This window comes from Pseudoalteromonas sp. DL-6 (assembly GCF_004328665.1).
Lineage (GTDB): Bacteria > Pseudomonadota > Gammaproteobacteria > Enterobacterales > Alteromonadaceae > Pseudoalteromonas.
This window is the reverse complement of record NZ_CP019771.1, coordinates 1-57,671: the sequence shown is the minus strand read 5'-3', so window position 1 is coordinate 57,671 and position 57,671 is coordinate 1. Positions and strand designations below refer to the sequence as shown.

General features: G+C 40.7%; 50 protein-coding genes (1 of these 50 running past the window's edge). 33 read left to right on the top strand and 17 right to left on the bottom strand.

Features of this window, described 5'->3' with window-relative positions; genetic code table 11:
- On the top strand, positions 1–670 hold the 3' portion of the coding sequence (locus B1F84_RS15385) for a DUF2955 domain-containing protein (protein WP_076920040.1). The gene continues 380 nt to the left of window position 1, outside the view; only the last 670 of its 1,050 coding nucleotides appear in the window; the start codon falls outside the window, past its left edge; it ends in the stop codon at positions 668–670.
- 53 nt (positions 671–723) lie between these two features.
- Here B1F84_RS15385 and arfB read toward each other — a convergent pair whose 3' ends face one another.
- Positions 724–1,137 (bottom strand): alternative ribosome rescue aminoacyl-tRNA hydrolase ArfB, encoded by a 414-nt coding sequence (arfB, locus tag B1F84_RS15380; protein WP_131691975.1) that lies wholly within the window; start codon positions 1,135–1,137, stop codon positions 724–726.
- A gap of 162 nt (positions 1,138–1,299) precedes the next feature.
- Here arfB and B1F84_RS15375 point away from each other — a divergent pair, with 162 nt between their 5' ends.
- Complete coding sequence (locus B1F84_RS15375) at positions 1,300–1,629, top strand: hypothetical protein (RefSeq protein WP_131691974.1); 330 nt, start codon at positions 1,300–1,302, stop codon at positions 1,627–1,629.
- On the opposite strand, the gene B1F84_RS15370 is transcribed toward B1F84_RS15375, so the two are convergent.
- The 3 genes from B1F84_RS15370 to B1F84_RS15360 all read right to left on the bottom strand — a co-directional run bounded on the left by B1F84_RS15370 (position 1,616) and on the right by B1F84_RS15360 (position 6,247).
- The gene (locus B1F84_RS15370) at positions 1,616–4,696 is read right to left on the bottom strand and encodes an SPOR domain-containing protein (RefSeq protein WP_240702034.1); all 3,081 of its coding nucleotides are present in this window, start codon (positions 4,694–4,696) and stop codon (positions 1,616–1,618) included. The two genes, B1F84_RS15375 and B1F84_RS15370, sit on opposite strands and share 14 nt — an antisense overlap.
- Positions 4,697–4,837: 141 nt before the next feature.
- Positions 4,838–5,605 carry a hypothetical protein gene (locus B1F84_RS15365; RefSeq protein ID WP_240702033.1) on the bottom strand — a complete coding sequence of 256 codons (768 nt, stop codon included), beginning with the start codon at positions 5,603–5,605 and terminating at the stop codon, positions 4,838–4,840.
- A gap of 132 nt (positions 5,606–5,737) precedes the next feature.
- Positions 5,738–6,247 carry a hypothetical protein gene (locus B1F84_RS15360; protein WP_076920036.1) on the bottom strand — a complete coding sequence of 170 codons (510 nt, stop codon included), beginning with the start codon at positions 6,245–6,247 and terminating at the stop codon, positions 5,738–5,740.
- A gap of 958 nt (positions 6,248–7,205) precedes the next feature.
- On the opposite strand from B1F84_RS15360, the gene B1F84_RS15355 reads away from it, so the two are divergent.
- The 3 genes from B1F84_RS15355 to B1F84_RS15345 are packed head-to-tail and all read left to right on the top strand — an operon-like array spanning position 7,206 to position 9,474.
- Entirely contained in the window at positions 7,206–7,550 is a 345-nt protein-coding gene (locus B1F84_RS15355) for a hypothetical protein (RefSeq protein ID WP_008110784.1), read from the top strand.
- Positions 7,547–9,136, top strand: a complete 1,590-nt coding sequence (locus B1F84_RS15350) for a PepSY-associated TM helix domain-containing protein (RefSeq protein ID WP_131691971.1) — start codon at positions 7,547–7,549, stop codon at positions 9,134–9,136. Before B1F84_RS15355 ends, B1F84_RS15350 begins: the two co-directional genes overlap by 4 nt.
- Entirely contained in the window at positions 9,133–9,474 is a 342-nt protein-coding gene (locus tag B1F84_RS15345) for a DUF3325 family protein (protein ID WP_076920033.1), read from the top strand. The genes B1F84_RS15350 and B1F84_RS15345 overlap by 4 nt, the downstream gene beginning before the upstream one ends.
- Before the next feature lie 206 nt (positions 9,475–9,680).
- Here B1F84_RS15345 and B1F84_RS15340 read toward each other — a convergent pair whose 3' ends face one another.
- Positions 9,681–10,214, bottom strand: coding sequence for a lipocalin family protein (locus B1F84_RS15340; RefSeq protein ID WP_076920032.1), 534 nt, complete (start codon positions 10,212–10,214; stop codon positions 9,681–9,683).
- Between the two features lie 68 nt (positions 10,215–10,282).
- On the opposite strand from B1F84_RS15340, the gene B1F84_RS15335 reads away from it, so the two are divergent.
- Together B1F84_RS15335 and B1F84_RS15330 are read left to right on the top strand one after the other, a co-directional pair.
- Entirely contained in the window at positions 10,283–10,738 is a 456-nt protein-coding gene (locus B1F84_RS15335) for a YaiI/YqxD family protein (RefSeq protein ID WP_008110780.1), read from the top strand.
- A 1-nt stretch (position 10,739) separates the two neighbouring features.
- Complete coding sequence (locus B1F84_RS15330; RefSeq protein ID WP_131691970.1) at positions 10,740–11,270, top strand: hypothetical protein; 531 nt, start codon at positions 10,740–10,742, stop codon at positions 11,268–11,270.
- A gap of 18 nt (positions 11,271–11,288) precedes the next feature.
- Here the strand turns inward: B1F84_RS15330 and B1F84_RS15325 are convergent, their stop codons facing one another.
- Entirely contained in the window at positions 11,289–11,930 is a 642-nt protein-coding gene (locus B1F84_RS15325) for a LysE family translocator (RefSeq protein ID WP_131691969.1), read from the bottom strand.
- Between the two features lie 104 nt (positions 11,931–12,034).
- Between B1F84_RS15325 and B1F84_RS15320 the strand changes: the two genes are divergently transcribed.
- Positions 12,035–12,487 carry an Lrp/AsnC family transcriptional regulator gene (locus B1F84_RS15320; protein WP_008110775.1) on the top strand — a complete coding sequence of 151 codons (453 nt, stop codon included), beginning with the start codon at positions 12,035–12,037 and terminating at the stop codon, positions 12,485–12,487.
- Positions 12,488–12,765: 278 nt separating this feature from the next.
- A complete protein-coding gene (locus B1F84_RS15315; RefSeq protein ID WP_008110773.1) occupies positions 12,766–12,975 on the top strand; it encodes a cold-shock protein in 210 nt (69 codons plus the stop codon).
- Positions 12,976–13,075: 100 nt separating this feature from the next.
- Here B1F84_RS15315 and B1F84_RS15310 read toward each other — a convergent pair whose 3' ends face one another.
- The 4 genes from B1F84_RS15310 to B1F84_RS15295 all read right to left on the bottom strand — a co-directional run bounded on the left by B1F84_RS15310 (position 13,076) and on the right by B1F84_RS15295 (position 18,939).
- Positions 13,076–13,732, bottom strand: coding sequence for a class I SAM-dependent methyltransferase (locus B1F84_RS15310; protein ID WP_131691968.1), 657 nt, complete (start codon positions 13,730–13,732; stop codon positions 13,076–13,078).
- A 9-nt stretch (positions 13,733–13,741) separates the two neighbouring features.
- Positions 13,742–17,392 (bottom strand): AAA family ATPase, encoded by a 3,651-nt coding sequence (locus tag B1F84_RS15305; protein WP_131691967.1) that lies wholly within the window; start codon positions 17,390–17,392, stop codon positions 13,742–13,744.
- A complete protein-coding gene (locus tag B1F84_RS15300) occupies positions 17,389–18,636 on the bottom strand; it encodes an exonuclease SbcCD subunit D C-terminal domain-containing protein (protein ID WP_131691966.1) in 1,248 nt (415 codons plus the stop codon). Before B1F84_RS15300 ends, B1F84_RS15305 begins: the two co-directional genes overlap by 4 nt.
- 66 nt (positions 18,637–18,702) lie before the next feature.
- Positions 18,703–18,939, bottom strand: a complete 237-nt coding sequence (locus B1F84_RS15295) for a hypothetical protein (protein WP_076920026.1) — start codon at positions 18,937–18,939, stop codon at positions 18,703–18,705.
- A gap of 681 nt (positions 18,940–19,620) precedes the next feature.
- On the opposite strand from B1F84_RS15295, the gene B1F84_RS15290 reads away from it, so the two are divergent.
- From B1F84_RS15290 to B1F84_RS15275, 4 genes are all read left to right on the top strand, one after another.
- Positions 19,621–22,065: a M1 family metallopeptidase gene (locus B1F84_RS15290; protein WP_131691965.1), complete on the top strand. Its 2,445-nt coding sequence runs from the start codon at positions 19,621–19,623 to the stop codon at positions 22,063–22,065.
- A 2-nt stretch (positions 22,066–22,067) separates the two neighbouring features.
- Positions 22,068–22,562, top strand: coding sequence for a DUF6702 family protein (locus tag B1F84_RS15285; RefSeq protein ID WP_131691964.1), 495 nt, complete (start codon positions 22,068–22,070; stop codon positions 22,560–22,562).
- Between the two features lie 238 nt (positions 22,563–22,800).
- Positions 22,801–23,418 carry an HAD family hydrolase gene (locus B1F84_RS15280; protein ID WP_131691963.1) on the top strand — a complete coding sequence of 206 codons (618 nt, stop codon included), beginning with the start codon at positions 22,801–22,803 and terminating at the stop codon, positions 23,416–23,418.
- A 465-nt stretch (positions 23,419–23,883) separates the two neighbouring features.
- Positions 23,884–24,609, top strand: a complete 726-nt coding sequence (locus B1F84_RS15275) for a YebC/PmpR family DNA-binding transcriptional regulator (protein ID WP_131691962.1) — start codon at positions 23,884–23,886, stop codon at positions 24,607–24,609.
- A 138-nt stretch (positions 24,610–24,747) separates the two neighbouring features.
- On the opposite strand, the gene B1F84_RS15270 is transcribed toward B1F84_RS15275, so the two are convergent.
- A complete protein-coding gene (locus B1F84_RS15270; RefSeq protein WP_131691961.1) occupies positions 24,748–26,940 on the bottom strand; it encodes a malate synthase G in 2,193 nt (730 codons plus the stop codon).
- 238 nt (positions 26,941–27,178) lie between these two features.
- On the opposite strand from B1F84_RS15270, the gene B1F84_RS15265 reads away from it, so the two are divergent.
- Positions 27,179–28,780, top strand: a complete 1,602-nt coding sequence (locus B1F84_RS15265) for an isocitrate lyase (protein ID WP_008110760.1) — start codon at positions 27,179–27,181, stop codon at positions 28,778–28,780.
- 702 nt (positions 28,781–29,482) lie between these two features.
- Here the strand turns inward: B1F84_RS15265 and B1F84_RS15260 are convergent.
- From B1F84_RS15260 to B1F84_RS15250, 3 genes are all read right to left on the bottom strand, one after another.
- Entirely contained in the window at positions 29,483–31,501 is a 2,019-nt protein-coding gene (locus B1F84_RS15260) for a S9 family peptidase (RefSeq protein WP_131691960.1), read from the bottom strand.
- Between the two features lie 163 nt (positions 31,502–31,664).
- Entirely contained in the window at positions 31,665–32,399 is a 735-nt protein-coding gene (locus B1F84_RS15255) for a 5-oxoprolinase subunit PxpA (protein WP_131691959.1), read from the bottom strand.
- 1 nt (position 32,400) lies between these two features.
- Positions 32,401–34,212, bottom strand: coding sequence for a glycoside hydrolase family 3 protein (locus B1F84_RS15250; RefSeq protein WP_131691958.1), 1,812 nt, complete (start codon positions 34,210–34,212; stop codon positions 32,401–32,403).
- A gap of 303 nt (positions 34,213–34,515) precedes the next feature.
- Here B1F84_RS15250 and B1F84_RS15245 point away from each other — a divergent pair, with 303 nt between their 5' ends.
- The 13 genes from B1F84_RS15245 (at position 34,516) to B1F84_RS15185 (ending at position 45,540) form a co-directional block, all read left to right on the top strand.
- Positions 34,516–36,030 (top strand): sensor domain-containing diguanylate cyclase, encoded by a 1,515-nt coding sequence (locus tag B1F84_RS15245; protein ID WP_131691957.1) that lies wholly within the window; start codon positions 34,516–34,518, stop codon positions 36,028–36,030.
- Between the two features lie 94 nt (positions 36,031–36,124).
- The gene (locus B1F84_RS15240; protein ID WP_131691956.1) at positions 36,125–36,778 is read left to right on the top strand and encodes a thermostable hemolysin; all 654 of its coding nucleotides are present in this window, start codon (positions 36,125–36,127) and stop codon (positions 36,776–36,778) included.
- Positions 36,775–38,253 (top strand): AMP-binding protein, encoded by a 1,479-nt coding sequence (locus tag B1F84_RS15235; RefSeq protein ID WP_131691955.1) that lies wholly within the window; start codon positions 36,775–36,777, stop codon positions 38,251–38,253. Before B1F84_RS15240 ends, B1F84_RS15235 begins: the two co-directional genes overlap by 4 nt.
- Positions 38,246–38,935, top strand: coding sequence for an iron-containing redox enzyme family protein (locus B1F84_RS15230; protein WP_075170102.1), 690 nt, complete (start codon positions 38,246–38,248; stop codon positions 38,933–38,935). Before B1F84_RS15235 ends, B1F84_RS15230 begins: the two co-directional genes overlap by 8 nt.
- On the top strand, positions 38,932–39,702 hold the full coding sequence (locus tag B1F84_RS15225) for an SDR family oxidoreductase (RefSeq protein WP_131691954.1): 771 nt from the start codon (positions 38,932–38,934) through the stop codon (positions 39,700–39,702). The genes B1F84_RS15230 and B1F84_RS15225 overlap by 4 nt, the downstream gene beginning before the upstream one ends.
- Before the next feature lie 13 nt (positions 39,703–39,715).
- Positions 39,716–40,363, top strand: a complete 648-nt coding sequence (locus B1F84_RS15220) for a hypothetical protein (RefSeq protein ID WP_131691953.1) — start codon at positions 39,716–39,718, stop codon at positions 40,361–40,363.
- 11 nt (positions 40,364–40,374) lie between these two features.
- Positions 40,375–41,043: a response regulator transcription factor gene (locus tag B1F84_RS15215; protein ID WP_131691952.1), complete on the top strand. Its 669-nt coding sequence runs from the start codon at positions 40,375–40,377 to the stop codon at positions 41,041–41,043.
- The gene (locus B1F84_RS15210; RefSeq protein ID WP_131691951.1) at positions 41,030–42,331 is read left to right on the top strand and encodes an ATP-binding protein; all 1,302 of its coding nucleotides are present in this window, start codon (positions 41,030–41,032) and stop codon (positions 42,329–42,331) included. The genes B1F84_RS15215 and B1F84_RS15210 overlap by 14 nt, the downstream gene beginning before the upstream one ends.
- Positions 42,324–42,677, top strand: coding sequence for a cupredoxin domain-containing protein (locus tag B1F84_RS15205; protein WP_008110741.1), 354 nt, complete (start codon positions 42,324–42,326; stop codon positions 42,675–42,677). The genes B1F84_RS15210 and B1F84_RS15205 overlap by 8 nt, the downstream gene beginning before the upstream one ends.
- A complete protein-coding gene (locus tag B1F84_RS15200; protein ID WP_131691950.1) occupies positions 42,664–43,404 on the top strand; it encodes an iron transporter in 741 nt (246 codons plus the stop codon). Before B1F84_RS15205 ends, B1F84_RS15200 begins: the two co-directional genes overlap by 14 nt.
- A 5-nt stretch (positions 43,405–43,409) precedes the next feature.
- Positions 43,410–44,108, top strand: coding sequence for a hypothetical protein (locus B1F84_RS15195; RefSeq protein WP_240702039.1), 699 nt, complete (start codon positions 43,410–43,412; stop codon positions 44,106–44,108).
- Between the two features lie 259 nt (positions 44,109–44,367).
- Positions 44,368–44,577, top strand: a complete 210-nt coding sequence (locus tag B1F84_RS15190) for a cold-shock protein (protein ID WP_008467029.1) — start codon at positions 44,368–44,370, stop codon at positions 44,575–44,577.
- 240 nt (positions 44,578–44,817) lie between these two features.
- The gene (locus tag B1F84_RS15185) at positions 44,818–45,540 is read left to right on the top strand and encodes a transporter substrate-binding domain-containing protein (RefSeq protein WP_240702032.1); all 723 of its coding nucleotides are present in this window, start codon (positions 44,818–44,820) and stop codon (positions 45,538–45,540) included.
- Between the two features lie 499 nt (positions 45,541–46,039).
- On the opposite strand, the gene B1F84_RS15180 is transcribed toward B1F84_RS15185, so the two are convergent.
- Together B1F84_RS15180 and udk are read right to left on the bottom strand one after the other, a co-directional pair.
- Positions 46,040–47,263 (bottom strand): NupC/NupG family nucleoside CNT transporter, encoded by a 1,224-nt coding sequence (locus B1F84_RS15180; RefSeq protein ID WP_131691947.1) that lies wholly within the window; start codon positions 47,261–47,263, stop codon positions 46,040–46,042.
- Positions 47,264–47,280: 17 nt separating this feature from the next.
- Entirely contained in the window at positions 47,281–47,910 is a 630-nt protein-coding gene (gene udk / locus B1F84_RS15175; RefSeq protein WP_008110733.1) for a uridine kinase, read from the bottom strand.
- Between the two features lie 192 nt (positions 47,911–48,102).
- Here udk and B1F84_RS15170 point away from each other — a divergent pair, with 192 nt between their 5' ends.
- From B1F84_RS15170 to B1F84_RS15150, 5 genes are all read left to right on the top strand, one after another.
- Positions 48,103–49,320 (top strand): phosphopentomutase, encoded by a 1,218-nt coding sequence (locus B1F84_RS15170; RefSeq protein WP_131691946.1) that lies wholly within the window; start codon positions 48,103–48,105, stop codon positions 49,318–49,320.
- A gap of 66 nt (positions 49,321–49,386) precedes the next feature.
- On the top strand, positions 49,387–50,088 hold the full coding sequence (gene deoD, locus B1F84_RS15165) for a purine-nucleoside phosphorylase (protein WP_036955453.1): 702 nt from the start codon (positions 49,387–49,389) through the stop codon (positions 50,086–50,088).
- Positions 50,089–51,514: 1,426 nt separating this feature from the next.
- Complete coding sequence (locus tag B1F84_RS15160; protein ID WP_131691945.1) at positions 51,515–52,258, top strand: ferredoxin--NADP reductase; 744 nt, start codon at positions 51,515–51,517, stop codon at positions 52,256–52,258.
- A 90-nt stretch (positions 52,259–52,348) separates the two neighbouring features.
- Positions 52,349–53,047, top strand: coding sequence for a nuclear transport factor 2 family protein (locus tag B1F84_RS15155; protein ID WP_131691944.1), 699 nt, complete (start codon positions 52,349–52,351; stop codon positions 53,045–53,047).
- 9 nt (positions 53,048–53,056) lie between these two features.
- Positions 53,057–53,377 carry a hypothetical protein gene (locus B1F84_RS15150; RefSeq protein WP_131691943.1) on the top strand — a complete coding sequence of 107 codons (321 nt, stop codon included), beginning with the start codon at positions 53,057–53,059 and terminating at the stop codon, positions 53,375–53,377.
- Here B1F84_RS15150 and B1F84_RS15145 read toward each other — a convergent pair.
- Positions 53,374–54,258, bottom strand: coding sequence for a tetratricopeptide repeat protein (locus B1F84_RS15145; protein WP_131691942.1), 885 nt, complete (start codon positions 54,256–54,258; stop codon positions 53,374–53,376). The two genes, B1F84_RS15150 and B1F84_RS15145, sit on opposite strands and share 4 nt — an antisense overlap.
- A 660-nt stretch (positions 54,259–54,918) precedes the next feature.
- Here B1F84_RS15145 and katG point away from each other — a divergent pair.
- A complete protein-coding gene (gene katG / locus B1F84_RS15140; protein WP_131691941.1) occupies positions 54,919–57,099 on the top strand; it encodes a catalase/peroxidase HPI in 2,181 nt (726 codons plus the stop codon).
- Positions 57,100–57,671: the final 572 nt, after the last annotated feature.

Here is a 57,671-nt window from a genome sequence, read left to right as displayed (position 1 = left end):
TTTTGCCAGTCATGTTGACCAAGCTAGTAGTATTTACCCGCTTATTTTAAGTAATGGTATGGCTATATTTATTACCATTATTATTGCGCTCTTGATGCATGGCTTGTTTCCTGATGTGACAGCGCGACCAATGCGCGCTGTGCCCCATAAGGATAAAGAAAGTATTCGTCACGAGGTGCTGTTATGTGCCACGGTTGCTACTTTGTCGTTTGTGGTTTTTCAGGTGCTTGACTTGCAAGATTCAATTTCAGCGCAAGCGGCGTCTATTTTAATTTTGTTTTCGTTGTGCTTTAAAGCGGCGGGCACCGCAAGTTGGCAACGTATTATTGGTACATTGATAGGCTGTAATGCTGCATTGATTTCGCAATTAGTGCTGTATAACCATACCGACTTTTTGCTGTTTCCAGTGGCTATATTATGGATATTATCGTTTATATTCAGTCGATTTCATATTTTAGGCGGCGGTCCACCGGGTGTCGGATTTGGGGTATTAACCACCTTTGGGATTTTATTTGGTCAATCGTTAGGCCCAGGGCAAGATTTAGTATACAGCGCTTTATATCGGTTTAGCTCGGTGGCTGTTGCGGTAACGGTAAGTTTAAGCGCGGTGTATGTAGTGCATCGAATTCTTAACCGATTTAGTGTCACTCGCCATCATACCTATGACTAAATTAAAGGCTGCATTCGCAGCCCTTTTTATATGCTTAACCAGAGTTACTTAAGTTATAGCTTAATATTACCGCGGAGAGCTTTGGTTTGGCCGTGTTTGGTTTTTTTATCCATACGCTTACGCTGTGAGTTACGGCTAGGTTTGGTGGCTCGACGTGCCTTATTAACCTTAGTGGCGCTTAAAATTAGATCTTTTAGCCGTTTTAGCGCATCTTCCCTATTGAGCTCTTGAGTGCGATGGCTCTGGGCTTTAATGACCAGCACTCCTTCTTTAGTTATTCTTGAGTCGTTTAAAGCAAGCAGCCGCTCTTTATAAAACTCGGGCAATTTAGAGCGGTTAATATCAAAGCGTAAATGTATAGCACTGGCTACTTTATTGACATTTTGTCCGCCAGCGCCTTGCGAACGAATAGCGCTTAGCTCTACTTCCCATTCATCAATGGTTACTGTGTTCGAAATAGTTAACATAGTGCCCCGCTCTTTTTGCAAAAAATGTATTATAACATCAGTACATTGACTTGTGGTGAATCAAGCGGTCATTGCTATTTACAGTTAATATTTGTTAAATAAACACATAAAAACTAATTTATTCTACACTTACTATATTGTTTTTTAATTCGCTTTAATTATATGAAACAAATATCTATTTTAATGCTTTTGGTGTGTATGCTCGCTATTTCATATGCTGTTTATGCTAAATCATCACAAACATTTAGTGCTGGTGTAATTGCACAAGAACAAGTTTATCCAATCAAAGTGTTAGCTTTGGGTGATTTTCAGCGTTGCTTTGTTGTTGCAGCGCAAAAAGAAGATGCCCTGTATTCTGCGTGTTACATTAAAAAAAACGCGCAATCGATTTGGGTTGCTGAATCTGCGGGAGCGCGTTGTGAAATAAAATGTGAGTCGCATTTAAACAGTGATGGCAAAACACAGGCGCAGTACTTTACTACTGATTTATAGTAAAAATGCTGTGCCAAGGTTTCTTTATCGCGGTGGTGAGCCCTTTTATTTGTTTAATCACTTGCGTATCACAGGCTGTTTGCTTTGCATTATGAGGTCCTGACAGCATCAAATAATGGGCTTTACCTTTTATTGCTTGTTCTGCTATAAACAGTGATGGATTTTCTTTTAGCAGTTTTTTATTAACTGATTTTTTAGAGGTATATGCACCATACTGGCAAAAATAAGTCTCAGTATTTTTGGTTTCCACATTGCTCCAATCTCCTATTTTTCGCCACTGTGGTGAGCCATATCGCCTTGCATCAACCATAAAGCTGCCATGAAACGCTGGTATTGAATAAACATCATTAATGGTTTGTTGTGCTTTAGCTGCATTTTTATATGGGCCTGCAACGAGGTAATAGCTATCACGACTTTCATGCTTATATAACTGCAAAGCATAGGCTGCTTTATCAATTTTATTCGCAACAATAAGTGCCGATTGAAACTTTTTGAATACGCCTAATTGCACAAAATAAGGTGTTTGTTGGTTTGATTCAGCCGCTATTGTAGCTTGTTTAGTTAAGTTATCAGCGTTATTTGTGTATACAATAATATCTTGCAATATTATGGTATCGCCGCTTTTTTTAGTGATGACCCGCTCAGGAAGGTTTTTTATGGTTATGTTTTCTGAGAGTTGCTCATTTTTTTCTATTTCAAGTATATAATTTCCTTGAGAAACATTGGGGAAATAATAATAACCATCATATTCAGTGACCGTTGAATAATGCTTTTCGGCGTCTTTTTCTTTAAGTACAACCGTGAGTCCTGCGATAGGTTTACTCTTTTCATTGCTCGATAGATAAATAGTCCCCTCAACCTCGTTGTAGACCACTAAAGGAATATTTACTTTGGTTTGTCCGCCTCTATGAGCCAATGTTTTAATTTTCCCTAAAGAGGGCTGCAAGTAAGGATTAGACAACGATCGTAAATTAACATCTAAAACCTGGCCACCGTAACTGCTTGGTAGCAAGACCTTTCCGTCATTATTGGTGTATTTATTTCGCCATAGGTAGTTGCCAGTAAAATTAACGTCTTGAATTGGCTCATCGCCTTGATCAAAGATTTCATTTTCATTCCAATCTATGAACGAACTAACTTCTATTTGCCCGGAATTTAATGAGCGAGGAGTGTCAAAGTTAAAGTCTGCTTCTAAATGATCAAAACTAAATGTGCCATTTAAACCTAAAGATAAGCGCCAATCTCCTTGATTATCAACTTGCCCTGATACTTGTATATTAAATATCTCATGGCGGTAAGTATATTGATGATTTAAAAGCGTACTTGCCGCAGAGTTAGACTGATACGTCAGCTGGGTTTGATTAAAGGTGCTTTGTGTTTGTGGCCAGCGTAAACTACTTCTCAAACGAGTGAGTTCTGCGCCATTATTAGCCTGCCAATCTAAGGTGTTGGTCCATTTCCAAGAGGCAATATCTATTGAAGAATAAAGCCGGTTTATTAGGTTATTTGTATCGTCATCATAAAATAGTTGGCTTGACCATGTTCCTCCGACATAACTTTTATTGATGCCTAATGAGAATCGATTTTTAGTGTTCGTATTTTTACGTACTTCATTGTTCCACCTCATATTCCAGTTAAGAGAGTTAAAGAAATCAGTCCGGCCATTGAGGCTCAGTGACAGCCTATTTTTGAGTGAGTTCTCTTGTGCTACAAATAAAGCGCTAGAAAAGTTATTAAGGGCACTGTATTCAACATTAACATTGATATCGTTATAAAGTTTATTAGAAAGTAGGCCTCTAAAACCGGCAAAATAAGCATAGCCAGCATCGAGTTGTTTTGTGGCTAAAAAACGGTAACTGCCGTGATCTGTAAGTGTGTTTAGCCCAGATGATAGGTAGCTGCTGTTATTCTGGTCAGTTTGCAAATGAGTAATTTGAGCGTCATATGTAATAAACTCACTAATGCCATAAGAGAGATTACTTTTAAAGGCATTACTCATCGCTGTTGAGGAGTTGCTTGATTGATTAAAAACGCTTTTATCTGTTTCTAAAAACTCCACCTGATAGCTTATTTTTCCGGGCGATAGTGCGTCTTGCCCTATTGTATATTTTTGAGTGCGTGTAACTTGCTCGCCCTGTGAGCCAAAAAGTTTAATTTCAAAGATATTGTTGCCATAAAAAGTTTCAACATCGGTAAATCGAACCAAATTTTCGTTGTTAGCTTGAGTCGTGGCAATAAATTGGCCATTTCGATGCAGCTCTGCTTGCCAGCCTGGTAATGCCGGTTCTTCAATGGTGATAGTTGAAAAATTTTGTGCCGAATGCGGGTTAGCATTTGAAATATAAAATCCCCGGCCTTGGTTTGAGCTAGTAATAAGCTGATCTGACTGAGATTGAATATCTCCCAATTGGTAGTGAATGCGTGCCAGTGAGTGATCTTGTTCACTTAAGTTAAAGTCTTTAGTTATTTTTAAAAAGGTATTAGCGGTGTTTTCGTTTTTGTTGAATCGTAGTTCAGCTCGATGATGAAATAAGTCAAAGTAGCTATTAAGCCTGAGTAGCCCCTGATAACGATTATTAGACGATTTATAGCTTGCTGATAGCGAATATTCAGACACGGGGTAGGTTAGCGTTTGGTATTGGTCGTCTATAAAGTGGTCGTATTGCAGTGCTTTGGATTTAACTTGTTTTGTAATCTCGTTGATGACTTCGCTGTCATTATGAGTAAGCAAGCTACTCGAAAATGAAACCTGCATTAGCGAGTAATCAAAGCGCGAGTCGGTATTTAAAAGTGTATTTATAACAGATAAATCAACATAGTGGTCGTAGTCATCGACAGCCCACAATGAAACATTTTCTGAAGGGGCTAAAGCTGAGGAAAGCTCAGTATTAAGCACCAGCTCACTTGAATCAACTTTAGCAGCCAGTGTATTTTGTGACACATTTAAGCTAATTCCCATGGTTGATTTTAGGGCGCTTATGGGCAATAGCAACTTATTTGATTTTGAATAGTAAGCTTCTAAGTCGGAGACAACAGAACGGCCATTAACTCTTACATTTATAATCACAAAAGACTCCTCATCAATAGGCCATTGATAAAGAGTCGGTAACTGTTTTGCGAAGATTGCTTTGGGTGCAATTAACAGTAATGTACAAAGTAATAAGCGAGTCGCTATACCACAGCACAAGGCGTTTATGTTTAGCATTTGCTATTTGATATTAATGGGGATCGCTAACTCGATTTTACCGCCGTAGAGTTCGTTTTCTTTGTAATTGAGTGTCAAAGGCCCAGTTACTGGAGCTTGTAAAGTGATGTATACCTTGCGACGTGATAAAGGGGTATAAACGGCCACATTGGTTATTTCACCAACCATTAAATTATTTTCATCAACTAATTCAAAATTTCCATACACAGAGCGATTCCCTGTGAGTGTTTGCAAAAATGTCAAAGTTGGACGTCCATTTTGGGTAATTAATTGCGGGTTTATTAATTCTGAGTCAGCTTCTAATTGGCCATGACGAACAATAACAGGCACGCTGTAAGCAACCTTAGGTCTAATGCTTATTCCTTCAATGTCGGGGTCTTGTGACTCAGAGGCTATAATTTTAAGCACCGCTCTGTATTCGCCAACAACAAGCTCGGCTTTTTTGCGAACGGTCATTCTGATAGCTTGCATCCCTTTGGGGGCAATAGTGCCGCGACGTGGTGAAAACCGTAGCATGTTTTTGGCAGAGCGCCCTTCAACTTGTTGTGGGGTAACATCTATAAGCGCCCCTTCTTCGGTCATATCTTTATGGGTAACAACAAGTTTAAAATCGAGGTTTTTATCAGAGGTATTGCGGATAAGTAGTGAATTATTTTTAGTACGTCCATCAAAGTATAAGCGGTATTCAGACAGCGCAAGGTTGGCATTACAAATTTCAGGTAGTAAAAGAGTTAGGCAAAGGGCAGCCCAACAAAAAAGTTTAAGCATCATGGGACAACTCAACAACATGATAATAAAAAGTGGAGCGCGATGCTCCACACATTTTATTTTTAATGCGCAATTGCGCAAAAAAATAAACTGAGGCTCACTTCATAAGTTATTATTGCCTCAGCTTTCATAGTCTTATTGGAAAGACACATCTACAGTGTAATCTACAGTGTAAGCAGCGCCCGCTGTTAGTGTAGAATCAACCGTCATATCACCATATACATTAACAGTAATATCTGTTGCACTTGCATCAGTAGTGAAAGCAGACGCAACATTGTCAGCAGTTGTTACACTGGTTGTTCCATCTGTAGCCGTTGTTACTGGAGCAAAAGTTAAGTTGGTGCCTGTGCTTCCAGATACAGTAATATTCATTGCTGAATTTGGTGCTAAACCAGATACCGTAATTCCACCTAATTGAATGTTTGCATCTGACGCATCACAGTCACCCGATACAACGCCTGCATTATCCATCGAACATGTTGAGCTGGTAGCTAGACGAATTTTACCAAAGTGGAGTGCGCTATCTTCTGCAAAAGTAGGCTCAGTCCAACCGTTTACACTTGCTTGAAATGTTTGGTTAGATGCAAGTAAAGAAGTTGACGAGATTGCTAGTAAAGCGGAAGCAGCAAAGATTTTTTTATTCATAGTTTTTCCATTTTTAAAAATTATTATTTTTTACTTCCGTGCAAGTTAGTTTAGAGAGTTATCTCAATCCATTGTTTCGGATTTAAACACAATTGTTATTAAAATGAAATGATTTGTTAACATGTCTGCTGTTTTTTAGGGGGTGGGCAGTATAAAACTATTAATTTTGATCAGAAAATTGCAACAAGAAAAATAACACCAATGTTAGTTTTACTTTAGGCATATTTTAAGGCTTGGCTAGAGTGGCTTAATTGATTTTGAGCCTATAATAATGTTTATTAGCTGTTTTTTATTTTTCAGAACCATTATTTAAGCCTTGTATGGCAGTGCTATAGTTTTTTTGCTATGAGCTCTATGCTTAAACGCTAAAATACACACCTGCAACATCTATGCGAAATGTTTATTTATTAAGCATAATTTTCTCATTTTATCTTTATTGTTATTTGCACAGTTAAAGTCAGTACTAATTAAACCACAGATATTAAAGATCAGATTTTTACTAACATAGCGGTTAAAAAGTATAAAATTTAATTTTTCCTGTCTGTTTTTTCAACGTTTTGGTACTTTGTTCGCTCTCTCAGGTAGTAAGTTAGTAAAAAGTCGGTTTATTTCAGCGGAATTTTATGTTTTGTTAGTAAAATACTGATCCCGCGTTATTTGTAGAATACTTAAAGTTTAAAAGCCCTTTAATTATTAGCAGGCTGCTCATTTTATAGCTGACGTGTGTTTAGTGCGGTTATATGTATTTAGTAGATAACAACGACGCATCTAGTAAAAGCATTCCCTTAAATGTGTTGTTTTTATAGCTGATTTTTAATCTTTATATAGATCAGTATTTAACTAACTTAATTAAATATCTATTTTACCCAAATACAAATAAGAATTACTATCTTTTGTATTTGTTGGCGATATAATACGGCCATCTTTTTTAGCTATGTTTAAAAGGAATTTGCAGTTTATGCAGGCCTACAACCGTCTTTTAGACTCTCCACCACCTGTTTTATCTAAGTTAAGCTTTTTTATACAGCGCTTTAACTATGAATTAGCGGTTTTATCGCGTTTTTTTATCGCCATTGTGGGCGGGTATTTTTTTACTGCCGTCAGTGTGTCGCTGTTAAGTGTTGTGGTGCCGGTCTCTAAAGTTGACGCGGTTCTTTTAAGTGTCTCCGCGAGTATTTTAATTTATGCACTGGTGTTTATTTATAGTTTTTATCTTCAGTCGTTAAAAACAGTTTGGATCAGTATTTTACTAAGTATTGCAGTGCAATTTTTTACATTGTCGTTAATGAAGGGATGGTTATGAAAGGGAGTTTTTTTCGCTCAATGACCTGGTTACATACATGGGTAGGTTTACTCGTGTGTTGGTTACTGTATTTAATATTTTTTGCAGGCACTATTAGCTTTTTTAGAGATGAAGTGAGCTTATGGAATCAGCCAAGTATTCATAATATTGAGCAACAGACAGACCGTATTGGCGCGCAAAAGCAACAAATAATAACTGGCGTTGAGTATTTAAATGCTCAAGCCCCTAATGCGCCTAATTGGCGGATAACCCTTCCTGAAGAGCGTATACCTTATTTAACGTATGGTTTTGCAAAGCCAAAAGAGCCTGGACAGCGCAGGGCATCGTTTAATAATAGTCGTTTAGACCCAAATACCATGCAACCTTTACCGCCTTTTGTAGATACTCGAGGGGGTAATTTCTTTTATCGTTTGCATTTTGACTTACATTATATTGATGTAAAAACAGCACGTTGGATAGTCTGTTTTGCTAGCTTGTTTATGCTTATTGCGCTGATATCAGGGATAGTGATTCACAAACGTATTTTTAAAGATATGTTTGTTTTTAGAGCTAATAAAGGCAGCCGTAGCTGGTTAGATGTGCATAATTTAAGTTCGGTATTTGCCTTACCGTTTCATTTAATGATTACCTACACCGGGATTATTACTCTGATATTTATGCTGTTTCCCCACCCTGTTAATACTGTTTATGAAGAAGGTATGACTGGCTTTTTTAAAGACTTTTCTCCTAGTAACCCCATTAATAATAAAGCAAAGGGCGAAGCTGAACTTGTGCCTGTGAAGACTATTTTGGATCAGGTTTATACTAAGTGGCCAAACGCCGATATAAACCGTGTAATGATCAGTAACCCTAACAAAGCGGCTGCCACGATTATGGTATTGGTAAGCCCTGGTAAGGCGCTGCGTGATCAAACTCCGCGCCTTATATTCAATGGCGTAACGGGTGAACTCATCGCACAAACTGATGATGAACTCACCGGCAGTAAAGCGCTGTATGAGTCTTTAAATTCAATGCACACTGGGCGTTTTGCAGAGCCATTACTGCGCGGTTTATATTTTTTAGGCGGCATTGCTGGCTGCATTATGATAGCGACAGGCTGCATAATGTGGGCTAAGCGCTTACGCGAAAGAATGAAAAAAAATACTCAGCCATCTTGGGGGCTAAAGCTAGTTGAAGGGTTAAATCTAGGAACATTGATGGGACTGCCCTTGGCTACATCGGCTTTCTTTTTGGCTAATCGTTTACTCAGTAAACAGGTTGCTGAGCGCGCGGATAAAGAAATACTCGCTTTCTTTTTAACTTGGCTATGTGTGTTCATCATTGCCTTTGTAAAGCGTGACAAGCTGCAATGGTGTGTTATGGCGGCTATAAACAGTATTGCCTGTTTTAGTGTGCCAGTGGTTAATGCGCTCACCACTGAAGGTAATATAATTCAGTATTTACGTAACGATCAGTGGGCTTTATTCATGTTTGATAGTTTGTTTTTACTGTTCGGTTTACTGTTTTTGTTACAAACCGAAAAATTACGTACTGGGCTGCAAACTAAAAAGCGTCTACATATAAGTACTCAGGAGCAAAAAATATGATTACCTTGCTGCCATTTAGTTTATGTTTAATTGCTTTTAACTGCTTTGCGCTAGCTAAATATAATCATTTTAAGGATGTTTTTAATAAGCGCCCTACTCAACAGCAGCGTTTGGTTTTATTGGGTGTTGCTTGGATCAGTATTTTACTAAGTTTGCTGTTATGTGTTAACGAATTACAAGGTTATGGTGGTTTGCAGTTTTGTGGCTATATGACGTTAAGTGCTTTAATTGTAATGACTTTTTATAGTTTTTTGGTGAGGTTAACTAAGCTTTTTAATTTACTCATATTAGTAATATTGGCCATGAGTACGTTATTTTTTGGTTTAAATGGGCTTTAGTTAGTAAAAACCTGATCTCAAACAATAGCTAAAATTGAGCTAAAAAAATGGCAAGCCATAAGGCTTGCCAATAATAAAGGGGGATTGTCATTATGTCTTCACCTGCCTGTCTCTTTGCAAGTGAGGCTAATATAGTCCTACTTTATTTAGTTTACCTTACAATAAGGTGAACGTTTTATTACAACCTAGGGGCGTGTAAACCCCCTTTACAGCGGTTTTTGATTTACCCAAATAATCTCATCAGTTGCAAAACCAAGCGCTTTTACTTGGCTTAAAAAGTGCTGCTTAAGCTCTTCACTTACTGTTGGGGTGCGCGATAAAAGCCATAAGTAATCTTTGCTATAACTGGTAATAAAGGCATATTGATAATCAGGTTGGTCGAGCTCAAAAATAATATAGGCACCATAAAACGGCCCAAAAAATGACACTTTAAAATGCCCTGTATCGGTGTTTTCTACAAATTTAGCTAAGCCTTCGGCTTCGTCCCACTGCTGATCTTTACTAATAAACCCTTTGTTTAATACCTTCACCGTTCCATCATCGTTAATTGAGTAGGTGGCTGTTACTTGTTCCATCCCTTGTTCAAATGAATGGTCTAATCGAGCTATTTCATACCACTTGCCTTGATATTTTTCTAAATCAAAGTTTTTAACTGGGGTTATTCCTTCAGGGGCGCTGGTACAGGCACTGAGTAAAAACACGATGGTAATAAATAATGCAGCTTTAAAAGCGAGTTTCATGTTGTTTCCTTTTCTTTAGAAATTGCTATAGGATCGCTTTAATACTAAAGCAATTTAAAGAACTTAGCATGAAAATTTGGGTTGATGCTGACGCTTGTCCGGTGGTAATAAAAGAAATTTTATTTAGAGCTGCAGAGCGTACGCAAACAGAAACAATACTGGTTGCAAATCATGCCATGCGCATTCCACCATCAAAATTTATTAGCCGACTGCAAGTGTCATCGGGCTTTGATGTGGCTGATGATGAAATAGTAAAACGCATTGAAAAAGGCGATTTGGTGATCACTGGGGATATTCCGCTGGCAAGTGAAGTGATTGATAACGGCGGCCAAGCGCTTAATCCGCGAGGTGAGCTTTACACCACTGAAAACATTCGCTCCTTACTAAATGTACGCGACTTTATGGATACTATGCGCTCAAGCGGCGTAGAAATGAGTGGCGGGCCGCCTCCGTTAAGCCAAAGTGACAGACAAAACTTTGCTAATAATCTTGACCGTATTTTAGCGCAAAATAAGAGTAGTTAAGGTGAGCAGCCAGTTAATAGGGTTAGGTGATGACTCATTTAGAGTTGCTGTGTATGTCGCAAAAGCGCCCCCTATGCCCTACTTTGAAATACTAGAGCAGTTAGAGCCTGTAGTTAGTGGGCAAATAAACAGTATAAATCAGCACTGTGGCAATGGCTGGCGAAAAGTCTTTAATGTGTACGCCAAAGTGTTATTTGCGCTGCCAAGCGAGTATTACTCATTTGCCAAACAAGCAGTGAGCTGGCAAGCATATCGAGATGAGCTGTTGTTAAAGCAGCATAGCGGGACTGCATTACTCTTTAGTGCGCCGGTGCTCACTGAGCATAAAAACCAGTTGCACATTATTGCGGGAAGAACTCACGCTAAAAACTTGATACAACAAGGTAAGTTAAACGCCCAACTTGATTGGCTTGATGATGAGTTTGCTATAGATAAAAGCCAGAATATTATTGTGTGCCCCTATTTTGATTATAGGCAGTTAAGTAATATTAAAATTGCCCGTTTGAGTGAGTTAGTGGCTCAGTTAAGATAAGCCACGCTCTCTTTTGCTTTACACAATGTGAGCTAGTTTTTGTGCGCTATCAACTAGCATTAGCGAGCCTAAAATAAACAGCACACATGCCGAGGCTCGTCCAAATTTGAGCGACAATGCGGGGTTGTTACTGAGGATTTTTTTGGCGCTTATTCCTATTAACCAATACACTAACGCACAGCCCACTAAATGAATTACACTCAGTACCAGCAATTGTTCAGTGATAGAAAACGATAAAGTTGGCAATACAAACTGCGGTAATAAGGCTAAAAATAACAGCATCACTTTAGGGTTTAAGCCACTAATAATAAAGCCCTTTCTCATCCACTTTAGATGCGTATCTGAGGTGTGTTGTTGGCCACTGACATAAGCTGCAGGCATAGGAGGAAATCGGTACAGTGATACGGCAATCCAAATGATGTATAAAGCGCCAAACAAGGTTAACAGCTTTATAAAGATGGCATGCGACGCTAATAGCGCACCTAACCCTACCACCACTATTAAACTGGCCACTAAATGCCCAAGTATTAACCCCGATACTGCAGGAACAATTTTGTCGCCCGCTATTCCTGCGCTAATTGTATAAGCCCAATCAGCTCCAGGGGTGAGTACAAACAAAATTGACACCAGCCAAAAAGAAAAAATAATATTAATATCCATGCGCTATAACCCAAAATAAGTGAGTAGCTATTTTATTTCTTTCTGATGAGTAAAAGTTACTGTATTTTACCGATATAAGCATTCATTTTAGGAAATAATTAGCTATGGATACCATAGATAGGAAAATTCTTGCGCAGCTACAAGTTGATGGCAGGCTCACCCTCTCTGAATTGGCTGATCGTGTTGGGCTGAGTGTCTCGCCCTGTCATCGTCGTGTCAAAGAGCTTGAAAAAAGCAAAGCAATTGTCGGTTACCGCACCGAGATTTCACCGGAGAAAGTGGGTTTAAACTTTTCTGCACTCGTATTTATTACTATCAAAGAGGGTGATAAAGCGTCGTTAAGCAAATTAGAGCAAGCGGTGGATGCTATTCCTCAGATCACCAATGCGCAACGTTTATTTGGTACCCCAGATTACTTATTACACGTCGTTACTAAAGATTTAGCTGCGTTTCAGCAACTTTATGATGACAAGCTATCAGCCTTACCAGGTGTACAACGTTTAACCTCAACCATTGTGATGAAAGATATTGTAAGAGCGCGTAATTTGCATTTTTAAATGATTACCGAATTAAAAATCGCGACGATGACGCTGCAAAGCCTGTGGCGAGTGGCTTTGCAGTTATTTATAAAAATAAAGTGTAAATAAAGCTTGTTATAAAGTGTATTACTGTTATTCTGCTCGCCATCGGGTTGATAGAAAGCCCAGTTTATTTGTAAGTACCACGTTGTTATTAGTAATAATCCTTCGCGATATCCTCAAGTTAAATGTTTGTTTTCTTCCTGTTAAACGCCTATTTTAGGGCAATTTTTTATTTATTTTTTTAGGATATTATTATGTCTAATACAACTACTGGTACTGTAAAATTTTTCAACGAAGCTAAAGGTTTTGGTTTTATTGAGCAAGAGTCTGGCCCAGACGTTTTCGCACATTTCAGCGCAATCTCAGGCGACGGTTTCAAAACTTTAGCTGAAGGCCAAAAAGTACAGTTCAGCGTAACTCAAGGTCAAAAAGGCCCGCAAGCTGAAAACATCGTTTGCATCTAATTTAAAGGGAGTGGGTTTTAAAGCGCACTCACCACGCTAAACTAACGTTAAGCGATAAAGCTAATATCAATGCGATATTAGCTTTTTTTTTTCAAAAAATTTATACCACGTACCCACTAAACCCAAGTGCTTTAAAGTACAGTTTTGGAATGCCAAAGCCACACTCGTTGAGTAACTCACTAAAGCGCATGCGATCAAGCGGGTAAAACTCACGCTCTAAGTTATGTGCCATTTGCGTTTTGCCTGCATCGCTAAGTCCAAGCTCTTGGCACGTATTAAGTTGCGCTTCTCTTTCAAATGGGGTTTCTGGGCGCATTAAGTCAGCAATAAATACCGGTGCGGATTTTTTAAGATTGTTTTTAATCCCCTTTAATAACTGCTTTTTATCGCCGTTATCTTCAACAAAATGCATCACCAATAAACATAATACCGCGTCGGCTTTAACTTTTAATTTATCTACCGGTTGGCACTCAATGCTGACTCGTGCATCAATACCTTGCTCTACAAAGCGTTGCTTAGCAATAGCTAACATGTCGGCCGAGGTATCTTGAGCGGTAAACTGCCAAGTAGAATTAATATTCGCCAATGCTGCGATTTCTTTACCTGTGCCCGCGCCTACCACTAAAATATGGGCGTTATCAGTTAACGTTGCGCTTAGCTGTGCATTGGTTAGTTGATGTAATAGCTCGTAACCTGGGACTAAACGGGTAATACGGTTATCATACTCGTGTGCTTCTTCGCCTGTAAAAGTGGGCATACTATTTCCTTAAATTACGTTTATGGTGGAGTATCCACCCGGTTTTTTAGCGACATGAATTTGCGTTGCAACGCGTTCGCTCATTTCACTTACATGTGAAATCACACCGACCTTTCTACCTTGCGCTTGCAGTGAATCTAGCGCATCCATTGCAATACTAAGTGTTTCACTATCTAGTGTACCAAAGCCTTCGTCAACAAATAACGAGTTAATTTGCACTTTGTTTGAAGATAAAGAGGCCAGTCCTAATGCAAGTGCCAACGATACTAAAAACGACTCTCCGCCAGAAAGTGTATTCACAGAACGCTGTTCATCGGCCATATCGCGGTCAATAATCGCTATATCAAGTGAATCAGCTATTGCTGTTAGTTCGTAACGCTTATTCAGCGTTTTTAAATGGCTATTAGCATAATGTAGCAATATTTTTAGTGTTTGTGTTTGCGCTAAATTACGCATTGTTTTGCCGGTTGCGTCACCGAGCACTTTATTAAGTAAATGCCATTGTTCTACTTGTTGTTTAAGCTTGCTTAGCTCAGCCTGCTTGCCCTCAAGAGCTTTTGCATTCTGGTTGTGCTGCTCGATGGCAGTATTAATCGTAAGTAAGTTATTGTGTAATTGTGTTTGCTGCACAGTTAATTGAGTTTGTTGCTCAATTAACTGTGCTTCGCTGTGTGCTGGCTTATTATTTTGCTGATGCTGCTCATTGGCGTTTTGCTGTTGTTTTAGCGCGGCACGAGCATCAACTAATGCTTGAGATAACTGCTCGCTATGCTTTAGCTGCTCTTTAATATCGTCATTACTTATGGCCAGTAGCACCTCGATTTGCTGATGGCTTATATCAGTATACAGCGCGCTAAATTCTTCAAACCAAGCACCATAGCGTGTTTCAAGTGTGGTTAGCTCTTGGCTGTTATCGGCGAAGTGCTGCTCAAGGTTTTTAAGCGTAATAGCGTGCTCATCGCGCTGTTTTATGGCGCTGTCGTGTGCCTGTTGACTCTGATTTAATTCACTCTGGCACTGCTCTACTTGTCTATTCAGCTGAGCCTGGTAGTCATCAGCGCTAATCGTTTGGTTATCGAATAACGCTAAGCGCTGTTGCTGAGTATTGTTGTGTTGCTGCTGTGCCTGAGTTAAATCGTCGTTGAGCTTGCTAACTTGCTGCTCAGCTTTGGTCATAAGCGGGGTTAGCTGCTGCAGCTGTAAATTGGCGCTGTCTAATTGCTTTTGAGTGTGTTCAAGTTGTAGTTGCTGATGTTGATACTGCTCTACTTGCTCACCTAACTCGCTTAGCGTTAACGCGCCGGTTTGTAATGCTTGCCAAAATTGACTGTTTTCAAAGTGAGAATTCAGCTCACTTATAAGTGCTTCGCGTTGGCTGTGCAATTCCTGGTGCTTATTATTAAGCATGATGAGCTGATTATTCAGTTCAACATGCTGGGTATTTAATTGTTGCTGCGCAGTCTGTTCTTTTTTAACCGTGTTTTGCAGTTGGTTAACCGCTTCTTGTAACTGATCTTTTTGTTTTTGCGCAGCAAAGTACTGCGTTTTTTGCACGCTTAATTGTTTATGGGTGTCATCAAGTTGCTCAACGCTCAAGTCATTAAGATCTGTTTTAGCCGCTTGCATGGTATTTTTAATGTCTAACATTTTGGCTTGGGCATCAGCAATCGCTTGGCTATGCTGCTTATGCTCTGCGACTAAAACCGCATGCTGTGTTTGATGTTGATGTAGCTGGGTTTGTGCATCTAAGTGCTGTTGTTTAGCGCCAGTATAAGTATTTTCAAAGTCGGTTATTAAGTTATTAAAAGGTTGGCTTTGATTGTTTGCAAAAGGATGCTCAGTGGCTCCACAAACCGCACATGCCTCATTAGGCAGGAGTTGTGCGCGTAAGTGTTCAACATGTTCACTCGCGCGCAAGCGTGCTTGATTAAGCGATTGTTCGGCGTGTTTCAGCGCTTGCTCTTTACTGCTTAATTGCGCGAGCAATGTATTGTTAGTTTGCTCACTCTGAGTTAGCTTTTCTGCCACATTGCTTTGTTGCTGTGCAGTGTGCTTTAGCTCTTGATTAAATTGCTTATAACGCGCTCGCTGCTCTTTTAAATAATCGATGTTTTTAAGCTGATTATCGCACTGCTCAATACTAAATTGCTCTTGCTGTTGGGTGAGTTTATTTAGGTTTTGTTTTTCAGTGCTTAGCACTTGCTCTGCATGTTCAAGCTGTTTATTTTGCTCATTAAGCTTGGTAGCGAGTGTGCTTAGCTGCAAAGTAGTTGCTTGCTTTTGTTGCTCGAGTGTTTTTAATTGCGTTGTAGTATTAAAAAACTGCTTAAAGCTGTGATTAAAATAGTTCCAATCAGTGGCCAATGGCTTAAGTTGATTGTTCTCTTGTAACCATTTCTTATGGTGGGCGCTTTGTGTTGTTGCCTGCTCCACACTGAGATTATTTTGTTGTAACTGCTGTTGTAACTCGCTTAATTGCTGCTGCTCTTTGGTTTTTTGTTGTGTCAGGCTTGTAATGCTTTGCGTAAAAATAGCTAATTGACTGTCGAGTTCACGTGCCTTTGTAATCAGTGGCTCAGCCGTTTGTTGTTGTTGTTTTGCTGTTGCTAATTCGCTTTGTTGTTTTTTAACCTTACTTGCTTGCTCGTTAATAAGCGCGGCATGATCTAGCGCGTTTAATTCTTTAATTTGTGAATTTAACTGACTGTTTTGCACCGTTAAGCTTTTAAAACGCTGGCGATTATCTTTAATTTCAAGCGCACTTTGTGCTTGTTTGGCTTGCTCAGTTTGCACTTTAACCGCATCAAGTGCATCACTTGCTTGTTGCTCGTTTTGTTGGGCCGCTGTTAATGCTTGCTCTAAACTGTGTGCTTGCTTGTACCAGTTAACACCTTGCTCTGTGTTGGCCAACGTTATTTTTGTGTGTTCAGTTTGTTTTTTAAGTTCATCAAGAGTGTGTTTTTTCTCACTGAGTTCTTCATCAGACAATAACGTGTAACTGGCTAAGCTGGCTGTTAGTAATTCAAATTTATCTTTTACTGCTTTATTACGCTCAAATATACGCTGGCCTATTCGACTAAATTTATCGGTGCCGGTAAGGCACTCTAAAAGTTGTGCGCGTTCATCGCCAGTGGCTTTTAAAAATGCGGCAAACTCGTGTTGTGCTAGTAGCACTGCACGGGAGAACTGCTCAAAAGTGAGGCCTATTTTATTTTCAATGGCTTTTATGGTGGTGCTTTTGTCGGCGATTAAGGTTTCATCAGGTAAGCTATGCAAAGTATGCTCGGCTACTTTTAGTTTGCCGGTTACTTTTTTATGCGTTCGTTGAATGCTGTAGCGTGCTCTATAAAGTTGTTGATCTTGGCCGCTAAAGTCTACTTCCGCATAGCCTTCCCATTTTCCACGGCGCAATAAATTACGGGCATCGTTAAGCTTTATGTTATCGCCGTTAAAATCAATTAGGTTGCCTTTATCGCCTTTTAAACGGGCAGTTTTCGTATAAAGCGCTAAACAAATGGCATCAAGTACGGTGCTTTTTCCTGCGCCAGTGTCACCTGTAATAGCAAATAAACCTGCGTCTTTGAGTGGTGATGCTAAAAAGTCGATTTCGGCATCAGCAATGGAGGCTAAGTTATGAATACGTACGGCGGTTATTTTCATAGTAGCTGCTCCTGTTCAAGTTCATCAATAACGTCGGTTAATAGCGCTTTTAATTCACTGGGTACGGTTTCTCCGGCCATATCTTTGTCGTTATTAAAGGCTTGTTCTAGCAAATTAATTGGGTTGAGCATTTCTACAAAGCTTAAATCCTCAAATACCGTTTCTGAGGAATTATTCACTTGCTGATCGCGTACTCGCTCTATACCACAAAAGTTAACCTGCTTGTCTTTTAGTGCTTGTTCAATTTGTTCACGAAAAGTGGTATCGATATCACTGGATTTTAGCTTTACTCGTAAGTATGGCGCTATTTCGTATTGTTGTGTATCGAGTGCTTTTATTTGCTCGCATAGCTTGGCTAAAGGGACGCACTCCCCCTCGGGTAATACAATTACTTCAGCGAGCCTAGGAATGTAAAGGGGGTTTACAGTGGTGCTTAGCGGTTGGTCTTTTTGTACGTTAAACTCAACCACATTGACTTGATGGGTATATTTCCTTTCTGAAAACGACATTGGAATAGGTGTACCGCTGTAGCGAATGTGCTCATTTTTAGCCACTAACTGCGCTTTGTGTAAATGCCCTAGCGCTACGTAATTGGCATGCTTACCAAATACTGACGCTGAAATGGCTTCTTCACCGCCAATAACTAAGTTACGCTCAGAGTCACCAGAAATATTTCCACCCTTGGCATGCAAGTGACCCATAACAATTAAAGGCGTATTTTCAGCGTTAAGCGTTAACGCATGTTCAAGTGCCAGTTGATAAGCTTTAGCAACGCCTTGTGGGTAACTAGGGCCCTCTTCACTCTGGCTCAGTGCACTTACGTCGCTGGTGCGTAAAAACGGCATAGCGAGTACCACAGCGTGTTTGTCGTTGTTATTAATTGTTATTACCACGTCATTGGGGTTGGCGGGATCAAAGCGGCCTACAACATGGGTATCAAACTGAGCTAATAAGGGCTGTGCGGCCAAAATACGATTAGCGGAGTCATGATTGCCGGCAATTATGACCACGTGTAATTGTGGGCACTGTGCTTTGGCATTCTTTATAAATTGATAGAGTTGGTTTTCTGCACTAGCGCTGGGGGTGGCAGTGTGATAAATATCGCCAGCGACCAGTAATAAGTCGATTTGTTGGCTAACGAGGGTGGTTAATAACCAAGAGAAAAAAGCATGGTGTTCATGACGGCGATCATGTTCATAAAATTGCTGACCTAAGTGCCAGTCTGAAGTGTGAAGAACTTTCATTTTGCGCTCTTAAAAAACCATAAGAGCGCCAATATACCCAAGGCAATTAAAGATGCAAGTATCGCTTTAGCTTAAAATATACCAAGCAATAAAAATAACGGGTAAAGCAGCAAGGGCGATTGTTAAAGGCCACTTTAATGCTTTCGCTTTTTTAGCATGTAATACTTCCAGTGCATTAGTTTCATTACAAGCAGCCACTTTATCAATATACAGGTAGCCTGAGTTAATATACTGCTTACAATTTTGCACGTCTGCTGGTATTGCAATTAGTTTTTGCTGCTTTTTTAGGACATAAAAATCCATAAACTCACCACACTTAATACGATTTGGGTCTGTTGACCTTTGCAGATTAAAATTCGTTCAAACTAGGGGCGGTTTAATCGAGGCGCGAGGTTTGTAACCTAGTGGGCTAAGTAAAAACCGAGCAACAAAGAGTAAATCGCCCCTAGGCAGAACCCAAAGGGCAGCGCCTGTTTGGCATTGATGCTGCGTTATCACCTATTTATGGGGAATAACCACACCACATAGACTTTGCCTTGCCTAAATACCAAACAGACTGCTGCAAATCTAATCTTGAAAGGTCAACAGACCCCAGTTAGAACAAAAAATATTTGAGAGAAACACTAAAAAAGTGCCCTCAAATTAAAAAAGTGGGCGATTCTAATTACAAACCATAGTAAAGATCAACCTAAAACTGTGTTATTTAGTATTTTTAATGAAAATAGCTGTGTTTTTTCGTTTTATCTCTACTTTTAGTGATATGTAAACCCCCTTTACAGTTTTGTTTAGCGTATTAATTACTTTTGTTTTTTATTAAATTTCTGACGAAATGCGCGTTCTTTTTTATGGTATGAAACACTATAAATAGTATTTACATAAACGTGGGGAATATCACCCTATAAAAGCAGGGTTTTATCGCTATTTTATTGAAGCTTAGCTGTAAATTTGTCACAGTAGCGTCACTAAAATCGATCAGGATTAACAATGAAGAAAAATTTATTTACATTGAGTGCGTTTGTATTGCCTTTGGCAATGGCGAGCTCTGTGATGGCCTCATCTGTTGAACAAACTAAAGGCAGCTATGTTGATAAGTTTCGTCAACTAGACGAAGCTTTGCCTACCCCTAATGTTTACCGTAGTGCCGCAGGTGCACCGGCAGAAAATTACTGGCAACAACGCGTTGATTACGATATTGATGTAAAGCTTGATGAGCAAAAGCGTCGTTTAACGGGGAGTCAAACAATTGAATATAAAAATAACTCACCGCATACGCTTAAATATTTATGGCTACAGCTTGATCAAAACATTTTTAAAAATGACTCGATTGCAGAAACCACGCAAACTTTTAAAAGTACCCTACAAAACGAACCGGATGCCAAGCCTGCTAAATTAAGCTTAGGTGATTTACGTCGTCAGCAGTTTATGAACGACAATGAGCTGGGTTACACCATTAGCAATGTTAAAGATGAAGATGGTAAAGCGCTTCGCGTAACGGTTGTTGATACTCTAATGCGTATAGACTTAAACACGCCACTTAAACCGGGTAAAGATGTTGAGTTTAGCATGGACTTCGCGTTTAACTTGGTTGAAGAAGATGCGGTAGGTGCACGTGCAGGTTATGAGCACTTTGAAGAAGACGGTAACGATATTTTCCTAGTGGCACAGTGGTTCCCTCGTTTAGCTGCGTATACTGATTACGAAGCATGGACCAACAAACCATTTCTAGGTAGCGGTGAATTCACCTTGGAATTTGGTGACTACGACGTTGAAATTACGGTTCCAGCGGATCATATTGTATCGGCAACCGGTAAGCTTGATAACCCAAGCTCAGTTTTAACCAGTACTCAACGCATGCGTTTAAAAGAAGCTGAAACAGCAAAGCGCCCGGTATTTGTAGTTACTGAAGAAGAGGCACTCGAAAACGAAAAAGCCGGCACAGACAAAACAAAAACGTGGCATTTTAAAGCAGAGAATGTCCGTGATTTTGCATGGGCGTCGTCACGTAAATTTATGTGGGATGCTAAAGGTTACCAACAAGGTGGGAATGAGCAACCACTGGTTATGGCGATGTCGTTTTTCCCTAAAGAAGGTGGCGATTTATGGAAGAAGTACTCAACTGAATCTGTGGTGCATACCATGGAAGTGTATTCGAAATATTCATTTGACTACCCTTACCCAACTGCACAGTCAGTTAATGGCCCAGTAGGGGGGATGGAATACCCAATGATCACCTTTAATGGTCCACGAACAGACTTACAAGATGATGGTACGCGTACTTATTCTCAAGCAGAAAAACGCTTTTTAATCGGCGTTGTTATTCATGAAGTGGGGCATATTTATTTCCCTATGATTGTAAACTCAGATGAGCGCCAATGGACTTGGATGGATGAAGGCTTAAATAGCTTTTTAGATGGTGTTGCTGGACGTGAATGGGATCCAACCATTCCTTGGGGGGTTGAGCCTCGTGACATTGTGGCGTACATGAAGTCTGAAACTCAAGTACCTATTATGACGCAATCAGACAGTGTGCTTCGATTAGGCCCTAATGCCTACACTAAACCAGCTGCAGCATTAAATATTTTACGTGAAGTTATTCTAGGTCGTGAATTATTTGATTTTGCGTTTAAAGAGTATGCACAGCGCTGGAAATATAAGCGTCCTACTCCAGCTGATTTTTTCCGTACTATGGAAGAAGCGTCAGGCGTTGATTTAGATTGGTTCTGGCGTGGTTGGTTTTACACCACAGACCATGTTGATATCTCGCTTGATAAAGTATACCAATTACGGTTAGACACCAAAAACCCTGATATCGACTTTAAACGTTTACGTGATATTGAAGCGAATAAGCCAAGCTCATTATTTGTTGAGCGTAATCGTGCTGAAGGTAAAAAAACCTGGGTTGAGAAAAACCCAGATGTGACCGACTTTTATGACGAAAACGATCGCTTTACGGTTACCAATAAAGAACGTAATTCGTACAACAAATTTTTAAAAGGCTTAAAACCGTGGGAGCGTAAAACACTCGATCGCGCGCTAGAAGAAGACAAAAACTACTATGTTATGGAGTTTTCAAACTTGGGCGGTCTAGTGATGCCGATTCTTTTAGAGCTAACTTATGAAGATGGCGCTAAAGAAGAGCGTTACATTCCCGCAGAAATTTGGCGTCGTAACCACAAAAATGTACAAAAGCTGATTATTACCGACAAAAACAAACCGCTCACCTCAGTAACGGTTGATCCAGGTTGGGAAACAGCGGATGTGAATGTAGAAAATAATCACTACCCACGTCGTATTATTCCTTCACGTATTGAAGTGTACAAACGTGAAAAGAGTAAGGCAAAAGTAAGCCGTGATATCATGCAAGATATTAAAACTGAGCTGAAAAAAGACGAGCCAAAAGACGAAAAAAATAACGGCGAGGACCAATAATAATGCGCTTTTTGCTTATTATTGCTTGTTTTTTAATTGCTGCGCCGAGTATGGCGCATCAATTAAAATCATCCGTTACCACGGTGTTATTTAATCAGCGCACGCACAATATTGAATTGATGCATCGTTTTTACTTACATGACACAGAGCATGCTGTTGGCAACTTATTTAAAGGCAAAGTGGATATTATAAATAACAAGCGTGACCAAAAACGCTTTGCTAAATATGTTGAGTCTCATGTTGCTTTGCAAACCTTAGTAGGTGAGCCACTTACGCTTAATTATGTGGGTGCACAAGTGGATGGTAAGTTCTTTTGGGTATACCAAGAAGCAACGATCCCCGATGAGATTGAGGGCATTAGAATGAGTCATGGTGCACTGCGTGATTTGTGGCCTGCACAAGTCAATATGGTAAATGTTGAAGGGCGAGGACAAGTTAAAACGTTAAACTTTAGCCAAGACGATACATGGCTTGAAGCGCGATTTGAAACTAACTAACCCACCGCGCATCTTTTATAAGGTGCGCACTTTTTTACCAAAGATTAGCTGATCGCGTTAATTTACTTCATCGTAGAACCATTACAACAGATATTATTCAAACCCAAGCTATTGTGTTATCAAATGAGCTATACTGGGAGTGCAATGGACTGAGCTCTTTCCAATACGTTTATTGATATACTCTTTTATGTAAAGCAAACTCAGCAAAATGAGCTAATTATTTAGCGCAAGGAATGAAATGAAAACGCAAATTGAGGCAATCAAAGGTGTTATTTTTGATTTAGACGGAACCTTAGTATCATCAGAATTAAACTTTTCATTAATAAAAGCCCAAGTAGGTTGTCCTGCAGAGCTAGACCTACTTGAATATATAGAGCAATTGCCCTCGCCCTACATGCGTGAAGAAGCAATGAATATAGTGCATCAGCATGAGCTACTTGATGCGCAAACGGCGACGTTTTTACCCGGCGTTGTTAAAGCTGTTAACGCTCTGCAAGCTAAAAATATCCCCATGGCTATTGTGACCCGTAATTTTGATAAAGCGGCCACACTAAAGCTACAACACAACCCATTGCCAATCGAAACGGTACTCACTCGAACTGAAGCTCCAGCCAAACCCGATCCGAGTGCTTTATTAATGATTGCAAGGCAGTGGTCAATGCCAGTTGATAATGTTATTTACGTTGGTGATTATTTATATGATATACAAGCGGCCCATAATGCAAAAATGCGAGCCTGTTTGTATGCACCTGATGTGACCCCCGCGTATGCCGAACAAGCCGATTTTGTTATTCATGCGTTTGATGAATTGGTAACATTAATTGACAATCACGCTGAAAAAGTGAGGGTCTGTTGACCTTTCAAGGTTGAATTTGCAGCAGTCTGTTTGGTATTTAGGCAAGGCAGAGCCTATGTGGTGTGGTATTCCCCATAAATAGGCGATAATGCAGCATCAATGCCAAACAGGCGTTGCCCGGAGGGTTCTGCCTAGGGGCAATTAACTCTTTGTTGCCTACATGGATGTAGGTAAGGGGCGTGAGCAGGACGCGGAAGCTTTGCTCGGTTTTGACTTAGCCCACTAGGTTACAAACTTCGCGCCGCGATTAAATTGCCCCTAGTTTGAACAAATAGCAATCCGCAAAGATTAACAGACCCTGATTATGTTAAATTGAGCTTTGTTGTATTTATTTAATAGCATAACGGGTATTATTTAAATTAATACCCAGCTGCTTTTACTTAGCATAGCATGTTGAACCACTAGCCCAATACGCTTTGAATTGGTAAAATATCGAAAACAGAACGTATTCAATAGAGGCACAAGATGGGCAGAGCATTTGAAGTCCGCAAAAGTTCGATGGCTAAAACAGCCAACGCAAAAACTAAAGTAAATTCGAAGTATGGTAAAGAAATTTACGTTGCAGCCAAAAGTGGTGAACCCGACCCCGATGTAAATCAAACATTGCGCCGCTTAATTGAAAAAGCCAAAAAAGACCAAGTTCCCGCGCACGTAATCGAAAAAGCAATTGAAAAAGCAGCCGGTGGGGCAGGGGAAGATTACTCAACCGCTCGTTACGAAGGTTACGGCCCGGGTAATTGTATGGTGATTGTTGACTGTTTAACCGACAACCCTAATCGTACGATTAAAGATGTGCGCTTACCGTTTACTAAAACAGATTCAAAAATAGGCACACCTGGTTGTGTTGCTCATATGTTTGATCACCTTGCTGTTTTAGGGTTTGCAGGCGACGACGATGAAGTGGTGTTAGAAGCCCTGATGATGGCTGATGTTGATGTGACTGATGTAGAAGCCGAAGATGGCAAGGTGTCGGTGTTTGCACCGCATACTGAGTACTTTAAAGCTAAAACGGCATTAGAAGAAGCATTTGAAGGCATTAACTTTGAAATTGATGAGATTACCTTTGTACCACAAGTGCATGTTGAAATTACTGATGAAGAAGTGATTGCCAACTTTGAGAAATTTATCAATATGCTTGAAGATTGCGATGACGTACAAAATGTTTATCACAACGCGACCATTAAAAATTAATTCGTAGTTTTAACTAGGCGAATTTTAGCTATTTTGCCGCTTAATAAAACAAAAAGCGCGTTTTGTGTAGGCAAAACGCGCTTTTTTAGTGTTAAATAAATGTCAGCTATTCAGCTATTCAGCTATTCAGCTATTCAGCTATTCAGCTAGGTTATGGTGCTGTGCTTTATATTTTAAGCGGTAGCTGTGCAGTAGCGGCTCAGTATAACCGCTAGGTTGGCTAACGCCTTCAAATACTAGTGCCATAGCGGCTTGATAAGCAACACTTTTAGCCAGTGTTTGCTCATTAGTAGCCATAGGGCTGTAAAGGCTATCATGCTCATTTTGGCCATCAACAACCTTAGCCATTTTTGCCATCACTTTTTGTACTTGCTCATTACTGCACACGCCGTGATGCAGCCAGTTGGCGATATGCTGACTTGAAATACGTAAGGTCGCTCTATCTTCCATTAAGCCAATATGGTTAATGTCAGGCACTTTAGAACAGCCTATACCTTGGTCAATCCAGCGTACTACGTAACCTAAAATGCCTTGCGCGTTGTTCTCAAGCTCACTTTGAATATCTTCTTTTGATAGTGTTTCTGGGGTTGTCATTAGCGGTGGTGTTAGCAAGCTTTCTAGGCTTGCTATTTGGCGCGTGGCAATGCTTTGCTGCAGGCTAAATACATCAACATCATGATAGTGCATTGCGTGTAATGTAGCGGCAGTAGGAGAGGGCACCCAAGCCGTATTTGCACCTGATTGAGGATGTGCAACTTTTTGCTCCATCATCATCGCCATTTTATCGGGCATTGCCCACATACCTTTACCAATTTGTGCTTTGTGGCTTAAGCCACAGGCTAGGCCAATATCGACGTTACGATCTTCATAAGCGCTGATCCAAGGCTGTGATTTAATAGCGGCTTTAGGCAGTACCACACCCGCTTGCATAGAGGTGTGTATTTCATCACCGGTGCGGTCTAAAAAGCCGGTGTTAATAAATACAACGCGCTCTTTAGCTGCATGAATACAGGCTTTTAGGTTAGCAGAAGTACGACGCTCCTCGTCCATAATGCCCATTTTAAGGGTGTTTTTCGGCAAGCTTAGTGCCTCTTCAACCATACCAAATAAAGTGTTAGCAAATGCCACTTCATCAGGGCCATGCATTTTTGGTTTTACAATATTAATACTTTGTGCAGTTGAGTTTTGAATGGCATTTTTAGTGTTTAAATCGTGCAGTGCGGCTGTTGCGGTGAACATGGCATCCATGATGCCTTCAAACACATCATTACCACTTACATCGGTAATGGCAGGGTTTGTCATTAAATGCCCAACGTTACGCACAAACATCATACTGCGCCCTTTTAGGGTCAGTTTTTGGCCATCAAGACCTGTGTATTGGCGATCGGCTTGTAACGTACGGTCGACCATTTTGTCGCCTTTTCTAAACGTTTCAACTAAGTTACCTTGCATTAAGCCTAACCAGTTTTTGTACACTTGCACTTTATCTTCGGCATCCACTGCAGCAACGGAGTCTTCACAGTCCATAATAGTGGTCAGCGCCGCTTCAAGTACCACATCTTTTAGCCCTGCTTTATCAGCTTGGCCAATAGGGTGGTGATGATCTATTTGCAGCTCAACATGTAATCCATTGTTTTTAAGTAAAATAACACTTGGGTTTTGTGCCTCACCTTGATAGCCAACGAGTTGTTCAGGGTTTTTAAGCGTAGTGTGCGAGCTGTCGCGTAATGTAATAGCAAGTGCGCCATCCACAATTGAATAATTAGTGCTTTCGATGTGCGAGCCATTTTCAAGCGGTAGCGCTTTATCTAAAAACTGTCTGGCGTAAGCCATTACTTTAAAGCCGCGCACTGGGTTGTATTGAGTCCCTTTCTCTGCACCATCGTCTTCACTGAGTACGTCTGTGCCGTATAGTGCATCGTAAAGTGAACCCCAACGTGCATTAGCAGCATTTAAAGCAAAACGGGCATTACTAACCGGTACCACTAACTGTGGCCCTGCAGTCAATGCTATTTCTGGCTCTACATTCTGGGTTTCAATATTAAAGTCTTCAGGTTCATCAACTAAATAGCCAATGTCTTTTAAAAACGCTTGGTACTGGGCTTGATCACCGTTTTTATTAGCAACATGGTAGTCATCAATCTGCTTTTGTAATTGTTCACGTTTAGCGAGTAGCGACTTGTTCAGCGGAGTAAGTGTTTGCACTATATGAGCAAAGCTTTTCCAAAACTGGTGTTCGTCTAGATGGGTACCAGGTAATAGTTGTTTTTTAACAAATTCAGCTAGTTGCTTATCAACGCTGAGTCCAGAGTGGGTGAGAGTGTGGCTCATAATTAAAATCCTTAAACGGTCCGACAGAGTGCATTTTTTATATGCGTACACTTACCATATCGCAAAAAAGTCGCTTTGAGTGCTTTTTAACCATTCACTATATGTATAGCCGCAATAACAACTATAAATTTACTAAATCTAAAAAATAAGCCTAATGTTTAATTAAGCGCTACAGAGCTAACGCGATGTAGTCACTCTCTCAACAATAAATATTAATACCCGTTCGAAGGACTTTATTATGACAACATATCAAGGCGAAACAGATACACTAGCAACACTATGCCAATCACAAGGCAGTGCATGGAAAACTATTAATCCTGAATACGCAACTCGCATGCGTTTACAAAACCGTTTTCGCTCTGGTGTTGATATTGCACAATTTACTGCTGACATTATGCGTGAAGACATGGCGGCATACGACAAAGACACAAGCCAGTACACGCAGTCTTTAGGTTGTTGGCATGGTTTTACTGCGCAACAAATGATGATGGCTATTAAGCGCCACCAAAAAACAACTAAACGCAGTTACGTATACCTAAGTGGTTGGATGGTGGCAGCGCTTCGCTCTGAGTTTGGCCCACTTCCAGATCAAAGTATGCACGAAAAAACATCAGTACCAGCACTTATCGAAGAAATCTACACCTTCCTAAAGCAAGCTGATGCACGTGAACTTGACCATTTATTCAATGAGCTAGACGATGCAAAAGCAAACGGCGGCGACGTTCAAGCCGTGCTTAATAAAATTGATAACTTTGAAACGCACGTTGTGCCAATCATTGCTGATATTGATGCAGGTTTTGGTAACGAAGAAGCGACTTACCTACTTGCTAAAAAGATGATTGAAGCGGGTGCTTGTGCTATCCAAATCGAAAACCAAGTATCAGATGCTAAGCAATGTGGTCACCAAGCAGGTAAAGTTACCGTTCCTCATGAAGACTTTTTAGCTAAAATTAACGCAGTACGTTACGCGTTCCTAGAGCTAGGTATTGATAACGGCATTATCGTTGCACGTACCGATTCACTAGGTGCAAGCCTAACGCAAAAAGTACCGGTTTCACAAAAACCAGGTGACTTAGCAAGCCAATACAATGCATTTTTAGAAACAACACCGGTAAACAGCGTTGAAGATTTAAATGAAGGCGAAACGGCAATGAAGCTTAATGGCCAACTTTGTAAGCCTACACGCCTAGATAACGGTTTATACCAGTTCCGCGAAGGCACAGAGAAAGACCGCGTAGTACTAGATTGTGTAACTAGCTTACAGTCAGGCGCTGATTTACTGTGGATTGAAACAGAAAAACCACACGTAAAACAAATTGCAGAGCTGGTAAATCGCGTTAAAGAACAAGTTCCAGATGCTAAATTAGTATACAACAACTCACCGTCGTTCAACTGGACGCTTAAGTTCCGTGAGCAAGTATACCAAGAGTGGCAAGAAGCAGGTCGTGATCTAAGCGCTTACCCAAGTATTGATGACAACAAAGCGCTTATGGCTCCAGAAATGGATGCAACAGAGCTTGCTGCAGCTGCAGACTTATTAGTACAAAACTTCCAACGCGATGGCGCACGTGAAGCTGGTATTTTCCATCACCTAATCACATTGCCAACGTACCATACAGCAGCATTAAGCACTGATATTCTATCTGAAGGTTACTTCGGTGATTTAGGTATGCTGGCTTATGTACGTGACGTACAACGTCAAGAAATCCGTCGTGAGCAAGCGTCAGTTAAGCACCAAGACCTTGCAGGCTCTAACATTGGCGATACGCACAAAGAGTACTTCTCTGGCGAGAATGCACTTAAAGCCGGTGGTGAAGCTAACACCATGAACCAATTCTAATTCAACTAGATAGTGTTACTTAAGGGCCGCAAGGCCCTTTTTTTATGCCTGCATAAAGGCAAAATTTAATAGATCAGTATTTTACTAGCTAGCTATTCAGGGATGCAGTGCAGGTTAAAAGTGTAAATTAAATTTAAAGGATGTTTATGCTTGGCTGTGAGGGCTTTATGTTGATTACGCTTTGACACGTGTAAGCACAATAAATTAACCGCTTTTTACCACATATAGATCAGAGTTTAACTAAGCTATTAAAAGCAGATCACGATTTAACTAGCTAGTTCAAAAAGCAGATCAGGTTTTAACTAACCAGCTTGAAAACAGCCATTCTCTTCATCATTAAGGGTAGATTTGCCTTTCTAATCCTCAATTTGAGCATATAAACGCTTAATTTAAAGATTTTTAACTGGGGTTTAGAAAGTAATAAACCGATTTTTTATTAACTGTTGCATCTTATAAAACATTTTTTTACTAACTGAGGGCTTATAAACAGTGACTCAAACCGAATTTTTACTAACTCAAAGGGGCTGAGTTAGTATAAACCGAATTTTTACCAACTCAGTTTGAAGCTAAGTCCGATATTTAGCTAAAGTATGTAAGGGATTACTCACATTATTGCTGTAAAGGGGGTTTACACTTGTGAGCTTCGAGCTTCGAGCTTCGAGAAACGAGCTTACAATAGCTCGTCACTCATAATTCGACGTTTTATTTCGAATGCTTATCAAACCACCACTGAATGTAAGCCACTTTAGTCATTAAATTTGATGGACGGGCAGTTATACCATGTGAAGCGTTTGGAATGCGCACCATCGCGGTATCAACCCCCTTTAATTTTAAGGCTTGATAAAACTGCTCTGTTTCTGAAATTGGCGTACGGTAGTCTGCTTCACCAGTCAGTAGCATGGTAGGGGTTTTAACATTGCCAACATAACTGATTGGTGAGCGCTTCATATAATGCTCAATATGGTCCCAAGGTTTACCTGGAAACCAATAATCGGCAAAAAATGGATAGAAGTCGGCAGTTAGTACAAAGCTGATCCAATTAATCACTGGTTTTGCAACCACAGCTGCAGCAAAGCGATCCGTATGGCCTACAATCCACGCGGTTAATACACCGCCGCCAGAACCACCGGTAACGAACAACTTAGACTCATCAATAAAACCTTTATCGATTAGCGCGTCAACGCCTGTCATTAAATCATCGTAATCATTGCTTGGGTAATTATGATGAATAGTTTGCGCAAACTCTTTACCGTACGAGTCACTGCCTCGCGGGTTCATGTATAAAACAACATTTCCTTTGGCAGCAAATAGTTGTACTTCGGCACTAAAGTGAGGGCCATAGTTAGCAACAGGACCACCGTGGATTTCAAGCACCAGTGGGTATTTTTTTGATTTATCAAAACCCGGTGGGTAAGCAACCCAGCCTTGTATTGGTAACTCGTCGTGGCTTGATTTTAACCATAGCTCTTCAACCTTGGCGAGCTGTTTAGTTTGTAGTGCATCTGAGTTTAAATCAGTTAAACGCTGTACTTTGCCACGTTTTATTGTAGCTACATCAGTAGGGCGCTGGGTATCAGCCAAGGTAAATGCAATGTCACCATTTTCACTAATATCAAAATCACCACCAGAATAAGGACGCCCAAACGCCACGCTACCTATTTGTTCGGTAATCACCTTACGTTTACCACTTCGAGGTTGATAAGCGAGTGCGGTTTGGCCTTCATCAGCATAGCTAAAATAGAGGCCTTTTGAATTTGCGCTCCATTGTATTTGGCCAACGCTGCGATCGAAATCGGGAGTCAGACTTTGGGTATCACCGGTTTTTAAATCACGAATATAAAGCTGAGTATTTTCATAGTTAGTGCGCTTGTCGTCGTAGCCAGTATAAGCAAGGTACTGACCGTTAGGTGAGACCTGAGGTTGTTGATCTGGCCCATTACGGTCGGTCAGTGGTGTGATTTCCAACGTGTTTAAATTAAGCTGGTACACTTCACTATTGGTTGGCTTGAGTGCATGTTCAGCGTGTCTATTGGCTGAAAAATAAAGTGATTCGCCGTTTTTACTAAAGCTTACACCGCCATTGTAATCAAAGTTATCGTCAGTGAGTTGTTGTGCATTGCCGCCATTCGCATTAAGAGTAAATAGCTGATTAAATCCTTTTTGACTATAGCCACTGCCATCTGCACGGTAGTAAACATCGTCAATAAATTTAGCAGGGTCTGCCCAGCTAGCGCCTTTAGGTTTGCCAGGCAAACTGACAGGAGGTGAGCTTATTTCAGGAACAAACATACTAAACACCAGTTGTTTAGAATTAGGTGACCAGCTGATTGAGCGAGGTGCATTGGTAAGGTTACTAATTTTTGCCACAGCACCCGTTTTAAGCCACTTCATGTATATTTGATTACTGCCATCTCTGTCAGAGATAAACGCAAGGCGCTGCCCATCGGGTGACAACACCGGCGAGTAGTCCATAAATACACCAGATGTTAAGGGTTGTAGTTGTCCTGTGCTGTAATCAACAGACCAAATATTACCTACTTTGCGATCGGTTTTAATATCCATGCGGTTGCGGACAAAATACACTGTTTTACCGTCGTCAGTAATATCTATTTGGTTGGCATATTCTAAGTTGAATATATCTTGAAGTTGCAATGTATCGGTATTGGCAACGGCCAAGTGGCTGCTACCTAGTATAAGGCTCATAGCTAAAAGCGTTTTCATTGTTTATCCCTGTTTTAAATCACTAATCTATTTATAGGGTAGTAGAGGGATAATTTATAGTCAGATGCGACGAAGCTCGCATTTAAAACTACCAATGAATGCAGGTGGTAAAAGAAAGCAAAAGCTGTAAAGGGGGTTTACAGCTTAATCTGTTTTTTTGACTTTAGTTATTGGCTGAGCAAAGCGCTTTTATCTCTTCAATAATTGCAATGCCTTGGGGGTTATCGCCATGCACGCAAACACTGTCAGCGACTAGTGTTAACGATTTTCCAGATTGAGTAGTCACACTGTTACTGGCTAAAAGCTGCTTAACCTGAGCTAATAATGCGTCTTTGTTATGCACACTGCCGGCTATATTTCGTGATACTAAGTACCCTTGGTCAGTGTACTGCCTGTCTGCGAACGCTTCTAATACGAGTGTGAGCCCAAGGTGGCGAGCCATGGTTTGATGTAGCTTGGCATCGGCTGTGGCGAGTATCATTAACTTTAAGTTTGCAGGGTAACTGGCAACTGCACCCATAACAGTGGTGAGTAGTTGCTGGTTTGTCATCATGTCGTTATATAACGCACCATGGGGTTTTACATAGCTAAGGGTTAGCCCTTGTACTTTTGCCATGCCATCAAGGGCGGCTATTTGATAGTGCAAACACTGAGTGAGCTCAGCCACGCTCATGCTCATTGAACGCCTACCAAATCCTTGTTTATCGGGGTAGCTTGGGTGAGCGCCAATCATAACATTATGTTGTTTAGCTAGCTTTAGGGTATGCGCCATTACACTCGAATCACCTGCATGAAAGCCACAAGCAATATTTGCCATATCAATATGGGGCATAACATCGTTATCAAGGCCCATTTGCCATGCGCCAAAGCTCTCGCCTAAATCACAATTAAGTTTCATATTAATGGCTCTTCGATTGTTTAATTGTTACCGGTAATTGGCCTTTGGCTGGAGCTTGGCCTAATAATACTTTCGCCAATGCAGTAAAAGCAGGCCCTGATACCAGCTCGTTTTTATCCACATCAATATTATAAGCGTAGGAAGCAAGCACTGCATCAGCATAGTGACCAAATTGTGCAATGTCATACGGTGCTCGCAAACTAATTAATACCGTTGGAGTGTGTTTTTGTTTAGCCATTTTTAGTAATGACTCAAGCGCTTTAGGTTGCTCTGCGTTATTTAAGGCAAAGTTTGGGTTATCGGCTAAGTCATCCATACCGCCAATTTCCACTGCACTTTGATTCGGCGTTGCATTGCCAGCAATAACAATACTTGCTTGGTTTATGTTGCGCTGCGCTTCACTTGGATCAAAGCCCTGTAAGCTGCTGCAACTAAAACTGAGTGGTTGTGAACTTAACGCACTAATTGCTTGTTGCATTGCCATACACTTGCGGGTGTCGGGCATAATAATATGAATATGCTGATCCGCGCTAAGTTTAAGCGGCAAAGTGTTATTGTTGTTTTTTATTTGGGTAATTGCCGCTAACGCCAGTGATGCTTCTAATTCACGATGTGCTTTATTACCAATAACCTGTTTGGCATTGGCTAATGCATTAATGGGGTTAGGCAAAGCGTGTAATTTAAATTGATGTTTAAGCGAGGTAATACGCTGCGTCGAATGGGCAATTTCGTCTGCGTTTAGTTGTTTTGTTTTAACTGCACTGACTAAAGAGTCAATGAGCGCATCAAGTTTATTTATATCCTCAGGCGTTCTAATTTCTATTGGCATTAGCGCAATATCAACCCCTGCTGCAAAGGTGTTTATAATCGCTTGAGTTGGGCTGAAAAAATGGCTAATACCGGCCATATCAAGTGCATCAGTTACCACTACACCTTGATAGTTCAGCTCATCGCGAAGGATATCGGTCATGATTTTACGCGACATGGTCGCGGGTTTAATCATTTGCTTACCGTCTACATTAGTTAATGTGCTGCTATCAAGCTCAGGGTATTGAATATGCGCAGTCATTATCATACCCGGACTATGCTGCTCAATAATCTGTTTAAATGGTGCTAAATCTTGGGCGTAAATAACCTCTTTTGAATGCATTACCTTAGGTAAGCCTGTATGGCTGTCTACATTGGTATCGCCATGTCCTGGAAAGTGTTTTATAGCGCTAATAATCCCGTTTTTTTCAAATTCACTAACTTGTGCCGCACCCAGTACCGCTACTTCATTGGGGTTTTCACTAAAAGAGCGTACATTAATGACCGGATTGTCAGGATTCATGTTCACATCAACTGTAGGCGCATAATTTACATTAATGCCAAGCGCTGAGAGCTCAGCAGCCAATACGTTCGCCGTTTGGGTTGCGAAATAAGTGCCATGCTCAGGGTAAGTTGCGCCAATTGACATATTACCGGTGAATGAGGTGGCCACATCGCGCGGTAAACGAGCTACACGTCCGCCTTCTTGGTCAATAGAAATAAACAGTGGTAGGCCTGACTTAGATTTAGATGCAGCTTGTTGTAGCTGCTGATTAAGGCTAATTATTTGTTCTATGTTTTGGGTGTTTTCAGAAAATAAAATTACCCCGCCAATATCATAACGGCTAATTGCTTTTGCTAATTCATCGGGCAATTCGGTTAATGGCGTTCTGCAGCGTTGGCTACTGCCTTGGTGACAAAAATAGCGCAAATCGAGCATGAGCTTTTGCCCAAGTTGCTGTTTAAGTGACAGCGAAGAATCGGCAAAAGAAGATTTTATTGGCATGAAACATCCGATTAAAAAAAGAGAAGACGATAACAAGTACTTATTTAGCAACACACACCTCAAGGCTAAATAAAAATAAAGTGCATGCAGCTTAACTATTATTGAGCTTAACTGCAAAAACCAGCAAATATAAACTGTATGATTTAATTATCCTTAAAATAACAAAAATTAGGCTACTTAGTTCTATTTATGTATTATATTAATGGTGTATGCAGTGCATAGCAGTCGTTTTTATTTGCTTAGGATGATATTAATTTGCGTTTTCGATTACCATTTACTTTTAACCTAAGGCAATTAATTCTTTTGTTAGCTATACCCGCTGCAGCTGCTATTTTGTTTAGTGGTTTATATATTAGTTATCAAGTGCAAAAAGAACGGGTAATAGAAGATACCCTGCAAAGTAATCATGTATTTGCCAGTAAGTTAGCCTCAGCAACTGAGCATTTTTTAGCAGCGGCAATGCAGCAGCTAGAATTTTCAGCCAAAATTATTGCTGAAGATATTACTAACACTGAGTTACTCCAAGCTGAAACCGACCGACTTTTAAATCAGACACATAGCTTTAATTCAGTTGCCATAAACATGCAAGGTGTGGTTAAAGCAGCTTCACCTGTGTCTTTAAATATAATTAATAAAACTGTTAATTCAGTCCACTCTAAGCAGGCTCTTAAATCACAGCAGCCGCAGGTTAGCCTGCCTTACATTTCGCTGGCTAATAATTTAATTATTGTTGTCTCCTATCCTCTGTTTGATCTGGCAGGGAATTATTATGGTTATATTGGCGGTAGCTTTTATTTAGAGCAGCAAAGTATTTTAAATGCCTTGTTAAAACAGCATAGTTACGATGGCGGAGCGTACTTTTATGTGGTCGCTGACAACAAAACCTTACTTTATCATCCTGAGTCTCAGCGCATTGGTGAGCAAGTATTTAATAACCCAGTAATAGAGCGAGTGTTGCAAGGTGAAGATGGATACACTCGAGTTATAAATAGTCAGGGAGTGACAATGCTGGCCGGATTTTCCCACGTAGGGCTTGCTAATTGGGGGATTGTTGCGCAGCGAAGTGAAGCAGCAACACTTGCTAAGTTAGACACTTTTCAAGGGCTGGTGCTTAAACGAATGTTACCCATAGTACTCATTACTTTTTTATTAATAGCTATGTTAGCTCACTATATTGCTAAGCCGTTAAGGTTATTAGCCGATAGCGCCAATTTATCAACCGATAAGAAAAACGTGGATCATCTTAAAGGTATTAAGTCTTGGTACTTCGAAAGTAACCAGCTTAAACACGCGATGTTAGAAGGCGTTCATGTTTTGCAATCGCAAATGGGGCAATTACGTCAAGATGCACTTACCGATCCGCTAACTGGCGCGCATAACAGACGTGGCTTAAACATATTGCTTGAAAACCTAATGGATAAACATATACCGTTTGCTGTGCTTGAAATTGATATCGACTTTTTTAAACGGGTTAATGATACATTTGGTCATGATACGGGTGATGAAGTATTAAAAACACTTACTCACATTATACAATCGCTATCGCGCAAGCACGATATTGTGGCACGCACCGGTGGGGAAGAGTTTTTACTAGTGTTACCTAACGAAAATAGTGATAGTGCGTTTGTTATTGCTGAGCGTTTACGCAACCAAGTAGCCAGCACATTAATGGCAAAAGTAGGCTATATAAATGTATCTATTGGTATCGCCACTTGGCCACAACATAGTGATGATATTGACCAAGTATATAAATGTGCTGACAAAGCGCTCTATCACGCCAAAGAAACAGGCCGAAATAAGTGTGTGATAGCCAGCTAAAAATTAAATTTTTTTTAAAATTAACTTACCTTAAGTTTTATTTAAGTTTCACTGATTAAATTTTATCTATAGATTTAATACAGGCGATGCTTTTATGCAACTAGCTCAACATCATTCCCCCGCTGTGCGGTTTCAACAGCCTTTTCATTTTTTTACTGCTACGCAAAATGATGAGCACCGCCAGCGCCTTGAAAACACCGTTAAACAAGGGTTTTTAACGGCGTACAATGCTCATCTTACTTCATTTATGCCGTTACTATGCCAGTACCAAACTGTGCAAGGTCAGTGCACTTTGGGTTTAAGAAGTGCAACCTCTGCTTTATTTATTGAGCAATATTTAGCTGCGGCCATTGAAAAATTTTTACCACCAGGCACACCGCGAAATAAGGTGTTTGAGCTAGGTAATCTATGCTCAACACATCGTAAAGCCACGTTATCTCATTTTATTATTGTAAATGAAGCTTTGCGCGGCTTTGGTGCGAGCTACTTAGTGTTTTGCGCTACCAAAAAAGTACGCGCCTTACTGCGCCTACTAGGTGTTACCTGCAACGAAATTGCACTGGCTAATAGCACTGTAGTAGAACAGCCAAAGAGCTGGGGTAGTTATTATGAGAACCAGCCTACGGTGTGCATTGTTAATTTAGCGCAGGCACATCAGCAAGTACTTAACACACCCATGCTGTTAAATATTAAACAGCAAAATACACAACAAATTAATGCCTTGATGACTGCGTTGGGGAGCTTATGAGCCTATTAAATAATATTAATAAGGTAGCGAATGAGCCAGTGGTTGTTAGTTACTTAGCCAATAAAGTGATGCCTATTAGCGTTTTGGAGTTACAACAAGAAACTAATAAGCTTACAGCTATTTTTAACGCTTTAGATTCTGGTGCAATGGCCTTCCAGCTTGATAATACTCCAGCTTGGCTGGTTGTTGATGCCGCAACCAGTGCTGCAAACAAGGTTGCGGTGCCTATCGCCCATTTTTTTAGTCAGCAGCAAACACAGTATGTGCTAGCGCAATGCGGTGCGCAGTTTTTTATTAGTGATATGCCTCGTCATTCGCTTGGTAAGCATTCATTGTCGGTAACATTATTTGAGCATTATACCCTTTATATTTATCAGCTCGATGCGATTGAGCCCGTGGACTATTTTACTGGTACGCAAAAAATTACCTTTACTTCAGGTTCTACTGGCGAGCCAAAAGGGGTGTGCCTATCAACACAAAGCCAGATGCAGGTAGCTCAGTCATTATGTGAGCAAATAAACATTAGTAACCCCGTGCATTTATGCTTACTTCCGCTGCCAGTACTATTGGAAAATATAGCGGGTGTGTATGCGCCTTTGTTAAGTGACGGTTGTGTACATTTAATGCCGCTAAACGAATTAGGTTTTGTTGGCTCAGGGTTAAAAAAACCTAACAAACTCATTGGTGCAATCGATAGTGTAAAACCTAACACCCTTATTTTAGTGCCTGAGTTATTAACGTGTTTAGTTGCCTTTGCAAAACAAGGCTGGCAGCCACCAAAGTCACTTAAGTTTATTGCTGTTGGCGGAGCACGGGTTAGTGAATCTTTAATTTTAACTGCACGAGAATATAACCTACCGGTTTATCAAGGTTATGGTTTGTCCGAGGCGGCTTCAGTAGTGAGTTTAAACACCCCCAACTATGACGATATAAATAGTGCTGGTGAAGTATTAGGGCACGTTGAAACGAAAGTTGAAAATGATGAGTTATTTATTAAAGGAGCGTTATTTTTAGGGTATTTAAATCAAGCGCCGCATAACCCAAATACCTGGTACGCCACTGGCGACTTAGTATCTAAGCGTAATAATAAGCTGTACATAAAAGGGCGAGTAAAAAATCTGATCATCACCAGTATGGGGCGTAATGTTAGCGCCGAATGGCCTGAATCATTAATTTTAAGCCAAAGTGCGATACAGCAAGCGGTGGTGTTTGGTGAAAGCCAGCCATTTTTAAGCGCGCTTATTTATGCGGCTCCCAAGTTTAGTGATGCGCAATTAAAAGCACATTTAAAAACAGTAAACCAGCAACTTCCTGACTACGCACAGATTAAAAAGTGGCACCGTTTAGCCCAACCTTTAAACGAGCAGCAAGGATTATTAACCGCTAATAATCGTCCTAAACGAGCGGCAATTAGTCAGCACTATAGCCCTATTTTTGAACAGTTCTACCGACTTGGAGAAGTGATCCATGAGTGATTTTTTTAATACATTAAAAGCACAAACTCAAAACGAGCGTGAGTACTTATTAGCTGCGCCAATTATACAGCGTGTATTTAACGGACAAGCAACGCTTGAAGAGTATGCATCGTTTTTAGCGCAGGCTTATCATCATGTAAAACACACCGTTCCTTTAATGATGTCACTTGGCGCACGTTTAACTGACGAGCAAGAATGGTTACGCGAAGCGGTAGCTGAATATATTGAAGAAGAAATTGGTCATCAAGAGTGGGTGCTAAACGATATTGCAGCCTGTGGGTTTGACAAAGAATGTGTGCGCCATAGTCAGCCACAATTCGCCACTGAAATGATGGTGTCGTATGCCTACGATAGTATTGCACGTAAAAATCCGCTTAGCTTTTTTGGCATGGTGCACGTATTAGAGGGGACCTCAATTGCGCTTGCTGATGGAGCCGCATCAAACATAGCGAATGCAATAGGGCTTCCTAAAAAAGCGTTTAGCTATTTAACCTCTCACGGCGCGCTTGATATAGAGCATGTTAAGTTTTTTGAAAACTTAATGAATCAAATTACTGACGAGGCGGATCAGCAGGCTATTTTACATGGCGCAAAATGTTTTTACCGTTTGTACGGCGATATTTTTCGCGCTTTAGATGACGAGCCGTTTTTTAAAGCATCAGCACAAGAGCAACATGCATGAATACCGGCTTATGTGTATTAACTGGTGCGACAGGTGGAATTGGTCAAGCCATTGCCAAAACACTACACGGCCAAGGTTGGCAGTTACTTTTGGTAGGGCGAAATAGTGATGCCCTCAATACGCTAAGTAGCCAATGTCCCGGTAGTATGGTTTTTGTGGGGGATTTAACGGTTGCCGAAAACATGTTGGCACTCGCCATTAAAGCCAAAAAATTAGGGGGCGCTAAGTTACTCATAAACAATGCAGGCATTAATGTAATGCAAAGCTTAAGTGCATCGAGTAGTGAGCAAATTGATAATCTACTGAGCACTAATTTAGCCGTCCCTATGAAATTATGTCAGCTGTTTTTAGCGCAATTGCATGCGAATAAAGGCTCCATAGTTAATGTTGGGTCGTCATTTGGCAGTATAGGTTACCCATATCAAACACTTTACTGTGCTAGTAAGTTCGGTTTACGTGGTTTTAGCGAAGCGCTATCACGAGAGCTTTCAGATACACCCGTTAAAGTTAGTTATTTAGCACCAAGAGCAACCGATACAGATATTAATGATGCACAAACACGAGCAATGAATAAGGCGCTTGGTAATCAAATGGACTCCCCGCAGTTGGTGGCTGATGAGTTAGTTGCGTTATTAAACTCAAATAAAACCAGACGATTTATTGGTTTTCCTGAGAAACTTTTTGCACGTATCAATGGTGTTTTTCCACGTATTGTGGATAACGCAATTGCTAAACAGCTCCCTAAAATAAAACAGTTTTTAAGTTAATAGAGGATTTATTATGAAAAAATTTACTTTAGTAGCTTATTTAAGCATTGTTAGTGTGTTTTCATCGCCGGTATTTTCAGACGAACAAAGCGATTTACTCGCTATTCAACAGCAGTGGGCTGTCGCTAATTATGAGCTTAAAGATGATGCCCAAATCAAAGCCTTTACTCAACTAAGTGAGCAAAGTGCTCAATTTATTGAAAGCTACCCTGATTCAGCAAATAGCTATACGTGGAACGGCATTGTACTGGCCAGTTTTGCTGGCGCAAAAGGCGGGTTAGGGGCGCTCGGTTATGCTAAAGATGCAAAAGCGTCATTAGAGCAAGCCCTTAAAATAGACGACAGTGCTTTAGGTGGCTCAGCGTATGCCAGCCTAGCAACCTTATACAGTAAAGTACCGGGGTGGCCTATTGGTTTTGGTGATGATGACACCGCAGATAAATTTTTTAAGCAAGCGCTCGCTTTTAACAAAAAAGGCATTGATACTAACTACTTGTATGGTGAGTTTTTATATGATGAACGCCAATACAAACAAGCTAAAGCCCATTTGTTAGTTGCGCAAGCAGCAGGTATTCGTGATACTCGTGCTAAAGCTGATAAATATCGTCAACAAGCAATTAGCTCTTTATTAGCTAAAGTAGATAAAAAACTTAAGAGATAACAAAATAAACAATGCATTTATTATTAGTTGAAGATGATCATCTTGTGGCGCAAGGGCTTTGCCGCTCATTGCGCCAAGAAGGCTACAGTGTAGAGCATAGCGCAACGGTTAAGCATGCATTGCAATGCTTAGGCAGTGGTGAAATAGAGTTGGTTATACTTGACCTAGGTTTACCCGATGGTGATGGTTCACAAATTTTAAAGCACATAAAAGCGCAAAAAAAAATCATTCCGGTGGTGATACTTACTGCGCGCAGTAGCATAGATGACAAGGTGCAAGGGCTTGATATGGGCGCTGATGATTATTTAGCTAAACCGTTTGAGCCCGCCGAGTTATTTGCTCGCTTGCGTGTGGCGAGCCGACGAGTAAATCAAGCTCAGTCGAGTTTATTACAGTGTGGTGAAGTGACCATGGATACGTCTGCACACACGGTCACTTTAGCTAATGAACCGCTTTCTTTGCCTCGCAAAGAATATATGCTGCTAAAAGCGTTATTAGAAAACCAAGGCAGAGTGCAATCTAAACAGCAGCTAGAAAACAAGCTATACCAGTGGGGAGAAGAAGTTGGCTCCAACACCATTGAAGTACATATTCATCACTTAAGAAAAAAATTCCCTAGCGATTTTATTAAAACTCTCCGCGGTATTGGCTACGTAGTAGGAAAAAATGTCAATTCGTAAACGGCTGACGCTTATTTTACTGTCAATGATGGTATTAACCTGCTTTTTAGCCTTAGTTAAAGGCTATCAAAAAAGCATGAGCCATGGTGAGCAGTTACTCGATAGCGAGCTAAAAGTAGTGGCAGGCGTGTTGATGCAACAGCCTTTATCGAGTAATGCTATGGCGCCTAAAACCCAAGAAAGCTCGCAGTTGTTGTACCAAATTTGGCAAGCAGGTGAACTACTGAGCGGCTCTGATGAGCTGAATCTTGATTTGAGCCACTATCAAGCAGGTTTTCAAACGCTAAATATTGCAGGTCAGCGCATGCGAGTGTTTGTGTTTAAAACCTCTTTGCGCACCGTGGTTGTTGTCGAGCCAATAGCTAAACGATTTGAACTCGCTGAAGCAGTTATTTTGTCGGCCATGCTACCTATGCTCTGGGCGGTTCCTTTACTTGCTTTGTTTATCAGCTTTTTTGTGAAGTACGCATTAGCCCCATTAACACGCTTATCAAGGCAACTAGCACAGCGCCAAGCAAATGACTTTACTGCTATTAATTGGCAGGTAACCGATGAAGAAATAAAACCGGTGATCAGCCGTTTGAACGACTTATTTAAACGCGTAGAAACCGCCTATTTACGAGAACGCTTTTTTGCCTCTGATGCGGCACATGAGTTACGCACTCCTTTGAGTAGCTTAAAAATAAATGTGCATAATCTTGCGGCGCAGCAAGGTGATAACCAAGAGTTACAAGCCATGACTCAAGGTATTAATCGACTCACCAATATCGTAGAGCAAATGTTGATCCTCGGACGCACTCAGCCAGAGCAGTGGCAAAAGCAATTTAAAGAACAGTCATTATTGGGCATTAGCCAAGCCGTGGTTAGCCAGTTATATGATAAATTGGCGGCTAAAAATCATTCCATCAGCCTTGATGGGGATGACTTTATTATTAATGGTGATGAATTTACCTTAGTGACGTTGATTTCAAATTTACTCAGTAACGCCATTAAGTACACGCCAGCAAATGGACAAATAAAAATAACCCTAAATCAAACGCACAGGCAGCGTATTTGGCAAATAGAAGACAGTGGCCCAGGTATGACGGATGAGCAAAAAAAACGAGTATTTAATCGCTTTTATCGCGTTGGCGGCGATCAACATCCTTCAGGTGAGCAGGGAGCTGGCTTGGGCATGGCAATAGTTCAGCATATTATCGCTATTTATAACGCCCAGATTAATTTAACGGATAGCGCTTTGGGCGGCTTAAAGGTGCAGGTGGTTTTTGCAGGAGCTAAATGTGATTAAACGACTTATTAGCCCTTACTTATATTGCTGCATATTTTTGTCATTTAATGTTGTTAGCAAAGAGTATTTAGTTGTACTTAAAGATCATTTGTTTTACCCCGCAGAAATCGTCGTGCCAGCTAATAAAAAGGTACGCTTGTTAATCGAAAATCAAGATAGTACGCCTGAAGAATTCGACAGCTTTGATCTCAACCGAGAGAAAGTGCTTTACCCTAATCGCAAAAGCGTGATTTATATTGGGCCATTAACACCTGGCCGCTATGAATTTTTTGGTGAGTTTTCGCCAAATACTGCGCGCGGTGCTGTTATTGTCACTGATAAGGAGCAACCCAATGCTAATAACTAGTTTAGTGATGAGCCTCAATCAGTTACTGCCAGTCGCCATTTTACTTATTTTGCTTCAAGTGATTGCCAAGCAAAGTTTGCTACGGTTGCTGGGTATGCTTGGTTTAGGTATAGGCTTAACATTTTTATTTGTAAAAAGCGCCCCGATTATTAGCCCTTGGTTCGATTACCAAGGTTTAGAATATACTCAGATTGGCTTGTGTATTTTAATTTTTTTCAGTGCACTGCACTACGCCGTTAAACGAGCAACAGCTGCTTTTATTATCGCAATTATGAGTGTGATGACACTTTATTTGAGTCATTACATAATTTATTTAATTGGATTTTGGCAAAGCAACGAAGCGGCACAAAGCTTATTTATTGGCACTTTTTTAGGGCTTGGGATATGTAGTAGTTTTAGTGTGTTGCTGTACTTTTTATTGAGTGCCATTAAACAGCGTTTCGGACTTTCCTCTATTTTACTGTTACTAGCACTAAATAGTGCAGCAAAACTAGTGGTAGCACTGGATTTAGCCAGTCAAATTGATGTGATAGCAACAACCGCAACGGTTTGGGATTTACGTGCTATTTTAACCGAAAATTCAGAGTTTGGGCGTATGTTGCGTGCGTTTATTGGTTATGAGGCCACACCTAATTTAACCAGTGTTTTAAGTTATATCCTAAGCAGCGTGGTCTTTTTATCTGTTTGTTATTTTATTCCTAAATCAATGGCTAAGGAACAATCATGAAGGCAATGAAGTTATTTGCAGGTGCTATGTTAATTGGTTTATTGATACCCACATACGCGCACGCCGACGGAATGGTGGTGGATAAAGTATATCACCCGTACGTTTTACCGTTTGAACGCGAGGTCGAATGGCGATTCGTATCGCACCAAACTGACAGCGGCAATATTTTAGCGCAGCGTTTAGGGTTGGGCGGGGCAATTAACGATACCATGGCACTCGAAGGTTATTTAGTGGGTGAGCGAGACGACAACGGCGACTTTGGCTTACAAGCATATGAATTGGAGCTTAGATGGCAACTAATAGAACAAGGCCGATTATGGGCCGATTGGGGCGCTTTGTTTGAACTAGAAAAACAACACACCAAAGATGTTTTTGAAGCCACAACGGGATTTGTAGTTGAAAAAGAGATAGGTCGCGCCAGTTTAACGCTTAATGCTTTTTTAGTGTATGAGTGGGGGCAAGACATAGAAAACGAGTGGGAAAGTGAGTTTAGAGCGCAGTATCGTTACCGCTATCGTTCTGCATTTCAACCCGCGATTGAAATGTATTTAGGGGAAGACTTTGTGGGTATTGGTCCAGGGTTTATTGGTTTACACCGCTTTGATGGGCAAAAACAATTAAAGTGGGAAGCCGGTTTTATTACTGAAATCAGCCAGTCAGAGAAGAATCATAGCTTTAGAATGGCGTTAGAGTTTGAGTTTTAAGCTGCTTAAACAAGTACTTAATGTATAAAGTGGGTTACGAGCGTTATTTTATTAATTAAATTGCATAAAAGGTTGACTTGTCACTGTAACTCTATATAGTAGGCCGCAGCTAGAAAGAAAGCATGTAATTTATAAATCTCCATTTCGTTGTTGTATAAGTAATACTTGTAGTACCGTCCTGAAGTTTTTAAGTACCATCTCATTTTTTGCTACACCGCCCACTAGGGCACAATTTAATTTTTATATCAGGAATAATACTATGTCTAACATCGTATCAGGTACAGTTAAGTGGTTCAACGAGTCTAAAGGTTTTGGTTTCATCGAGCAAGAAAACGGTCCAGACGTTTTCGCACATTTCTCAGCAATCAAAAGCGAAGGTTTCAAAACTTTAGCTGAAGGCCAACGTGTAGAGTTCACTCTTTCACAAGGTCAAAAAGGTCCTCAAGCTGATAACATCACAGCTCTATAATTTTACTTTTTAAGTAAAATGAAAAAAAGCGCTTAAGGCGCTTTTTTTGTGCCTAAAATTTAAGATCTGCCCACCACAGCTCCATTATTTCAGTCATTTATGTTTCTATTTACGTCCATTGCTACTTTCACATCATAAACAGTGCTATAAATTAATAGTCTCTATGGGGTTTCTAGGTTAAAGTTAATACTTAAACCACAGGGGGTGTGTATCTATAAATTTATATTATTAGCTTTAGGGTTGTTATTTAGCCAAAATATTCAGGCTGCTGAGCCTAAACTGGTTATTTATACCGAAAGTTTTCCCCCGTACAATTTTAAAGATAATACTGGTCAATTGGCCGGTATCAATCATGACATAGTAAAAGATACCTGTGAGCGAGCAGCCATAGCGTGCGAGTTTATTATGCTACCTTGGAAGCGCGCTTACCATTTAGTGCAAAATAACCCACAGTCAGCCATTATTTCTTTAGCAAAAACGCAAGAGCGAGTGCCTCTTTTTGAATGGGTTGGCCCTTTGGTGTCAAATCAAACCTATTTTTATAAATTAAAAACCAGTGAACATATTGTGATGGACGACATCACACAAGCTAAAAACTACTCGCTAGGCATAGTGCGAGGTGACATTTATGAAATGCTGGTGCGTCGACTTGGGTTTGTAGCCGATAAAAACTTATTGTTATTTAGCGAAGCTGACTCATTTATGCGACTGTTTTTTAAAAAACGCATCGATTTAATTATTGGATCTGACTTTACCATTGGCCATCAAACTGAACCATTTGGCTATTCAAGGAATGACCTAGTAAAGCTTAAACAAATTCATGTAGATGAGCTAAAAGGCAATTATATTGGTTTTAATAAGGCTGCCTCCCCCGTGGTGGTGGAACGTTTTAATCAAGCTCTAAAGCAACTTAAAGCAGAATCTGGCTATGAACCTTACATTAAACGTTATGTTAAAAATTAAATTCATCGCTATCCGACATCATAGCTAAACGCATAGCATTTCACTGCTCGTTAGTCTCTCAGGCATTTCTTCACCGTTATTAACTGCTACGGCATAATGACCTTAACACTCTGCCTGTGCTGAATAATACTTAATCATTTTACGGGGCTAAACGTGTCGCTACCTGCGTTAAAAAATTCTCATTTACGACTGCATGGATGCAGAAGGTAGAGCAATGCAGGAGCAATTGACGAGAACAAATAAATAGCAAATTTTTTGCCTTGCTATCAACACGTTTTTCCAGCCTCAAAATAGACTGCTTAATTAAGCGAATTGGTATTAATCGTAGAGAGAACGTGAGAATTAACGAAGATATTAAAAGGATTTAAAAAGTAGAGGTACTAAAACGATAAAAGGGCCTTGCGGCCCTTGGTGAAGTATCGTTCAAGTCAGATAGTGCTTTAACCCCTTAAAGCGCTATCCTATTGTTTTGCAACAGATGGATCATCTCATTAAGTTTCTAAGCTAGCGAGAGGAAAAACCCAGCAATTGCTGCGCTCATAAGGTTAGCCATAGATCCTGCTAACACTGCTCTGAGCCCTAAGCGTGCGATATCCTTTCGCCGACTAGGCGCCATACCGCCTAATCCACCTAGTAAAATGGCTATCGATGATAAGTTAGCAAAGCCACACAATGCAAAAGTAACAATTGCTTGTGTATGCGCACTTAACGTATCGCGATAATTTATAAAGTCTAAGTAAGCAACAAACTCATTTACCACTAACTTTTGACCAATAAAGCTGCCGGCTATAATTGCCTCATTCCACGGTACTCCTAGTAACCATGCAACAGGGGCAAATAAGTAGCCTAAAATTTCTTGTAGCGTTAATGTAGGGTAATCAAATAACCCACCAATACCGCCTAATAAACCGTTTAATAAAGCAATTAACGCAACGAAAGCAAGTAGCATTGCACCTACGTTAAGTGCCAACTGCATACCGTTTGCTGCGCCTGATGCTGCTGCATCAATAACATTAACCGGTTTGTCATCGCCTAAATCTATATCGGCTAAATCATCTTTAGGTGTTTCTGTCTCTGGCACTATCATTTTTGCCATTAAGAAACCACCTGGTGCCGCCATAAAGCTGGCTGCAATTAAATACTTAAGGTCAACACCAATAATTACATAACCGGCCATTACAGAGCCTGCTACGGTGGCTAAACCACCAACCATTACGGCAAACAATTCCGACTTGGTCATGGTTGCAATAAACGGTTTAACAATTAAAGGTGCTTCAGTTTGGCCAACAAAAATATTTGCTGTGGCTGAAAGCGACTCGGTGCGTGAGGTTTTCAATAATTTTTGTAAACCGCCACCCAAAATTTTAATAATCCAATCCATAATGCCTAGGTGGTATAACACAGCGACCAACGCTGAGAAAAACACAATAACGGGCAATACTTGAATTGCAAAAATAAACCCTAGCGTATCTTGCGAAGCTAATGGGCCAAATAAAAAGCTAATTCCATCGTTGGCATAACCAATAACCGATGAAACGGCGCGAGACATACTCGCTAATACATTTTTGCCTGCTTCAAAAAACAGTACAAATCCGCCGATAATCACTTGCATTAAAAATGCGATACCCACGGTTCTTAGTTTTATTGCTTTGCGATTAGTTGAGGCTGCAAAGGCAATGCCTAGTAGCACCATCATGCCTACTAAGCTCATAAATGTTGTCATACAAACGTTTCCCGTTGTTATTCTTGTAAAATGTACTTTATTTTACTTTTTATAATATCAATCGCAACGCGATTCATACCGCCTCGAGTCACAACTAAATCAGCGTTATGCTTTGAAGGCTCAATAAATTGATAAAACATCGGTCTAACAGTTGCTTGATATTGCTCAACAACAGATTGTAATGTTCTGCCTCTTTGTTCCATGTCGCGTTGCATTCGGCGCATTAAACAAATATCTAGCGGTGTATCTATAAACACCTTGATATCAAATTCTTTATTAAGCGCTTTATCGCTCAGTAATAAAATACCTTCTACAATGAGTATTTTAGCCGAAGCCACACGGCGTGTTTTATCGCTGCGTGTATGTTGGGCATAATCATAAGTTGGTACTTCAACTGAGTGGCCATTACGAAGTTGTGTTAGATGCTCAAGCATTAATTCGTGTTCAAACGCATCAGGATGGTCGTAGTTCGTTTGCGTACGATGTGCCATCGGCAAATGCGATTGATCCTTGTAATAAGCATCTTCTTCAATAATGGCGATAGCGCCTGGTTCAAGCTCATTTACCAATTCATTGTAAATAGTTTGGCTAAATAGAGATTTGCCCGACGCCGATGCGCCTGCAATAGCTATAATAGTTCGTGTCACTAAAGTTCTCACCCACACAGAAGGATATATTGTTGGTAGATCACAATAGCAAAAAAGACACGATTAATCTCTTTTGCTTCGCTTAAGAGTGCAAATTTATAATGTTTAGGTTTTATGAAACAGGACTTATGTCCTGTACGGAAAAATCGAAGAGCAGATAAAGTAACCACCTAGAACAGATGTGAGGTCACAATGGCAAGAGCAATTATCTTAATGGCGGATAGTTTAGGAATTGGTGCAGCACCCGATGCAGATAAATTCGGTGATGTAGGTGCTAATACATTCGCACATTTACTCAAGGCATATTATGACGAAACTGGCAGTAAGCTTTCGCTTCCTAACCTTTCAAAACTAGGGTTAGTAGATGCATGTGAAGCCGCTGGTAAAGAACCCTGTTTAATTGCTGACCGAAATGAGCCACAAGGCGCATGGGGTTACGCAAAAGAGCTTTCAAGCGGTAAAGACACGCCATCGGGTCATTGGGAAATGGCTGGCGTGCCAGTGTTATTTGATTGGGGATATTTCCCAAAAACACAACCGAGCTTCCCACAAGAATTTGTTGACGAGTTTATTGCTCGTACAGGTATTCCGGGCATATTAGGCAATTGCCATGCATCGGGAACCACCATTTTAGAGCAGCTAGGTGAAGAGCACGTAAAAACAGGTAAACCAATCTGTTACACCTCAGCTGATAGTGTGTTTCAAATAGCCGCGCATGAAGAATCATTCGGCCTAGAGAAGCTTTATCAAGTTTGCGAAATCGCACGGGCGCTGCTTGATGAAATGAATATAGGACGAGTGATTGCGCGGCCATTTTTGGGTTCAAACAATCAAGACTTTGCCAGAACCGGTAATCGTCGTGATTATTCAGTATTACCCCCTTCGCCAACATTGCTTGATGTACTTGCACAAGACGGTGGCGAAGTGATTAGTATTGGTAAAATTTCAGATATTTACGCGCACCAAGGCATTACCCAAAAGCACAAAGCGCCAGGGTTAATGAACTTGCTAGAAAAAACCAGCGAAGTGATGGCAACTGCGCCTGATCACAGTTTGATTTTTACCAATTTGGTTGATTTTGATGAGAAGTTTGGCCATCGCCGCAATCCTGTAGGCTATGCTAAAGCGTTAAAAGAGTTTGATGATTACTTACCAACTATTTTAGCGCAATTAAAGCCGGATGATTTATTAATGATCACCGCCGATCATGGCTGTGACCCGACCTTTCCAGGGTCAGAGCACACTCGTGAGTATGTGCCAGTTATTGCTTATCAGCCAGGAATGAACAACACGCCACTGGGTGAACGCAATAGCTTTGCTGATATCGGTCAAACACTTGCGCAATGGTTTAACTTAAAAGCGTTAGAGTATGGTGATGGCTTTGTCGATAAGCTAAATACAGTTAAGTAATTTAAAAATACGCTACTATATTTTTAAAGTAATAGGGCTTTTAGCCAAACAAAAGGAAAACAATCAATGAGTACTCCGCATATCAGTGCAAACGTAGGTGATTTTGCCGAAACAGTATTAATGCCAGGCGATCCGCTACGCGCACAATATATTGCTGAAAACTTTTTAGATGATGCAGTCCAAGTAACCGGCGTACGTAACATGTACGGCTTTACTGGAACTTACAAAGGTAAGCCAGTGAGCATTATGGGTTCTGGCATGGGCATTCCTTCAATGTCAATTTATGCTCGTGAGCTGATTGTTAGTTTTGGCGTTAAAAATATTATCCGTATTGGTACCTGTGGTGGTATTGGCAGCGATATTAAAATTCGCGACGTAATTTTTGCCCAAGGCGCAAGCACAGATTCAAACGTAAACCGTGCCCGTGTTCGTGGTACTGACTTTGCAGCGATTGCTAACTTTGAATTACTTTTAAACGGCGTTAATGCGGCTAAAGATTTAGGCATTGATGCAAAAGTAGGTAACGTATTTACTACCGATACTTTTTATCAAGCTGATGACACTTTCTACAAAGACTTAGACAAACTAGGTGTACTTGCTGTAGACATGGAAACCGCTGGCTTATACGGCGTAGCAGCAGAGTATGGCGCAAAAGCAATGGCTTTATTTACCGTCAGCGATCACGTGATCACCGGTGAAGCAACACCTGCAGATGAGCGTCAAACCACGTTCAACGAAATGGTTAAAATTGCCCTAGAGTCAATTTAATCCAGAGTTCAGGTTAAATACAACAGTTCCTTGGTAACGTATTCACTAAGTTTTGGAGACACGCCCAAAGTGAAGTGAGACTAAACCCCAAAGCCGCATTTTATGCGGCTTTTTTTATGCCTGAGATTTTGGTGCGAGCTTCGGGTTACGGGCTTTATGTTCCTAGGTTTTAGGTTACAGGTACTAGATTTCAGGTTTTAGCGCTAGCTCGCTGCTCGTTCCTAGAAGCCCGTTGCCTTCTCATTTACTCTCATTTGCTCCTCTGTGTTCAAACAAGATTAGATTTTAGACGTCATATTAAAATGCGCGAGGTAAACTCCCGCCTAAGGGTATGATTAATAATCGGATTTACTGTAGTTGGGGCTTTATGCCGCGTAAGATCATTAATTAAAAATAAATATTTACCACCGAGAACACAGAGTTCACAGAGAAATGTTTAAAAACACCCATCTTCCTCTGTGTAGCGCAAAGCGCCTCGGAACCCTCTGTGGTGAAAAAATGTTTTTAGCAGTAAGTGCCTTTCGTAGCAGCGATTTTATATCGCGTCAGGTCTAGGATATTAAACACAAATACGCGAGGTAAACTCCCGACTACTGATATGGTTACCTTCTGAATTTAATGTAGGCGGGCTTTATGCCGTGCAAAGTCATTAATTAAAAATAAATATTTACCACCGAGAACACAGAGCTCGCAGAGAAATGCTTAAAAAAAACCATCTTCCTCTGTGCAGCGCAAAGCGCCTCGGAACCCTCTGTGGTGAAAAATTGTTTTTAGCAGTAAGTGCCTTTCGTAGCAGCGATTTTATATCGCGTCAGGTCTAGGATATTAAACACAAATACGCGAGGTAAACTCCCGACTACTGATATGGTTACCTTCTGAATTTAATGTAGGCGGGCTTTATGCCGAGCAAGGTCATTAATTAAAAATAAATATTTACCACCGAGAACACAGAGCTCACAGAAAAATGCTTAAAAAATACCCATCTTCCTCTGTGCAGCGCAAAGCGCCTCGGAACCCTCTGTGGTGAAAAATTGTTTTTAGCAGTAAGTGCCTTTCGTAGCAGCGATTTTATATCGCGTCAGATATGTATTTACCACCGAGAACACAGAGTTCACAGAGAAATGTTTAAAAAATACCAATCTTCCTCTGTGTAGCGCAAAGCGCCTCGGGAACCTCTGTGGTGAAAAATTGTTTTTAGTAATAAATGTCGTCTTTCGTAGCAGCGATTTTATATTGCGTATTTGTAGGCATTTGCTTTTACTCGCTCAGCACTGCTCATCACCCGAAGCCGTTGTCTTGTCATTTATTTCCCTGTCAGTATTTATAACTTAATGCTAATGTTTAAGTTATAAATCGTGCCTTTAAAATAAACAATTTTAAACTCTTAGCTGATAGCTAGTAACGCGCCTTAAACTCTGGAGTAACTATGTCTAATTGGATTGATGCCACGGTAAAGTCAGTTAAATGGTGGAATGACTCGTTATTTAGCGTAACTGTTCACGCCGATGTAGAGCCGTTTAAAGCAGGGCAATTTACTAAGCTCTCTATTATGAATGGTGATAAACGTATAGCGCGTGCCTACTCTTATGTTAATGCCCCCCAGAGCCCTGATTTAGAGTTTTACCTCATTAACGTAGTTGATGGCTTACTATCTTCTCATTTAGCCACTCTAAAACCAGGTGACACCGTATTAATAGAGCGCCGAGCGACTGGCTTTTTTACTCTTGACGAAGTGCCAGCGAGTGAGCAATTGTGGATGCTCAGTACAGGTACAGCAATTGGGCCATTTTTATCAATGTTGCAGCAGAGCGAAGTATGGCAAAAATACAAACACATAAATTTAGTGCATGGTGTACGGCAAAGTAGCGATTTAAGCTATCAGGAGCTTATTAACAAACTAATAAAATCACACCCTGGTCAACTTAACTATATTCCGGTTGTTAGCCGTGAAGCGCCTATACAGGGCTTAGCAGGTAGAATTACCACAGTGATTGAAAATAATGCTTTGTATGAGCACGTCGGGTTATGGGCAACGCCAAATAATGCTCAATTTATGCTGTGTGGTAATCCACAAATGGTTAAAGACACTACAGAGTTATTGCTGGCTCAAAATTATAAGCGTAATCGTCGAAAAGAGCCGGGGCATATTACGGTTGAGCAGTATTGGTAGCAAGCTATAACGTTATAATAACTATCTCAGAGGCCTAAAATTTGCTATGTTGCGCTGTAATTGCATTTAGTCCTCGTACTTAGGAAACCCATGAAATCTTCATTTATTATTTGTGTCTGTTTATTCGCCGCTTTTACACTAAACAGTCATGCCATAGAGCAATCAACACCGCTGAACGAGACCAAACAAACGCAGCCAGAAAATGCACCGCAACAAGATGCGCTTGATACATTAAGTCAAGAGGCTAACACGTTAAAAAAGCCAGTTATTGAGAAAGTAAAAGCAGATGACTCTCAAGTACTGGGCAGTGAATCAACCAAGCCCGCACAGAAGCCTAATAGTAAAGCTGATAAAGCACAGGCTGTTGCGCAAGCGGAGCAAGCGGTTACACAAGCAAAAGAGGCACTTACAGCAAGGCAACAAGCCAAAGCAAAACAGTCGCGCGAGTCACTGGCTGTTGTTGAGCAATTAGTAAATGCTTACAACGCACGTAACATTGAAGAATTTATTCGCATGTATGATGAAGATGTTGAGTTTTATATTTTCCCGAATGAGCTATTATTTAAAGGCAAAGAAAAACTAATAGCGCGTTATGGCATTATGTTTAAAAAGCTTAAGTGTCTGCACTCATCACCCATTAAGCGTATTGTGCATGGTGATATTGTAATAGACCATGAGCTATCAGAAACCTGCTCAACGGATGAGAACGTCATAGATAAACGTTCAGAGCTTATTTCAAGCTATCAGATTAAAGATGGCAAAGTGGTTAGAGTTTTATTTTTTAGGTAATTATTAATTATGCAGCTAAGTGACGAGAAAAAAATTCGTGTAATGTATCGTGTAGAGCCCGGCTGTTTAGGCCCTGAAGGCGTAGACCACATTGAAGACTTTTGTCGCTTTGCGAACAAGCATATTAAATCGCCTTATTATGCGCAGTTATTATTTTTGCCTCGATACGACAAGCAAAAAGATGAGCGCCAATACAGCGTTAAAAGCCGCAATTTATCTCAGGTACAGGCTAAAGCGTACTTAAATCATTTTGAAATTAATATAGAAGACTTTGAAGAGCAGCTCGACGAGCTGCTCACTAAAGCAATAGACTTATACTTTAAACGCTAAGCTTCGTTTGAAACAATGGCATTAAAGCTATCGTTATCATGTAGGCTGGCAAAGGCACTTTCGTGAAGTAGCTCGTTACGCAAGTTAGGTGAGTACTCAAGCGACATTTTTATATCAGCTAAGGCATCTGCATGTTCATGCGTTAAAGCATACGCACAGGCTCTCTGCCAATAGGCATAACCGTAATCGCTATCTATATCAATGGCTTGATTGCAAAGCTCAATGGCTTTTTCGGTTTCATTCAATTCTAATAACGCATCCGCTTTGTAGGCAATGGCTTCTACATCTTCTGGTTTGCGCTTTAAAATTTCATCGAATATTTCAATTTTATTGGCAATATCACTTTCAAGGTTGGCTCGCATCCATAACGAATGCACCTCGTTGGTGATCGATATGCGTTCTTGGTTACTGAGTATTTCTTCAGAGCGAACTCGCAGTTTTTCTTCTAAAATTTTCAAGCGGTCTTCATACTCGTCAGTGATAACGCTCACTCGAGTGTTTACTATATCTTCTACTTTATTTTTTACATCACGTAATGAATTCCAGCCCACTAATACTAAAATAGAGGCGGTGGCGGTAATAATAAAAAATACATTATTAATGGTATCGGTCGTGTAAGTCAGCGCCCGATCGGCAGTATCTAACTGAGCATGGGTAACTTGTTTGGTAACGTCTTCACGCAGTTTTTGCTGATCTTGGCGTACCGACTTTAATTCGTCGAGAATATAACGCTCAAGTAATGGCTTATACATTGGAGCTTCTAGCTGCGCTAGTTCACGTTGCTGTTGTTCATCTAGAGTGGCGGTACTTTTGTCAGCAGCGTGTACTGCAGATGAAAAAGCACCTATAAAAACAATAAATAGTAAAAAATAAAAACGCATTGATATGCCTAGTTAAAAAATTAATTAATCGCTTTGCTAACTTTAACATGCGCACATCATTGGTACTAGGGTGGCAGCGCGCAATGCTAAATATATAGTGCCAGGTTTTACCCTGGGTAATTTTAAGGAGGACGTGACTTAATTATAGGCAAAAAAAATCCAGTCCAAAGTGGACTGGAAAAAACTACATCAACATCTCAGGGAACAATAGGAGATAAAGCCTAGTGTATGTGCACCTACCTGAATTTTTACTTAACTAAATTCAAATAGATAAAAAATAAGGAAGAAATAAAGGTGCATAAGTAACTTATACACCTTTTATAACTATAATTTCATGGCGAAGGGGGGTATTCCATTGTGCACTTAAGAAAACCTAAGTCACTTTCAAACCCTTCAGCATACATTACGTGGCTATTTTTAATAACGATCATCTATTTTATAAAAAGTTTTATATTCATTTTGCACTAAGCACACCGCTGGCAACATCATCATATTTATAAATGATTGTAATCGTTTTAAAGCATCGTCTTGCTCTAGCGTATTAAAGCAGCTACAAGTATATTGAATAAGTAGAGACCATACATAAGAACGCTCCCAATTGGTGATTGCCAATAACAGTAAGCATAGGCGTTTTTATTTATTTTTTAAAAGGAGCTCAATATGGATAATCATAAAGCGGGTAAATGCCCGGTTATGCACGGCAGTAATACTACAACCGAAAACACCAATACAGATTGGTGGCCAAACTCACTTAATTTAGACATTCTCCATCAGCACGATAGTAAAACTAGCCCCTACGATAGCGACTTTAATTACGCCGACGCTTTTAACTCACTCGATCTAGAAGCACTTAAAACCGACCTGAAAAACTTAATGACCCAAAGCCAACCATGGTGGCCAGCAGATTGGGGGCACTATGGTGGCCTGATGATCCGTATGGCATGGCACGCTGCGGGCTCGTACCGTTTAGCGGATGGCCGAGGCGGTGGCGGTACAGGTAATCAACGTTTTGCTCCACTTAATTCATGGCCTGATAATGCTAACCTAGATAAAGCTCGCCGTTTGCTGTGGCCAATTAAAAAGAAATACGGTAATAAGCTTTCATGGGCTGATCTGATGATTTTAGCCGGTAATATGGCGTATGAATCAATGGGACTGAAAACCTTTGGCTTTGCTGGCGGCCGTGAAGACATTTGGCATCCAGAAAAAGATGTTTACTGGGGCGCAGAAAAAGAGTGGCTTGCGCCAAGTGATGAGCGTTATACCCAGGTTGATAAGCCCGACACCATGGAAAATCCATTAGCGGCTGTGCAAATGGGTTTAATTTATGTAAACCCAGAAGGGGTTAATGGCAAGCCCGATCCGCTTAAAACAGCAGCTCAAGTGCGCGAAACCTTTGCCCGTATGGCAATGAACGACGAAGAAACCGCGGCGCTAACAGTTGGCGGGCATACGGTAGGTAAAACCCACGGTAACGGTAAAGAAGAAAACTTAGGCCCAGAGCCAGAAGCCGCCGACGTGCACGAGCAAGGCCTAGGCTGGAATAATCATAAAACGCGTGGCATTGGCCGCGATACCATGACCTCAGGTATTGAGGGCGCATGGACAACCTACCCAACCAAATGGGATAACGGCTACTGTAAATTGTTGCTTAATTACGAGTGGGAGCTAACCAAAAGCCCTGCCGGTGCACACCAGTGGGAGCCGGTTAATATTAAAGAAGAAGATAAACCCGTTGATGTGGAAGACTCATCAATTCGTTTAAATCCAATAATGACCGATGCGGATATGGCAATGAAGCTAGACCCCGCATATCGTAAAATTATTGAGCGCTTTAATAACGATTTTGAGTACTTTACTGACGTATTTGCTCGCGCATGGTTTAAGTTAACCCACCGTGATTTAGGGCCAAAATCGCGCTATTTAGGTGCCGATGTGCCAAGCGAAGATTTAATTTGGCAAGATCCAATACCTGCGGTTGATTACACCCTAAGCGACGCTGAAATAACCGATTTAAAAGTGAAACTACTTAATTGTAGATTAAGTGAAACCGACTTAATTAATACCGCATGGGATAGCGCGCGAACTTACAGAGGCTCTGATCACCGTGGTGGTGCTAATGGCGCGCGTATTCGCTTAGCGCCGCAAAATAACTGGCAAGGTAACGAGCCAGCGCGTTTAGCTAAAGTACTTAGCGCACTTGAAACACTGCAAGCAGGTTTAACTAAGCCTGTTAGCATGGCCGATTTAATTGTGCTCGGCGGTACCGCTGCGGTAGAGCAAGCGGCTAAAAAAGCTGGGGTTGATATAACCGTACCATTTGCCCCAGGCCGTGGCGATGCTAGCGATGATATGACCGACACAGAATCGTTTGATGTGCTTGAGCCAATTCATGATGGGTTTAGAAACTGGTTGAAAAAAGACTATGCCGTATCAGCCGAGGAGCTATTACTAGAGCGCAGCCAATTAATGGGCTTAACCGCACCAGAAATGAGTGTGTTACTAGGCGGTATGCGCGTACTGGGCACTAACTATGGTAATAGTGAGCATGGCGTATTTACCGACAACGTAGGCGTACTGAGTAACGACTTCTTTGTTAATTTAACCGACATGAACAACCGCTGGGAATCTGCAAGTAAAGGCGAGTACAACATAGTTGATCGCGCAAGCGGTAAAACCAAGTACACCGCTACGCGGGTTGATTTAGTGTTTGGTTCAAACTCAATCCTCCGTGCATTGGCAGAGTTTTATGCGCAAGACGACAACAAAACCTGTTTTGTACATGACTTCATAAACGCATGGGTAAAAGTAATGAACGCCGATAGGTTTGATATTAAATAAATCTAAGTAATATTTAAAAAGGAGCAGCAATGCTCCTTTTTTTATATTATTTAAAGGTTACGAGCTGCGGGTAACGGGCAACGGGCTGCGAGGCGCAAGCTAGTGCTAAAAGCTGAAACCTTTAACATACTCTTTCAGCGCAGCGTCTCTTAATCTCTGTGGTGAATAAGTCACTTAAAATCTATTTGCATAAAGAGAAGAAAATGAGGAGCAAATGAGAAGGCTACGGGCTACGAGGTTCGGGTAAAATGCAATGACCTAGGCCTGACGCGATATAAAATCGCTGCTACACCCTGATAGTTGCTTTTTTCCTCTAAAAGCGCAGCGTCTCACAATCTCTGTGGTGAATAAATCACTTAAAATCTATTTGCACAAAGAGCAAAGAGCGAGTACAAATGAGCAAAAAAACACAGCCTTTCTTTGCTTTTTTATAAATAAATTACCAATTGCGTTTTAATTAATACCAAGCATAATTTTGGCGAACCCCGAACCCCGAACCCCGAACCCCGAACCCCGAACCCCGAACCCCGAACCCCGAACCCCGAACCCCGAACCCCGAACCCCGAACCCCG

Bases quoted from the DNA above. Each gene is read 5' to 3' on its own strand.
- B1F84_RS15360 (WP_076920036.1), bottom strand. From the start codon at position 6,247: ATGAATAAAAAAATCTTTGCTGCTTCCGCTTTACTAGCAATCTCGTCA.
- B1F84_RS15145 (WP_131691942.1), bottom strand. From the start codon at position 54,258: ATGCGTTTTTATTTTTTACTATTTATTGTTTTTATAGGTGCTTTTTCA.
- B1F84_RS15260 (WP_131691960.1), bottom strand. From the start codon at position 31,501: ATGAAAACGCTTTTAGCTATGAGCCTTATACTAGGTAGCAGCCACTTG.
- B1F84_RS15315 (WP_008110773.1), top strand. From the start codon at position 12,766: ATGTCTAATACAACTACTGGTACTGTAAAATTTTTCAACGAAGCTAAA.
- B1F84_RS15240 (WP_131691956.1), top strand. From the start codon at position 36,125: ATGCAACTAGCTCAACATCATTCCCCCGCTGTGCGGTTTCAACAGCCT.
- katG (WP_131691941.1), top strand. From the start codon at position 54,919: ATGGATAATCATAAAGCGGGTAAATGCCCGGTTATGCACGGCAGTAAT.
- B1F84_RS15285 (WP_131691964.1), top strand. From the start codon at position 22,068: ATGCGCTTTTTGCTTATTATTGCTTGTTTTTTAATTGCTGCGCCGAGT.
- B1F84_RS15215 (WP_131691952.1), top strand. From the start codon at position 40,375: ATGCATTTATTATTAGTTGAAGATGATCATCTTGTGGCGCAAGGGCTT.
- B1F84_RS15190 (WP_008467029.1), top strand. From the start codon at position 44,368: ATGTCTAACATCGTATCAGGTACAGTTAAGTGGTTCAACGAGTCTAAA.
- B1F84_RS15230 (WP_075170102.1), top strand. From the start codon at position 38,246: ATGAGTGATTTTTTTAATACATTAAAAGCACAAACTCAAAACGAGCGT.
- B1F84_RS15350 (WP_131691971.1), top strand. From the start codon at position 7,547: ATGAAAGGGAGTTTTTTTCGCTCAATGACCTGGTTACATACATGGGTA.
- B1F84_RS15235 (WP_131691955.1), top strand. From the start codon at position 36,775: ATGAGCCTATTAAATAATATTAATAAGGTAGCGAATGAGCCAGTGGTT.
- B1F84_RS15365 (WP_240702033.1), bottom strand. From the start codon at position 5,605: ATGATGCTTAAACTTTTTTGTTGGGCTGCCCTTTGCCTAACTCTTTTA.
- B1F84_RS15210 (WP_131691951.1), top strand. From the start codon at position 41,030: ATGTCAATTCGTAAACGGCTGACGCTTATTTTACTGTCAATGATGGTA.
- B1F84_RS15305 (WP_131691967.1), bottom strand. From the start codon at position 17,392: ATGAAAATAACCGCCGTACGTATTCATAACTTAGCCTCCATTGCTGAT.
- B1F84_RS15290 (WP_131691965.1), top strand. From the start codon at position 19,621: ATGAAGAAAAATTTATTTACATTGAGTGCGTTTGTATTGCCTTTGGCA.
- B1F84_RS15225 (WP_131691954.1), top strand. From the start codon at position 38,932: ATGAATACCGGCTTATGTGTATTAACTGGTGCGACAGGTGGAATTGGT.
- B1F84_RS15375 (WP_131691974.1), top strand. From the start codon at position 1,300: ATGAAACAAATATCTATTTTAATGCTTTTGGTGTGTATGCTCGCTATT.
- B1F84_RS15270 (WP_131691961.1), bottom strand. From the start codon at position 26,940: ATGAGCCACACTCTCACCCACTCTGGACTCAGCGTTGATAAGCAACTA.
- B1F84_RS15255 (WP_131691959.1), bottom strand. From the start codon at position 32,399: ATGAAACTTAATTGTGATTTAGGCGAGAGCTTTGGCGCATGGCAAATG.
- B1F84_RS15195 (WP_240702039.1), top strand. From the start codon at position 43,410: ATGAAGTTATTTGCAGGTGCTATGTTAATTGGTTTATTGATACCCACA.
- B1F84_RS15310 (WP_131691968.1), bottom strand. From the start codon at position 13,732: ATGCCCACTTTTACAGGCGAAGAAGCACACGAGTATGATAACCGTATT.
- B1F84_RS15160 (WP_131691945.1), top strand. From the start codon at position 51,515: ATGTCTAATTGGATTGATGCCACGGTAAAGTCAGTTAAATGGTGGAAT.
- deoD (WP_036955453.1), top strand. From the start codon at position 49,387: ATGAGTACTCCGCATATCAGTGCAAACGTAGGTGATTTTGCCGAAACA.
- B1F84_RS15320 (WP_008110775.1), top strand. From the start codon at position 12,035: ATGGATACCATAGATAGGAAAATTCTTGCGCAGCTACAAGTTGATGGC.
- B1F84_RS15340 (WP_076920032.1), bottom strand. From the start codon at position 10,214: ATGAAACTCGCTTTTAAAGCTGCATTATTTATTACCATCGTGTTTTTA.
- B1F84_RS15155 (WP_131691944.1), top strand. From the start codon at position 52,349: ATGAAATCTTCATTTATTATTTGTGTCTGTTTATTCGCCGCTTTTACA.
- B1F84_RS15325 (WP_131691969.1), bottom strand. From the start codon at position 11,930: ATGGATATTAATATTATTTTTTCTTTTTGGCTGGTGTCAATTTTGTTT.
- B1F84_RS15220 (WP_131691953.1), top strand. From the start codon at position 39,716: ATGAAAAAATTTACTTTAGTAGCTTATTTAAGCATTGTTAGTGTGTTT.
- B1F84_RS15280 (WP_131691963.1), top strand. From the start codon at position 22,801: ATGAAAACGCAAATTGAGGCAATCAAAGGTGTTATTTTTGATTTAGAC.
- B1F84_RS15200 (WP_131691950.1), top strand. From the start codon at position 42,664: ATGCTAATAACTAGTTTAGTGATGAGCCTCAATCAGTTACTGCCAGTC.
- B1F84_RS15335 (WP_008110780.1), top strand. From the start codon at position 10,283: ATGAAAATTTGGGTTGATGCTGACGCTTGTCCGGTGGTAATAAAAGAA.
- B1F84_RS15170 (WP_131691946.1), top strand. From the start codon at position 48,103: ATGGCAAGAGCAATTATCTTAATGGCGGATAGTTTAGGAATTGGTGCA.
- B1F84_RS15300 (WP_131691966.1), bottom strand. From the start codon at position 18,636: ATGAAAGTTCTTCACACTTCAGACTGGCACTTAGGTCAGCAATTTTAT.
- B1F84_RS15180 (WP_131691947.1), bottom strand. From the start codon at position 47,263: ATGACAACATTTATGAGCTTAGTAGGCATGATGGTGCTACTAGGCATT.
- B1F84_RS15345 (WP_076920033.1), top strand. From the start codon at position 9,133: ATGATTACCTTGCTGCCATTTAGTTTATGTTTAATTGCTTTTAACTGC.
- B1F84_RS15150 (WP_131691943.1), top strand. From the start codon at position 53,057: ATGCAGCTAAGTGACGAGAAAAAAATTCGTGTAATGTATCGTGTAGAG.
- B1F84_RS15355 (WP_008110784.1), top strand. From the start codon at position 7,206: ATGCAGGCCTACAACCGTCTTTTAGACTCTCCACCACCTGTTTTATCT.
- B1F84_RS15250 (WP_131691958.1), bottom strand. From the start codon at position 34,212: ATGCCAATAAAATCTTCTTTTGCCGATTCTTCGCTGTCACTTAAACAG.
- B1F84_RS15295 (WP_076920026.1), bottom strand. From the start codon at position 18,939: ATGGATTTTTATGTCCTAAAAAAGCAGCAAAAACTAATTGCAATACCA.
- B1F84_RS15275 (WP_131691962.1), top strand. From the start codon at position 23,884: ATGGGCAGAGCATTTGAAGTCCGCAAAAGTTCGATGGCTAAAACAGCC.
- B1F84_RS15265 (WP_008110760.1), top strand. From the start codon at position 27,179: ATGACAACATATCAAGGCGAAACAGATACACTAGCAACACTATGCCAA.
- arfB (WP_131691975.1), bottom strand. From the start codon at position 1,137: ATGTTAACTATTTCGAACACAGTAACCATTGATGAATGGGAAGTAGAG.